This window comes from Demequina subtropica (assembly GCF_000971235.1).
In the GTDB taxonomy this organism is placed as follows: Bacteria; Actinomycetota; Actinomycetes; order Actinomycetales; family Demequinaceae; genus Demequina; species Demequina subtropica.
Map to the genome: position 1 here is coordinate 4,547 of NZ_BBMB01000011.1, position 54,909 is coordinate 59,455.

At 71.9% G+C, this 54,909-nt stretch carries 58 protein-coding genes (1 of these 58 running past the window's edge); 15 read left to right on the forward strand and 43 right to left on the reverse strand.

Annotation, left to right across the window (positions count from 1 at the left end; all coding sequences use genetic code 11):
- Positions 1–41: 41 nt before the first annotated feature.
- From AOM06_RS09645 to AOM06_RS09660, 4 genes are all read right to left on the reverse strand, one after another.
- On the reverse strand, positions 42–1,640 hold the full coding sequence (locus AOM06_RS09645) for a methyl-accepting chemotaxis protein (RefSeq protein ID WP_228372921.1): 1,599 nt from the start codon (positions 1,638–1,640) through the stop codon (positions 42–44).
- Between the two features lie 104 nt (positions 1,641–1,744).
- Positions 1,745–3,343, reverse strand: coding sequence for a methyl-accepting chemotaxis protein (locus tag AOM06_RS09650; protein ID WP_062305224.1), 1,599 nt, complete (start codon positions 3,341–3,343; stop codon positions 1,745–1,747).
- A gap of 49 nt (positions 3,344–3,392) precedes the next feature.
- The gene (locus tag AOM06_RS09655; RefSeq protein ID WP_062305226.1) at positions 3,393–4,988 is read right to left on the reverse strand and encodes a methyl-accepting chemotaxis protein; all 1,596 of its coding nucleotides are present in this window, start codon (positions 4,986–4,988) and stop codon (positions 3,393–3,395) included.
- Positions 4,989–5,023: 35 nt separating this feature from the next.
- Positions 5,024–6,622: a methyl-accepting chemotaxis protein gene (locus AOM06_RS09660; RefSeq protein ID WP_082105481.1), complete on the reverse strand. Its 1,599-nt coding sequence runs from the start codon at positions 6,620–6,622 to the stop codon at positions 5,024–5,026.
- 178 nt (positions 6,623–6,800) lie between these two features.
- Between AOM06_RS09660 and AOM06_RS09665 the strand changes: the two genes are divergently transcribed.
- Positions 6,801–7,406, forward strand: a complete 606-nt coding sequence (locus AOM06_RS09665; protein WP_062305229.1) for a M15 family metallopeptidase — start codon at positions 6,801–6,803, stop codon at positions 7,404–7,406.
- A gap of 75 nt (positions 7,407–7,481) precedes the next feature.
- Here the strand turns inward: AOM06_RS09665 and AOM06_RS09670 are convergent, their stop codons facing one another.
- The 39 genes from AOM06_RS09670 to AOM06_RS09860 all read right to left on the reverse strand — a co-directional run bounded on the left by AOM06_RS09670 (position 7,482) and on the right by AOM06_RS09860 (position 39,158).
- Positions 7,482–7,973 carry a hypothetical protein gene (locus tag AOM06_RS09670; RefSeq protein ID WP_062305232.1) on the reverse strand — a complete coding sequence of 164 codons (492 nt, stop codon included), beginning with the start codon at positions 7,971–7,973 and terminating at the stop codon, positions 7,482–7,484.
- Positions 7,974–7,978: 5 nt separating this feature from the next.
- Entirely contained in the window at positions 7,979–8,341 is a 363-nt protein-coding gene (locus AOM06_RS09675) for a response regulator (RefSeq protein WP_062305236.1), read from the reverse strand.
- 49 nt (positions 8,342–8,390) lie between these two features.
- The gene (locus tag AOM06_RS09680; RefSeq protein ID WP_062305238.1) at positions 8,391–8,861 is read right to left on the reverse strand and encodes a chemotaxis protein CheX; all 471 of its coding nucleotides are present in this window, start codon (positions 8,859–8,861) and stop codon (positions 8,391–8,393) included.
- A complete protein-coding gene (locus AOM06_RS09685; RefSeq protein ID WP_062305242.1) occupies positions 8,858–9,241 on the reverse strand; it encodes a response regulator in 384 nt (127 codons plus the stop codon). The genes AOM06_RS09680 and AOM06_RS09685 overlap by 4 nt, the downstream gene beginning before the upstream one ends.
- Complete coding sequence (locus AOM06_RS09690; RefSeq protein WP_062305244.1) at positions 9,238–10,050, reverse strand: CheR family methyltransferase; 813 nt, start codon at positions 10,048–10,050, stop codon at positions 9,238–9,240. Before AOM06_RS09690 ends, AOM06_RS09685 begins: the two co-directional genes overlap by 4 nt.
- Positions 10,047–11,108: a protein-glutamate methylesterase/protein-glutamine glutaminase gene (locus tag AOM06_RS09695; RefSeq protein ID WP_062305247.1), complete on the reverse strand. Its 1,062-nt coding sequence runs from the start codon at positions 11,106–11,108 to the stop codon at positions 10,047–10,049. Before AOM06_RS09695 ends, AOM06_RS09690 begins: the two co-directional genes overlap by 4 nt.
- A gap of 10 nt (positions 11,109–11,118) precedes the next feature.
- Complete coding sequence (locus tag AOM06_RS09700) at positions 11,119–11,538, reverse strand: chemotaxis protein CheW (protein WP_062305249.1); 420 nt, start codon at positions 11,536–11,538, stop codon at positions 11,119–11,121.
- A gap of 1 nt (position 11,539) precedes the next feature.
- A complete protein-coding gene (locus tag AOM06_RS09705; protein WP_062305252.1) occupies positions 11,540–13,807 on the reverse strand; it encodes a chemotaxis protein CheW in 2,268 nt (755 codons plus the stop codon).
- A 108-nt stretch (positions 13,808–13,915) separates the two neighbouring features.
- Positions 13,916–14,149 (reverse strand): carbon storage regulator CsrA, encoded by a 234-nt coding sequence (gene csrA / locus AOM06_RS09710; protein WP_062305255.1) that lies wholly within the window; start codon positions 14,147–14,149, stop codon positions 13,916–13,918.
- 43 nt (positions 14,150–14,192) lie between these two features.
- Positions 14,193–15,446 (reverse strand): hypothetical protein, encoded by a 1,254-nt coding sequence (locus AOM06_RS09715; protein WP_062305257.1) that lies wholly within the window; start codon positions 15,444–15,446, stop codon positions 14,193–14,195.
- Positions 15,424–17,481, reverse strand: a complete 2,058-nt coding sequence (locus AOM06_RS09720) for a flagellar biosynthesis protein FlhA (protein ID WP_062305259.1) — start codon at positions 17,479–17,481, stop codon at positions 15,424–15,426. The genes AOM06_RS09715 and AOM06_RS09720 overlap by 23 nt, the downstream gene beginning before the upstream one ends.
- Before the next feature lie 52 nt (positions 17,482–17,533).
- The gene (locus AOM06_RS09725) at positions 17,534–18,661 is read right to left on the reverse strand and encodes an EscU/YscU/HrcU family type III secretion system export apparatus switch protein (protein ID WP_228372922.1); all 1,128 of its coding nucleotides are present in this window, start codon (positions 18,659–18,661) and stop codon (positions 17,534–17,536) included.
- Complete coding sequence (locus AOM06_RS09730) at positions 18,658–19,440, reverse strand: flagellar biosynthetic protein FliR (RefSeq protein WP_062305264.1); 783 nt, start codon at positions 19,438–19,440, stop codon at positions 18,658–18,660. The genes AOM06_RS09725 and AOM06_RS09730 overlap by 4 nt, the downstream gene beginning before the upstream one ends.
- Before the next feature lies 1 nt (position 19,441).
- A complete protein-coding gene (gene fliQ / locus AOM06_RS09735; protein WP_062305266.1) occupies positions 19,442–19,714 on the reverse strand; it encodes a flagellar biosynthesis protein FliQ in 273 nt (90 codons plus the stop codon).
- Entirely contained in the window at positions 19,714–20,544 is an 831-nt protein-coding gene (fliP, locus tag AOM06_RS09740; protein ID WP_062305268.1) for a flagellar type III secretion system pore protein FliP, read from the reverse strand. The genes fliQ and fliP overlap by 1 nt, the downstream gene beginning before the upstream one ends.
- Positions 20,541–21,038 (reverse strand): FliO/MopB family protein, encoded by a 498-nt coding sequence (locus tag AOM06_RS09745; protein ID WP_062305271.1) that lies wholly within the window; start codon positions 21,036–21,038, stop codon positions 20,541–20,543. The genes fliP and AOM06_RS09745 overlap by 4 nt, the downstream gene beginning before the upstream one ends.
- Before the next feature lie 3 nt (positions 21,039–21,041).
- Complete coding sequence (fliN, locus tag AOM06_RS09750; protein WP_062305273.1) at positions 21,042–21,740, reverse strand: flagellar motor switch protein FliN; 699 nt, start codon at positions 21,738–21,740, stop codon at positions 21,042–21,044.
- Positions 21,737–22,660, reverse strand: coding sequence for a flagellar motor switch protein FliM (locus tag AOM06_RS09755; RefSeq protein ID WP_156163668.1), 924 nt, complete (start codon positions 22,658–22,660; stop codon positions 21,737–21,739). Before AOM06_RS09755 ends, fliN begins: the two co-directional genes overlap by 4 nt.
- 137 nt (positions 22,661–22,797) lie before the next feature.
- The gene (locus AOM06_RS09760) at positions 22,798–23,334 is read right to left on the reverse strand and encodes a flagellar basal body-associated FliL family protein (protein ID WP_062305275.1); all 537 of its coding nucleotides are present in this window, start codon (positions 23,332–23,334) and stop codon (positions 22,798–22,800) included.
- Positions 23,331–24,263, reverse strand: a complete 933-nt coding sequence (locus tag AOM06_RS09765) for a flagellar motor protein MotB (protein WP_082105482.1) — start codon at positions 24,261–24,263, stop codon at positions 23,331–23,333. Before AOM06_RS09765 ends, AOM06_RS09760 begins: the two co-directional genes overlap by 4 nt.
- Positions 24,260–25,027, reverse strand: a complete 768-nt coding sequence (locus AOM06_RS09770) for a motility protein A (RefSeq protein WP_062305277.1) — start codon at positions 25,025–25,027, stop codon at positions 24,260–24,262. Before AOM06_RS09770 ends, AOM06_RS09765 begins: the two co-directional genes overlap by 4 nt.
- Entirely contained in the window at positions 25,027–25,311 is a 285-nt protein-coding gene (locus AOM06_RS09775) for a flagellar FlbD family protein (protein ID WP_062305280.1), read from the reverse strand. Before AOM06_RS09775 ends, AOM06_RS09770 begins: the two co-directional genes overlap by 1 nt.
- Before the next feature lie 222 nt (positions 25,312–25,533).
- Positions 25,534–26,739 carry a flagellar hook protein FlgE gene (locus tag AOM06_RS09780; protein WP_062305283.1) on the reverse strand — a complete coding sequence of 402 codons (1,206 nt, stop codon included), beginning with the start codon at positions 26,737–26,739 and terminating at the stop codon, positions 25,534–25,536.
- Between the two features lie 12 nt (positions 26,740–26,751).
- Positions 26,752–27,246 carry a flagellar hook assembly protein FlgD gene (locus AOM06_RS09785; protein ID WP_082105483.1) on the reverse strand — a complete coding sequence of 165 codons (495 nt, stop codon included), beginning with the start codon at positions 27,244–27,246 and terminating at the stop codon, positions 26,752–26,754.
- 10 nt (positions 27,247–27,256) lie between these two features.
- Entirely contained in the window at positions 27,257–28,558 is a 1,302-nt protein-coding gene (locus tag AOM06_RS09790) for a flagellar hook-length control protein FliK (RefSeq protein ID WP_062305285.1), read from the reverse strand.
- Entirely contained in the window at positions 28,555–29,007 is a 453-nt protein-coding gene (locus tag AOM06_RS09795; RefSeq protein WP_062305288.1) for a flagellar FliJ family protein, read from the reverse strand. Before AOM06_RS09795 ends, AOM06_RS09790 begins: the two co-directional genes overlap by 4 nt.
- On the reverse strand, positions 29,004–30,314 hold the full coding sequence (locus AOM06_RS09800) for a FliI/YscN family ATPase (protein WP_062305993.1): 1,311 nt from the start codon (positions 30,312–30,314) through the stop codon (positions 29,004–29,006). The genes AOM06_RS09795 and AOM06_RS09800 overlap by 4 nt, the downstream gene beginning before the upstream one ends.
- 53 nt (positions 30,315–30,367) lie before the next feature.
- Positions 30,368–30,985, reverse strand: a complete 618-nt coding sequence (locus AOM06_RS09805; RefSeq protein ID WP_062305290.1) for a FliH/SctL family protein — start codon at positions 30,983–30,985, stop codon at positions 30,368–30,370.
- Entirely contained in the window at positions 30,975–31,982 is a 1,008-nt protein-coding gene (gene fliG / locus AOM06_RS09810) for a flagellar motor switch protein FliG (RefSeq protein WP_062305292.1), read from the reverse strand. The genes AOM06_RS09805 and fliG overlap by 11 nt, the downstream gene beginning before the upstream one ends.
- The gene (gene fliF, locus AOM06_RS09815) at positions 31,979–33,619 is read right to left on the reverse strand and encodes a flagellar basal-body MS-ring/collar protein FliF (RefSeq protein ID WP_062305295.1); all 1,641 of its coding nucleotides are present in this window, start codon (positions 33,617–33,619) and stop codon (positions 31,979–31,981) included. Before fliF ends, fliG begins: the two co-directional genes overlap by 4 nt.
- On the reverse strand, positions 33,619–33,930 hold the full coding sequence (gene fliE, locus AOM06_RS09820; protein ID WP_082105484.1) for a flagellar hook-basal body complex protein FliE: 312 nt from the start codon (positions 33,928–33,930) through the stop codon (positions 33,619–33,621). The genes fliF and fliE overlap by 1 nt, the downstream gene beginning before the upstream one ends.
- Positions 33,930–34,337 (reverse strand): flagellar basal body rod protein FlgC, encoded by a 408-nt coding sequence (gene flgC / locus AOM06_RS09825; RefSeq protein ID WP_062305298.1) that lies wholly within the window; start codon positions 34,335–34,337, stop codon positions 33,930–33,932. Before flgC ends, fliE begins: the two co-directional genes overlap by 1 nt.
- On the reverse strand, positions 34,337–34,678 hold the full coding sequence (locus AOM06_RS09830) for a flagellar basal body rod protein FlgB (protein ID WP_062305301.1): 342 nt from the start codon (positions 34,676–34,678) through the stop codon (positions 34,337–34,339). The genes flgC and AOM06_RS09830 overlap by 1 nt, the downstream gene beginning before the upstream one ends.
- A gap of 139 nt (positions 34,679–34,817) precedes the next feature.
- The gene (locus tag AOM06_RS09835) at positions 34,818–35,141 is read right to left on the reverse strand and encodes a hypothetical protein (protein ID WP_062305304.1); all 324 of its coding nucleotides are present in this window, start codon (positions 35,139–35,141) and stop codon (positions 34,818–34,820) included.
- Positions 35,138–35,554, reverse strand: a complete 417-nt coding sequence (gene fliS / locus AOM06_RS09840; RefSeq protein WP_062305307.1) for a flagellar export chaperone FliS — start codon at positions 35,552–35,554, stop codon at positions 35,138–35,140. Before fliS ends, AOM06_RS09835 begins: the two co-directional genes overlap by 4 nt.
- 16 nt (positions 35,555–35,570) lie before the next feature.
- Positions 35,571–36,932 (reverse strand): flagellar filament capping protein FliD, encoded by a 1,362-nt coding sequence (gene fliD, locus AOM06_RS09845; protein ID WP_082105485.1) that lies wholly within the window; start codon positions 36,930–36,932, stop codon positions 35,571–35,573.
- Positions 36,933–37,061: 129 nt separating this feature from the next.
- Entirely contained in the window at positions 37,062–37,883 is an 822-nt protein-coding gene (locus AOM06_RS09850) for a flagellin N-terminal helical domain-containing protein (RefSeq protein WP_062305309.1), read from the reverse strand.
- 223 nt (positions 37,884–38,106) lie between these two features.
- On the reverse strand, positions 38,107–38,295 hold the full coding sequence (locus AOM06_RS09855; RefSeq protein WP_062305312.1) for a hypothetical protein: 189 nt from the start codon (positions 38,293–38,295) through the stop codon (positions 38,107–38,109).
- Positions 38,296–38,306: 11 nt separating this feature from the next.
- Positions 38,307–39,158, reverse strand: coding sequence for a sigma-70 family RNA polymerase sigma factor (locus tag AOM06_RS09860; protein ID WP_062305314.1), 852 nt, complete (start codon positions 39,156–39,158; stop codon positions 38,307–38,309).
- 605 nt (positions 39,159–39,763) lie between these two features.
- Here AOM06_RS09860 and flgN point away from each other — a divergent pair.
- The 14 genes from flgN to crtI form a co-directional block, all read left to right on the forward strand.
- Positions 39,764–40,243 carry a flagellar export chaperone FlgN gene (gene flgN / locus AOM06_RS09865; RefSeq protein WP_062305316.1) on the forward strand — a complete coding sequence of 160 codons (480 nt, stop codon included), beginning with the start codon at positions 39,764–39,766 and terminating at the stop codon, positions 40,241–40,243.
- Positions 40,243–41,667 carry a flagellar hook-associated protein FlgK gene (flgK, locus tag AOM06_RS09870; protein ID WP_062305319.1) on the forward strand — a complete coding sequence of 475 codons (1,425 nt, stop codon included), beginning with the start codon at positions 40,243–40,245 and terminating at the stop codon, positions 41,665–41,667. The genes flgN and flgK overlap by 1 nt, the downstream gene beginning before the upstream one ends.
- Before the next feature lie 2 nt (positions 41,668–41,669).
- Positions 41,670–42,569 carry a flagellar hook-associated protein FlgL gene (gene flgL, locus AOM06_RS09875; RefSeq protein ID WP_062305322.1) on the forward strand — a complete coding sequence of 300 codons (900 nt, stop codon included), beginning with the start codon at positions 41,670–41,672 and terminating at the stop codon, positions 42,567–42,569.
- Positions 42,566–43,009 (forward strand): flagellar assembly protein FliW, encoded by a 444-nt coding sequence (locus tag AOM06_RS09880; protein ID WP_062305325.1) that lies wholly within the window; start codon positions 42,566–42,568, stop codon positions 43,007–43,009. Before flgL ends, AOM06_RS09880 begins: the two co-directional genes overlap by 4 nt.
- 55 nt (positions 43,010–43,064) lie before the next feature.
- Positions 43,065–43,772 carry an FHA domain-containing protein gene (locus AOM06_RS09885; protein WP_062305326.1) on the forward strand — a complete coding sequence of 236 codons (708 nt, stop codon included), beginning with the start codon at positions 43,065–43,067 and terminating at the stop codon, positions 43,770–43,772.
- Between the two features lies 1 nt (position 43,773).
- Positions 43,774–44,295 carry an FHA domain-containing protein FhaB/FipA gene (locus AOM06_RS09890; protein ID WP_062305329.1) on the forward strand — a complete coding sequence of 174 codons (522 nt, stop codon included), beginning with the start codon at positions 43,774–43,776 and terminating at the stop codon, positions 44,293–44,295.
- Positions 44,295–45,494 (forward strand): PP2C family protein-serine/threonine phosphatase, encoded by a 1,200-nt coding sequence (locus tag AOM06_RS09895; protein WP_062305332.1) that lies wholly within the window; start codon positions 44,295–44,297, stop codon positions 45,492–45,494. The genes AOM06_RS09890 and AOM06_RS09895 overlap by 1 nt, the downstream gene beginning before the upstream one ends.
- Positions 45,494–46,837, forward strand: a complete 1,344-nt coding sequence (locus AOM06_RS09900) for an FtsW/RodA/SpoVE family cell cycle protein (protein WP_062305335.1) — start codon at positions 45,494–45,496, stop codon at positions 46,835–46,837. The genes AOM06_RS09895 and AOM06_RS09900 overlap by 1 nt, the downstream gene beginning before the upstream one ends.
- On the forward strand, positions 46,834–48,297 hold the full coding sequence (locus AOM06_RS09905) for a peptidoglycan D,D-transpeptidase FtsI family protein (RefSeq protein ID WP_062305338.1): 1,464 nt from the start codon (positions 46,834–46,836) through the stop codon (positions 48,295–48,297). The genes AOM06_RS09900 and AOM06_RS09905 overlap by 4 nt, the downstream gene beginning before the upstream one ends.
- A 1-nt stretch (position 48,298) precedes the next feature.
- A complete protein-coding gene (locus AOM06_RS09910; protein WP_062305340.1) occupies positions 48,299–49,255 on the forward strand; it encodes a serine/threonine-protein kinase in 957 nt (318 codons plus the stop codon).
- Positions 49,256–49,299: 44 nt separating this feature from the next.
- Positions 49,300–51,444 carry a Stk1 family PASTA domain-containing Ser/Thr kinase gene (gene pknB, locus AOM06_RS09915; protein ID WP_082105486.1) on the forward strand — a complete coding sequence of 715 codons (2,145 nt, stop codon included), beginning with the start codon at positions 49,300–49,302 and terminating at the stop codon, positions 51,442–51,444.
- Between the two features lie 69 nt (positions 51,445–51,513).
- Positions 51,514–52,596, forward strand: coding sequence for a polyprenyl synthetase family protein (locus AOM06_RS09920; protein ID WP_082105487.1), 1,083 nt, complete (start codon positions 51,514–51,516; stop codon positions 52,594–52,596).
- Positions 52,593–53,477 (forward strand): phytoene/squalene synthase family protein, encoded by an 885-nt coding sequence (locus tag AOM06_RS09925; RefSeq protein ID WP_062305346.1) that lies wholly within the window; start codon positions 52,593–52,595, stop codon positions 53,475–53,477. Before AOM06_RS09920 ends, AOM06_RS09925 begins: the two co-directional genes overlap by 4 nt.
- Positions 53,474–54,909, forward strand: the 5' portion of a protein-coding gene (crtI, locus tag AOM06_RS09930; RefSeq protein WP_062305349.1) for a phytoene desaturase family protein. Its footprint extends 181 nt past the window's final position; the window shows 1,436 of its 1,617 coding nt (coding positions 1–1,436); the start codon lies at positions 53,474–53,476; the stop codon falls past the right edge of the window. Before AOM06_RS09925 ends, crtI begins: the two co-directional genes overlap by 4 nt.

Genomic DNA, 54,909 nt, shown 5'->3' on the forward strand with positions numbered 1-54,909 from the left:
AGACAGCTCTCGCGCGGGCCCGCCGTTGGGCTCGTGTGGTTCTAGTACGTGAAGGTCTCGACCTTTGCGCGAAGCGACGCCGAGAGCTCCGCAAGCTCCGACACCGACGCACCGATCTGGTCGAGCACGGTCGATGCCTCCTGCGCAGCCTGCGCCACACCGGAGATGGACGATGCGATGTCGCCCGAGCCGGTCGCGGCCTCGGCCACGCCACGGGACATCTCCGCCGTGGTCGCGGTCTGCTCCTCCACCGCCGACGCGATCGTCAGCTGGAAGTCGTTGATCTGCTTCACGATCTCCGAGATCTCGCCGATCGCATCCACGGCGCCGCCGGTGTCCTCCTGGATGGCGGACACGCGTCGGGCGACCTCCTCGGTCGCCTTCGCGGTCTCCTGCGCCAGGTCCTTGACCTCACCGGCGACCACAGCGAAGCCCTTGCCGGCCTCGCCAGCACGAGCGGCCTCGATGGTCGCGTTCAGCGCCAGCAGGTTCGTCTGCTCGGCGATCTGGGAGATCACCTTGATGACCTCACCGATCTCCTGCGAGGACGCGCCCAGGCGGGCCACCTTCTCGTTGGTCGACTCCGCCACGGTGGTCGCCTGCGCGGCGACGCGAGCGGCCTCGTTCGCGTTGTGCGAGATCTCCTTGATGGAGGCACCCATCTGCTCCGCACCGGACGCGACGGCCTGGACGGACCGGTTGACCTCATCGGCGGCATTCGCCACCACACCCGCACGGGCGCTGGTCTCCTGCGAGCCCGCCGAGACCTGCGCGTTCGCCGCCGACAGCTCCTCAGCAGCAGCCGCCACCGTCACCGCCGACGACACCACACCCGACATCGTCTCCCGCAGCGCCGACTGCGCACGCGACAGGGTGCGCGCCATGTCGCCCACCTCGTCGTTGCTCTTCACCGTCGCCTCGACCGTGAGGTTGCCGTCCGCCATCGCCTCGACCGTGGTGCTGATCGCCCGCACGGCTCCGATAAGGCGGCGGGTGAGCGAGATGCCGACGCCGACGCACCCGAGCAGCGCGATGGCCGCGAGGATGGTCATGGTGGTCTGGACCGTGGAGGCGTCGTCGCGCGTCGCCTGCAGGTCCGCCGCGCCGTGGGCCAGCACCTGGTCCCGGAGGCCGTCGACGGCCGCGATGATCTCGGCGCCCATCGTCTCGAGCTCGTCGGCCGAGAGCTCGGCCACGGTCGAGCCCGGCGCATAGGGCGCGGTCACGGCATCCGCGAAGTCGGCCCACGTCGCGAGCGCCGCGGCATCCTCGGCCACAGGTTCGCCGTACGTCTCCTCGAAGAGCGCGCCGAAGTCCTGAAGCGCCTGGGTCGCCGCGGCGATGTTCTCGGCCTGCTCGACCGTCGCCTCCGCGCGCTGCTCCTCGGGCAGGGCCCGCGTGTGCAGCGCGTGGGCCCGCACCTCCCACATCGCCTCGGAGACATCCGCGATCGAGGCCTCCACCGCGACGTAGGACTCCAGCGTCGCGGCGTTGGCGTCACCCTGGCGGGTGAGCTGGCTCACGGACAGCACGGCCATCGTCGCCACGAGCACGAAGAGCACGCCGAACGCGAGGGTCATGCGGGCGGCGAGGGTGAACCGCAGGGCCTTCCGGCCCGGAGCGGTCTCGGGGGTTTCCATGTTGATCTCCATTCACAGCATCGAGGGGATGCCGCGCGCATACGGCGTGTGGGGACGATGCGCGATGCGGGACGAGCCCGCGACGTCAAGCTGGGCGGGGTGCGTCAGTAGGTGAAGGTCTCGACCTTGGCGCGCAGATCCGCGGACAGCTCCGCGAGCTCGGACACCGAGGCGCCGATCTGGTCCAGTACCGACGCGGCATCCGAGGACGCCTGCGCGACCGTCGAGATCGAGCCCGCGATATCGGACGACCCGGTCGCGGCCTCGGCGACGCCGCGGCTCATCTCCGCGGTGGTCGCGGTCTGCTCCTCCACCGCCGACGCGATCGTCAGCTGGAAGTCGTTGATCTGCTTGACGATCTCGCTGATCTCACCGATCGCATCCACGGCACCGCCGGTGTCCTCCTGGATCGCCGCCACACGACGCGCGACCTCCTCGGTCGCCTTCGCGGTCTCCTGCGCCAGATCCTTGACCTCACCCGCAACCACGGCGAAGCCCTTGCCAGCCTCACCAGCACGCGCCGCCTCGATCGTCGCGTTCAGCGCCAACAGGTTCGTCTGCTCGGCAATGCTCGAGATCACCTTGATGACCTCACCGATCTCCTGGCTCGACACACCCAGACGGGCGACCTTCTCGTTCGTCGACTCAGCGACCGTGGTCGCCTGAGCCGCCACACGAGCGGCCTCGTTCGCATTGTGCGAGATCTCCTTGATCGACGCACCCATCTGCTCCGCACCGGAGGCGACGGCCTGCACGGAACGGTTCACCTCATCAGCAGCATTCGCCACCACACCCGCACGGGCGCTCGTCTCCTGCGAACCCGCCGACACCTCGGCATTCGCCGCCGACAGCTCCTCAGCAGCAGCCGCCACCGTCACCGCCGACGACACCACACCCGACATCGTCTCCCGCAGCGCGGACTGGGCCGAGGACAGCAGCTCCGCCATCTCGCCCATCTCATCGCGGCTGGTGACGTGCGCCGTCACCGTGAGGTCGCCGGCGGCCAGCGCCGCCATCGACTCCTTGAGGATCGCCGAGTTGCGGCGGATGCGGCGCCCGACCAGCCACGCGAAGGCGGCGCCGGCACCGGCCCCGACCGCGAGCACGATGAACAGCAGTGTCGTGGCGGCGGCAGCATCGTCCGCGACAGCGCGCGATGCTGCATCGAGGTTCATGCCCACGTGGGCGTCGAACTCGTTGAACTGGGACTCGACGGTGGTGTCGAAGCCCGAGCGCTCGGCCTCGGACGCCGGGTCGACGCCCGCGGTCGGCTCCCACGCCGACAGCACGGCGGCCTTGTACTGCTCCCACGTGCCGCTCGCGAGCTCGATGGACGGCAGCTCCTCGCCGAACGTCTCCTCGTAGAGCGCGGCGAAGGAGGCGAGCTCCTCGTCGACGAACGCGTAGCGCGTCTTGAGCTTCTCAACCAGGTTCGGGATGGCACCCTCGGCAGCGGCGTCGAGCTTGAAGCCCGCGAGGCGCGCGTCCCACAGGGTGTCGAGCAGGTCCGCCATGCCCTCGGTCATCGCGGCCTGCTCGGCGCGCAGCGCCGCGTCCTTGTCCTGCAGATCGTTGACGGTGCCGATCGACACCGCGGTCGCGAGCCCGAGGGCGGCGAGCACGCCGCCGACCGCGCCGAAGACCTGTGCCGCGAGCGGGAAGCGGCGTCCGTGACGCGTCCCAGCAGCCTCATGCGTGTTCATGTCTCTCCAGTCCATTGGTGAGGGGGGCGCGAACGCCCGAGGGGGATGTTCAGTAGTGGAAGGTCTCGACCTTGGCGCGCAGCGACGCCGAGAGCTCCGCGAGCTCCGACACCGAGGCACCGATCTGGTCGAGCACGGTCGATGCCTCCTGCGCGGCCTGCGCCACACCGGAGATGGACGATGCGATGTCGCCCGAGCCGGTCGCGGCCTCGGCCACGCCGCGAGACATCTCCGCAGTCGTCGCGGTCTGCTCCTCCACCGCCGACGCGATGGTCAGCTGGAAGTCGTTGATCTGCTTGACGATCTCGCTGATCTCGCCGATCGCGTCGACCGCGCCGCCGGTGTCCTCCTGGATCGCGGACACGCGCCGGGCGACCTCCTCGGTCGCCTTCGCGGTCTCCTGCGCCAGGTCCTTGACCTCGCCCGCAACCACAGCGAAGCCCTTGCCGGCCTCGCCGGCACGCGCGGCCTCGATCGTCGCGTTCAGCGCCAACAGGTTCGTCTGCTCGGCGATCTGGGAGATCACCTTGATGACCTCACCGATCTCCTGCGAGGACGCGCCCAGACGGGCGACCTTCTCGTTCGTCGACTCCGCGACCGTGGTCGCCTGAGCCGCCACACGAGCGGCCTCGTTCGCGTTGTGCGAGATCTCCTTGATGGAGGCACCCATCTGCTCCGCACCGGACGCGACGGCCTGGACGGACCGGTTGACCTCATCGGCGGCATTCGCCACCACACCCGCACGGGCGGAGGTCTCCTGCGAGCCCGCCGAGACCTGAGCATTCGCGGCAGACAACTCCTCCGCCGCAGCCGCCACCGTCACCGCCGACGACACCACACCCGACATCGTCTCCCGCAGCGAGGACTGCGCACGGGTGAGCGAGGCGGCCATGTCGCCGATCTCGTCGGTGCTCGAGACGCTCACGGCGACCGTGAGATCGCCGTCCGCGAGCGCATCGATCGCGTGCTTGACGTCGCCGACGCTGCGCGTGATGCGGCGCGTGATGATCACGCCGATGAGCACGCTCGCCGCGACCGTGAGGGCGACGATCACGAGGATGGTGAGCTGGGCACGCTCGCTCGCGTCGCGAGCGTCCTGGATCTCGCTCGCGCCCTTGGCCGCCACCTGATCGGTCAGGGCCTGCACCGCCTCCTGCGCATGCGCGCCGAGCTCGTTGAGCGCCTCGCCGTCGATCGACGCGATCCCGCCGCCGGAGCCGTACGCGGTGAGGATCTGCTCCTGGAACTGCTGCCATGAGGCGATCGCGGCCTCGTCGATCACCATCGGCTCGCCGTACGCGGCCTCGAACGAGGCGAGGAGGTCCTGGAACGCGACATCGGCCGCGTCGAACATCGCCTGCTCCGTCTCGAGCCCGCCGGCGATCCCGGCCTCCGGGATCATGGCGAGGACCGCGCTGAAGTGCCGCGCCTCCCAGACCGCATCGTCGACGACGCTCACCTTCGCCTCGAGCGCGGCGAAGGTCTCCATCGTCTCGGTGTCGTGGTCGCCCTGGTCGGTGAGCTGGGTGACGGCGACGGTGCCGAGGATGAGGACCAGGATGATCTGGCCCGCGAAGGTGGCTCCGAGCCGTGCCGCAAGGCTGAAGCGGCGGCGTGCGCGTCGTTCGGTCGTGGTGTTGCTCATGATTCTCCGGTACGTAGGCGTGGGGCCTGAGGGTGCTAGTAGGTGAAGGTCTCGACCTTGGCGCGCAGGCCCGCCGAGAGCTCCGCGAGCTCGGACACCGAGGCGCCGATCTGGTCGAGCACGGCGGAGGCCTCGGCGGAGGACTGGGCGACGGTCGAGATGGACGAGGCGATGTCGCCCGAGCCGGTCGCGGCCTCGGCCACGCCACGGGACATCTCGGCGGTGGTCGCGGTCTGCTCCTCCACCGCCGACGCGATGGTCAGCTGGAAGTCGTTGATCTGCTTGACGATGTGCGAGATCTCGCCGATCGCGTCGACCGCGCCGCCGGTGTCCTCCTGGATCGCCGCCACACGACGCGCGACCTCCTCGGTCGCCTTCGCGGTCTCCTGCGCCAGATCCTTGACCTCGCCGGCCACGACCGCGAAGCCCTTGCCGGCCTCACCGGCACGCGCGGCCTCGATGGTCGCGTTCAGCGCCAGCAGGTTCGTCTGCTCGGCGATGCTGGAGATGACCTTGATGACCTCGCCGATCTCCTGGCTCGAGACACCCAGACGCGCGACCTTCTCGTTCGTGGCCTCGGCCACGCCCGTCGCCTGAGCCGCCACCCGGGCGGCCTCGTTCGCGTTGTGCGAGATCTCCTTGATGGAAGCGCCCATCTGCTCGGCGCCAGAAGCGACGGCCTGAACGCTGCGGTTGACCTCATCCGCGGCGTTCGCCACCACACCGGCACGAGCCGACGTCTCCTGCGAGCCCGCCGAGACCTGCGCGTTCGCGGCGGACAGCTCCTCCGCGGCGGCGGCGACGGTGACAGCGGACGTCACCACACCCGACATCGTCTCCCGCAGCGCCGACTGGGCGCGGGCGAGCGAGGCGGCCATGTCGCCCACCTCGTCGTTGCTCCTCACCGTGGCCTCGACCGTGAGATCGCCGTCCGCCATCGCGTCGATCGCGGTCTTGAGCTCGCCGGCCGCCCCGGTGATGCGGCGCGCCAGGACCAGGCCGAGCGCGATCGCGGCCACGATGCCGGCGACGACGATCACCGTGAGGAGCGTCGCCGTCGCGGACACCTCGTCGTCGCTGGCCGCGATCTCGGCCTGGATCTGCGGGCCGATCTGCTCGGTCAGCGAGCCGACCGCCGCCACCATCGCGTTGCCCAGCTCCGAGCGCTCCTCCTTGGTGATCTCCTCACCGGTGTAGGAGGGGTCGAAGGCCGAGGCCTGCGCGAGCTTGTAGCGCGCGTACGTCTCCTGGCCGCTGCCGTCGTCGGCGAGGGGCACCCCGAAGAGCTCCTCGAACGCGGCGCCCAGCGTCGCGAACTCCGCCTCGAAGGCCGCCTGGAGCTCGGTGAGGGTCGCGTACTCGGCGGCCAGGTCCTCGGGCTCGGTCGCCCGCAGGCGCAGGCTCTGCGCCCGCATCTGCCAGAACGCATCGGTCAGGCTCGCGACCGCCATGTCCGCGCGGTAGGCGTGCTCGGTGGTCGCCTTCTGGGCGTCGCCCTGCTCGTGCATCTTGGCGATCGAGAAGACACCGACGGTGGCGAGGATCGCCACCACGAGCCCGAAGGCTCCGAGGATCTTCGCGGTCAGGGGAAAACGCCTCGAGGTGGCGTGCGGCACAGCGGGCAGGACGTCCATGACTCTCCAGGGGGTCGCGTTCTTCACAGCGTTGACGCGGGTCTCATCGGCCTGCCGCGGTCCGTGGTGAGCGTTCGCGGCGGTGCGCGAGGATCACGATCTCGTGGCGTCCCGAACCCTCAACCCCGCCGGTCCCGGGCCGATGGGACCCGGGAGACCTGCATGGAAGGGGACGCCGGTGGATGCGATCGCCACGATCAGCCAGCGCATCAGCGAGATCCACTCGCTGATCGGCTCGGTGACCCCCGCCGCGACCACGACGGCGGCCGTCGCCTCCAGCACCGCGACCGCCGCGGGCGCATCGTCCGCCGTGTTCGCGGACACGCTCGCGACCGCGACCGCGACCGCCGACCCTCTCGCGGCGGCGGCCGCGCAGCTCAACGCGGACGGCGTCCCGGTGACGCTCGCCGGCTACGGCAACGGGCTCATCCCGGAGAGCGCGCTGAGCACGATCGACGGGTCCACCGAGCGCATGTGGGCGCCCGCGACGGAGCAGCTCGACGCCCTGCTCGCCGACGCCCGGGCGGACGGCATCACCATCGGCATCACCGACGGCTATCGCGACTACGACTCGCAGGTGAGCCTCGCCGCGTCGAAGGGGCTGTACAGCAGCGGCGGCCTCGCCGCGGTTCCCGGCACCAGCCAGCACGGCTGGGGCCTCGCCGTGGACCTGGGCCTCGACGCCGATGCGCTGGCGTGGATGCGCGAGAACGCCGGGAGCTACGGCTTCGTCGAGGCCGTCGCGCGCGAGCCCTGGCACTGGGAATTCCAGCCCGCATCCTGAGCCACCACGCTCGGATGCACCGACGGCCGCGCCTCTCCGACGGGAGGCACGGCCGTGCGGAAGGTCAGGTGGGCGTCAGTAGGCGACGACCACCGAGATGCGGCCGGAGCCGTACCCCTGGATCTCGAGGGCGCCGTCGATGCGGCTGCCCTGCAGCAGGCACAGGTCGTTGACGTCCGCGGGGAGCGTCTCGCGCGGGGCGAAGGTCTCCTGCAGCTTGAGGTGCGGCGTGTCCGACTTGTTGAACATCGACGCGGCGACGTTGAGGATCTCCGCCATGTTGTCGAACATGGCGGGGCTGATGAGGCCGTCCTTGACGGCGCTCTCCGCGCCCATGGGCGGCATGAGCGCGATCGCCGAGCCGGCGCGAGCGGTCAGCGGGACGTCCGCGAGCGCGACCGCGGCGAGGTTGCCGAGGTCGTCCACGTACATCGCGACGGTCGCGCCGTCGAGCGGGTCGACGCGCTTGGCGTTGCCGTCCCATTCGACCTCGCGGCCGAGCATCCCGGCGAACAGCTCGCGGATCTCGAACGCGCTGGGGACGGGGGTGGGTCGCAGGCCTTCCATCGCGCTCACCCGATGAAGGGGTCGATGGTCTCGCGGAAGATGTCCGCGGTGAACGGCTTCGCGATGAGGAACAGCGCGCCCGCCTGGTCCGCCTGCTCACGCATCTGCGGGGAGCCCTCGGAGGTCACGAACGCGAACGGGGTCTCGTTGCCCTCCGCGCGCAGGGCGCGCAGCAGGTCGATGCCCGTCATGTTCGGCATGTTCCAGTCCGAGAGCACGAAGTCCGGAGCGGTCGCGCGGATCTTCGCGAGCGCGTCGGCGCCGTCCTCGGCCTCCTCGATCTCCCACCAGTCGTAGCCCGCCTGCCTCAGCGTGCGGATCACGATCTGCCGCATCACGCGGCTGTCATCGGCGACGATCACCTTCATGTCGTCGGCCTCCCTTCCTTACCTCAAAGAACAGTGTGCGTCGGCGCCGCTACGGCAGCACCCAGAGCGAGACCGTGAGCGGCGCACCGCGCCAGCTCAGGCACGCGTCGACCAGGCGCTCGCCCTCGCCGAGCGGCGGCGCCGCATCGGCCACCACCGGGATGGTGAGCGTGCCCGGGTGCGTGACGAGCGACTTGACGTTGCCGCACACGACGTTGGCGACCTCGCCCACGGCGTCGATGAAGTCCTCGTCCGTGACCTCCTCGCCGGGGGCCATCGTGAGCAGCGCACGCGTGATCGCCTCGCCGGTCTCGCGACCGGTGCCGATCACCACGCGCACGATCTGCTCGTCGGTGACGTCGACCCAGGTGTAGCGGGCGTCCTCGAGCGCGGGGCGCTCGCCCACCCAGTGCGAGACGTGGCCGGGCTCGTCGTCGATCATCGTCGCGAAGAGGTCCTGGGTGATCTGCAGCAGCGGGTCCGCGTCGAGCACGGGCGCCCAGTCGACGACGGCGGTCATACCGTGACCTCCTGGTCGAGCAGCCCCAGGTAGTCGAGCTTGTCGATGATGACGTCCGCCGTGAACGGCTTGATGACGTACTCGTGAGCGCCGGCCGCGAGCGCGCGGACGATCTGGTCCTGCTCGCCCTCGGTGGTGATCATCATGAGCGTGATGTCGCGGTACTCGGGCTTGGAGCGCGCCGCGACGATGAACTCGTAGCCGTTCATCACGGGCATGTTCCAGTCGATGCAGCACAGGCGCACGTCGGGGTGCTGCTCGAGCCGCATGAGCGCCTCCTGGCCGTCGCCCGCCTCGATCACCTCGAAGCCGACGTCCTTGAGGATCGTTCCCACGATCCTGCGCATCACACGCGAGTCGTCGATGACAAGAGCCTTCATGCTGCCTTCCCTTCCCGGGGCCGGTACAGGGCGCCGCCCGCGACGGGCACGCGCTCCCAGATGTCGTCGACGCCGATGGTGCTCTCCGCCGCGCCCAGGAAGACCCAGCCGCCGGGGGCGAGCACCGACCGCACGCGACGCATCACGTCACGCTTGGTCGCCACGTCGAAGTAGATGAGGACGTTGCGCAGGAACACCACGTCGTAGGGGCCGCCCAGGGGCGGCGCATCGAGGAGGTTGTGGCGACGGAACGCCACCATGGACCGCAGGCGCTCGTTCGCCTCGAAGAAGGCGCCCTTGCGCTCGAAGTGGCGCACGAGCATCGGCGCCGGGAGGCCGCGGTTGACCTCGAGCTGCGAGTACTGACCGCTGCGGCCCTTGGCGAGGACCTCCTCCGACAGGTCGGTCGCGACGATGCTCGCGCGGACGTCGGGGAAGTGCTCGGCGATGGTCATCGCGATCGAGTACGGCTCCTGGCCGGACGAGCACGCGGCGGACCAGACCTTGAGGTGCTTGCCGCGTCGCGCGATCGCATCGGGGATCACGACGTCCTTGAGCACGTTGAACGGGTGCCGGTCGCGGAACCACGAGGTCTCGTTGGTGGTGAGCGCCTCGACCACCTTGTCGTGCAGCGTCACGTTCGCGCGCACGGAGCGGATGTACGACTCGACGTCCGCCGCGCCCGCCGAGCGGGCGAGCGGCGCGAGGCGGCTCTCGACCAGGTACTCCTTGCCGGTGTCGAGCTGGATCGCGCTGCGGCGCCTCACGAGCGTCGCGACGAAGTCGAACGAGTCGGGTGCGATGGTCATGCGACGGCCTCCTTCCCGGCGGTGCGGCCCTGGGTCGCGCGCACGAGCGCGGGCGCGATCGCGTCGAGCGGCAGGATCTCGTGGGCCAGGCCCGCGCCGGCCACCGCGCCGGGCATGCCCCACACCACGGACGTGGCCTGGTCCTGCGCGATCATGCGGCCGCCCGCGTCCACGAGCCCACGGGTCGCATCGCGACCGTCGGAGCCCATGCCGGTGAGCATCACGCCCAGCAGGTCGCCGCCGTAGACCTTGACGGCCGAACGGAACAGCACGTCGACCGCGGGACGGCAGAAGTTGACCTGGGGACCCTTGTTCAGGGACGTGATGATGGCGTTGCCGGCCTGCTTGACCTCGAGGTGCATGTCGCCGGGAGCGACGTACACCGTGCCCGGGACGAGCCGCTCGTTTCCGGCGGCCTCGACCACGCGCGACGGGCCGATGCGGTCGAGCCGCGCGGCGAGCTGCGTGGTGAACATGGGCGGCATGTGCTGCACCAGCACCACCGGCACCGGCAGCGGCGCGGCGAGCGCGCCGAAGACCTTCGAGAGCGCCTCGGGACCGCCGGTCGAGGATCCGATGACCACGGCGCGCGGCGGGCGGGCCGACGCGGACGCGGGTCGGGTGCGGACGCTGCCCGCCGCGACGACCGGGGCGCCGCACAGCGCCTTGACCTTGGGGATGAGCTGCGACGTGATGACGCGGATCGCCTCGGCGGGGTTGGCCACCTGCGTGGGCTTGGTCGCGTAGTCCGAGGCCCCCGACGCGAGCGCGTCGAGCGTCGCGGACGCGCCATGCGAGGTCAGCGTCGAGAACATCACGATGGGGGTGCGCACGCCCGAGCGGCGCAGCGCACGGACCGTCTCGATGCCGTTCATCACGGGCATCTCGATGTCCATGGTGATGAGGTCGGGCTTGAGCGCCGCGACCTTGGTCAGCGCGATGGAGCCGTTCTGCGCGACCCCGACCACCTCGATGGCGGGATCGGACGCGAGCGACTCGGAGACGATGCGCCGCACGACGACCGAGTCGTCGACGACGAGCACCCTGATCGGGGACACCGGCGCTCGCCTAGACCTGGACCGCGAGGTCGACGTCGAGCGCGAGGAGCAGCTCGTCGTCCAGCTGGTACACGCCGGTGACGAAGTCGCGGAGGGCGGGCTCGAGCGTGGGCGGCGGTGAGCCGAAGCGGCTGCCGTCGATCTCGAGCACGTCGCCCACCTGGTCCACCAGGAGCGAGACGGGCTCGCCGTCGACCTTGACCACCATCATCATCGGGTCGTCGTCCTCGCCGAAGCCCTCACGGCCCAGGCGCACGCGCAGGTCGACCAGCAGGACCACCTGTCCGCGCAGGTTGACGAGCCCGGCGACGCCCTTGGGGGCGTGCGGCACCGGGGTGTGCGCCTGCATCCGCAGGGCCTCCTGGACGCGCGCGACGTCGATGCCGTAGAGGCAGTCGTCGAGCTTGAACGTGGCGAGCTGGTGTCGCATCTCAGTGCTCCGATCCGGCGCCGACGAGCTCGGCGTCCTGCACGTCGTAGAAGGCGGAGTCGGCGTCCCTCACGGTCGCCTCGAGGTCCAGCAGCTCGGTGACCCGGCCGCGGACGATGATCGAGCCCAGCAGGCCGTAGCCCGAGACCTCGGAGCGGTCGGCGATCGCGCACTCGACGATGTCGACGACCTCGTCCGCGACGAGCGCCACGGAGCGGTCGCCGCGCTGGCAGACCACCACGGCGAGCTCCTCGCGGAACGTCGAGCCGAGCCCGAGCACCTGCGCGAGGTCCACCACGGGGGTGATCCGCTCGCGGTACTGCATCACGAGCGAGCCGGAGACCCGCTCGAGGACCTCCATGGGGAAGCGCTCGAGGCGCGTGACCGCGCCCATGGGCATCGCGACCTGGCGGTCCTCGCCCACGGAGACGATGAGCATCTGCTCGGTCTCGCCCGTGCTCGTCGCCACCGCGTCGCGATCGTCGCCGATCGCCTCCTGGAGCTCGAGCGCGCGGCGTGCCACGGCGGGGATGTCGAGGATGAGCGTCACGGAGCCGTCGCCCAGCAGCGTCGCGCCGGCGTAGAGCCCGATGCCCTTGACCGCCGCCGCGATGGGCTTCGCCACGATCTCCTCGGTGTTCCGCACGTGGTCGACCAGCAGGCCGAAGCGGCCGCCGTCCGCGTGCATCACCGCGATGACGGCGCCGACGAGCGACTCGCGCGGCGTGCGGCCGAGCACGTCGCGAAGGTCGACGAGCGGCAGCAGGCGGCCGCGCAGGCGGAACACCGGGGCCTCGCCGACGTACTCGACGCCGGTCTGCTTGTCGTCGATCGCGAGCAGCTCGAGCAGGTTGATCTGCGGGATCGCGTACGTCTCGGACGCGCACTCGACGGTGAGCGCCGGCATGATCGCGAGCGTCAGCGGGATGCGCAGGCGCCACGTGGTGCCCACGCCGACGGTCGACTGCACGTCGACCACGCCGCCGATCGCATCGACCTTGGTCTTCACGACGTCCATGCCCACGCCGCGGCCGGACACGTGGGTGACCTGCTCCGCGGTCGAGAAGCCGGGCAGGAACAGCAGCTGGAACACGTCCTGGGGCGCGAGGTCCGCGACGTCGGCGGCGCTGCGCAGGCCGCGCTCGACGGCCTTGGCGGCGATGGCCTGCGGGTCGATGCCCTTGCCGTCGTCGGAGATCTCGATGACCACCTGGCCGCCCTGGTGGAACGCGCGGAGCGTGAGCACACCCTGCGTGGGCTTGCCCGCGGCGGTGCGCTGCTCGGGCGACTCGATGCCGTGATCGATCGCGTTGCGGATGAGGTGCGTCAGCGGGTCCTTGATCGCCTCGAGGACGCCACGGTCGAGCTCGGTCTCCTTGCCGATCATGTCGAGCCGCACCTGGCGGCCGAGCGAGGCCGAGATGTCGCGCACCATGCGCGGGACCTTCGACCACACGTTGTCGATGGGCTGCATGCGCGTCTTCATGACGCCCTGCTGGAGCTCGGTCGCGATGAGCGCGAGGCGCTGGGTCGCGTGCACCAGGGCGGGGTCGTCGATGTCCGCGGCGAGGCTCGTCATCGCGTTGCGCGCGAGCACCAGCTCGCCCACGTGACGCATGAGCGCGTCGAGCACCTCGACGTCGACGCGGATCGAGGACTCGGTCGCGGAGCGCACGGGCGCCTCCTCCGCGGCAGGCTCGGACGCGGCGGGCTCGGGCGCGGACGATGCGGCGGCCGGCTTGGCCGGCAGCGGGGCGTCGGCCTTCCTGCCCGGAAGCACGGGGGCGGGCTTGGGCTTCTCCGCCGGCGCCTCGTCCGCGGGTGCCTCGTCGACGGGCGCGGGCTCGACCGGAGCCTCGGCCACGGCGGTCTCGGGCGCCTCGGTGCCGTCGAGCACGGCCTGGATCGATGCGACCACGGCGGTGGTGTCGAGGTCTCCCTCGGCACCGGTGGACTCGATCGAGCGCAGCAGCTCGCGCACCGCGTCGACCATGGTGAGCAGCACGTCGGTGGTGCGCTGCGTCATCTCGCGCTTGCCGTCGCGGAGCTCGGCGAGCAGGCTCTCGCCCACGTGGGTCACGCCCTCGAGCGAGCCGAAGCCCAGGAATCCGCTGGTGCCCTTGATCGTGTGGATCGTGCGGAACACCGAGCTCAGCAGCGATCGCGATCCCGCGTCGCCCTCGAGGGCGACCAGATCGGAATCGAGCTGGTCGAGGTTCTCGTAGCTCTCCACCACGAACTCGCGGACGATCTCGTCCATCGCGTCCATAGAAATGCTCCCTCACCCGTCAGGGGCGGCACCGCCGCCATGTCGGGGGACCCATCGGCACGAGCCGCCGGGTGGTGAGCAGTCCTGGCGCGCATGCCAGGCGGGGTGTCAGGGAGTCGGCGGGGCGAGGGAGCGCAGGCTCTCCTCGGCGGCGTCGTCGGCCTGCGCGGCCGCGGCGTTCTCCTTCTCGATCGCCTCGAGGATCTCCGCACGGGTCACCCGCACGTCGCGCGGCGCATCGATGCCCACGCGGACCCCGTCCGAGCGCACGTCGAGCACCGTCACGACGATGTCGGTGCCGATGACGAGCTTCTCGCCGATGCGGCGGGAGAGGACAAGCATGAGTCAAAGGTATCGGCTCACGCGCGAACGCGACGAACCGGCCCTACGGGCGCGCCTCTCGCGCCCTCAGCGCCGCGAGCGCCTCGTCGAGCCGCGCGGCCCACGCGACGCGCGACGCGGGCACGCCGTCCATCCACGCGACCGGCAGCGGATCGCCGAGCGCGCGGCCCGGCTCGTCGCTTGCCGCGAGGCCCGATACCGCCGTCGCATCGACGCTTCCCGCGGCGATGAGCGACTCGACCGGGGCGCCGCCGCGGCCCTCCGCGTCCACGGCCGCCCAGCACGCGTGCGCGTCCAGGGCCTCGACGAGCGAGGCGATGAGCGACGCGTCCGACGCCGCCTCGACGCCGAGCGCGACGATCGCATGCGCCGTGGCGTCCGGCCCGCCGACACGCTCGCGGAGGGTGCGCGCGGCGGCGGCCGTCCGGATCCGTCGGCCGTGACCCGGGACCGCCGCGGCGTCGCCCGCGAGGGCGACGTCCGTGGCGGCCATGCCGCGCCAGCGCGCGACCTGGCACGCGACGTCGAAGGCCCGCTCCGGCGCCCCCACGACGACGAGCAGCTCGCCGGGCGCGGCGGCGGCCGGGACCGTGTCGAGCCCGCGCACGAGCGCCGCGAGCGCGACGCGGGATCCGGGCTCGTCATGCTCGAGCAGCGCGGCGGGCACGCCGAGCGCGAGCAGCTCGCCCGTGGTCGGGTCCGCGTGCGGGTCCTGCATGGCGGCCTCGGCGGGCGCGACCGGGACGTCCTCGTGCCCGGGCTCGCGGACCACGATGCGGTCGCCCGCATCGGCCACGGGGAAGCGCGCGGGCACGAAGTCGCGCATCGTCGTCGGCTCGTTCACCTGCGCGGCGGGCTCCGCCGCCCACGCGGGCGTGGGGGCGAGCGGCTCGGCGGGCGCATCGTCCGTGCCGGGGCCCGCGACCAGGCGCGCGAGCAGCGCGCCGAACTCGTCCTGCGTGTCCGCCGCGGGCATCGCCGGGGCCGCGTCGCGCGCGACCGAGGCCAGCAGCTCGCGGCTCACCGCGGCGACGTCCGCGAGCTCGTCGTCCAGCCCGGCGTCCCGCTGCGGGCCGGCGCCCGGTGCCACCAGGGACGATGCGGGGCGCAGGCGCGTGTGCGCCTCGTCGGGCACCTCGACCGTGAGCGCGTAGGTGTCCCTCGCGAAGAAGCCGAGCACGCCTCCGGTGCGCACGCGCTCCGCGTGCACCACCCTCACCTCGGGGCCGTGCTCTTCACGTGCGCGCACGAGCAGCGCCTCGGCATCGGGACCCTCAAGCAGCAACCTGCGCGGCATCGCTCACCACCCCCACGGCCTCGACCTGGAGGGGCGCGCACGTCACCTCGGAGTAGGACAGCACGGGCACCAGCGGCAGCGCGGTCGCGACGGTCCGGCGCAGCGCGGGGCGCAGCGCGGGCGCGCACGCGACCACGGCCTCGTGGCCCCCGTGCTCGACCTCGGCGAGGCGCCTGCGCAGCGAGCCGATCATGCGCTCGAGCCGGTCGGGGTCGACCGCGAGGATCATGCCCTCGTCGCCCGGCCGGCGCTGCTCGACCAGGTGCTGCTCGAGCAGCGGCTCGAGCGTGACGACCCGCAGCACGCCGTCCTCGGCGTACGGCGCCGCGATCGCGGGGCCGAGCGCGCCGCGCGCCGCCTCGATGAGGCCCTCGGGGTCCGTCGAGACCTTGGCGCGCAGCGTGAGGCCCTCGAGGATGCGAGGCAGGTCGCGGATGGACACGCGCTCCGCGAGCAGGCCGTGCAGCACGCGCTGGACCTCGCCGAGCGACAGCAGGCCCGGCACCAGCTCGTCGACCACGGCGCGGTCGAGCTGCTTGACGTTGTCGACGAGGATGCGGACGTCCTCGCGGCTGAGCAGGCGCGGCGCGTTGGCCGAGATGATCGAGCCGAGGTGCGTGACGAGCACGGACACGCGGTCCACCACGGTCGCGCCGGAGAGCTCCGCCTGCGCGCGCACCTCCGCCGGGATCCAGCGGCCCGCGAGCCCGAAGACGGGCTCGCGCACCGGGGTGCCCATGAGGTGGTCGAGGTTGTCGCCGAGCGCGAGCAGCCGGCCGGGGGGCGCCTCGCCGCGACCGACCTCTACGCCCGCGATCTTCACCACGTAGGTCGAGCGCGGAAGGTCGACGCTGTCGCGCGTGCGGACCGGCGGGATCACGAGCCCGAGGTCCATCGCGACCTTGCGGCGCAGGCCGCGGACGCGGGCGAGCAGGTCCTGCTCGGTTCCCGAGCCGACCAGGTCCACCAGGTCGGGGGCGAGCTGGATCTCGAGCGCGTGGACGCGCATCTGGTCCATGAGCGCCTCGGGCGAGTCGGGCTCGGGGGCGCCGGGCTCGAGCTGCGCGGGACCGGCCTCGGCCTGCGCGAGCTCCGCCTTCTCCTTGGCGCCGACCCGCTGGCCGGCGATGAGCAGCACCGCGCCGACGAGCACGAACGGCACCTTGGGAAGGCCCGGCACGAGCGCCAGCATGATCGCCGCGCTGCCGGCGATGAGCAGCGCGATGCGCGACTGGCCCAGCTGGCGGCTCGCGGTGGTGCCCATGTCCTCGGAGGCGGTGGCGCGCGTGACGATGATTCCGGTGGACACCGACAGCAGCAGCGCGGGGATCTGCGAGACCAGCCCGTCGCCGATGGTGAGCATCGAGAACTTCTCGATCGACTCCTGCGGGGACAGGCTCATCTGCATCATGCCGACCGCGAAGCCTCCGATGAGGTTCACGATGGTGATGATGATGCCCGCGATCGCGTCACCCTTGACGAACTTCGAGCCTCCGTCCATCGCGCCGTAGAAGTCGGCCTCGGCCGCGACGTCCGCGCGGCGCTGACGCGCGGTCGCCTCGTCGATGAGGCCCGCGTTGAGGTCCGCGTCGATCGCCATCTGCTTGCCCGGCATCGCGTCGAGCGTGAACCGCGCGCCGACCTCGGCGACGCGGCCCGCACCGTTGGTGATGACCGCGAACTGGATCACCACGAGGATGAGGAAGATCACCAGGCCGATGACGAGCGAGCCGCCCACCACGATGTTGCCGAACGCGCCGATCGCCTCGCCGGCGTAGCCGTCGCGCAGCACCAGGCGCGTCGACGCCACATTGAGGCCCAGGCGGAACAGCGTGAGCACCAGCAGCAGCGAGGGGAACACCGAGAAGTCGAGCGGCCTCTTCACGTACATCGACGTGAGCAGGACCACGAGCGACATCGCGATGTTGAACACGATGAGGAAGTCGAGCATCGCCGCGGGCAGCGGCACGACGAGCAGCATGACGATGCCGACGACGCCGACCGGGACGGCGAGCGTGCTGATTCGTGACTTCACAGGATTCCCTCCTGACGGGACGGGCGGGGAGCGGGACGGGTGCGGGACGGTTTCATGCGGTGACCACCTCGGCGCTGGGGTCGGCGACCGCCTCGGCCTGCGGGTCGCGGTGGATGCCGGAGGCGGCGCCGCGGCGCCTCAGCGCCATGACGAACGCAAGCACGCGCGCGACGGCGGCGTAGAGGTGGGCGGGGATCTCCTGGCCCACCTCGCACGCGTCGTGGAGCGCACGGGCGAGGGGGATGTCCTGGACCATGGGCACCTGGCCCTCGGTGGCCTTCTCGCGGATCTTGGTCGCGATGTGTCCGCGGCCCTTGGCGATCACGCGCGGCGCGCCGGTGCCGGGCTCGTAGCGCAGCGCGACCGCGACGTGCGTCGGGTTGACCATGACGACGTCGGCGTTCACGACCTCGGCCATCATGCGGTTGCGGCTCATCGCGATCTGACGCTGACGGATCTGCCCCTTGACGTGCGGGTCGCCCTCGGACTGCTTGTGCTCGTCCTTGATCTCCTTCTTGGACATGCGCGTCTGCTTGCGGTTGCGCTTCATCACCACGAGCGCGTCGAAGCCGGCGAGCACGAACCCCGCGATCACGGCGGTCTTGATGAGCGTGGTGGCGCCCCCCACCGCGATGTCGAGGGTCGAGGTGAGCGAGTGCGCGCCCGAGCCGATGAGCATCGGCACCACGCCCTGGATCACCATGTAGAGCACCGTGCCGATCGCCGCCGCCTTGAGCGCCGCCTTCGCGCCGTTCCACCAGGCCTGGCCGCCGAAGAGCTTCTTGGCGCCCTGCTTGGGGGCGAAGTGCTTGACGGTGGGCTTGAGCTTCTTGGGCGCGACGCGGATCCCGCCCTGCGCGGCGGCGGCCACCACGGCGGCGAGGACCGCCGCGGCGAACGCGGGGGCGAGCGTGGTGAGGAGCGAGCCGAGCGCGTCGCCGAACATCTCGAGCGCGACCCACGGGTCCGGCGCGGCGGCGATCGCGTCGACGCGCGCGAGCTGGCCATGGGCGGAGTCGCGAGCGCTGCGGATCACGAGCGGCAGCGCGACCACGACCGCGCCGATGACCATCCACGCGGACAGGTCCTGCGACCGCTGCAGCGACCCCTCCTTGCGGAGCTTCTTCATCCGCTGGGGTGTGGCCTTCTCGGACTTCTCGCCGGAATCGTCCTTGCTCACCATGCACCTCCGCCCGCGAGGTTGGTGGCGCGGTCGGTGAGACCGCTGATGACGGAGGGCAGGGCGAGGAACGCGATCGACCCGAGCGACAGCGTCACCAGGATCTTGAGCGGGAAGCCGAGCGCGAAGGCGTTCAACGCCGGCGCGACGCGCGTGAGGAGGCCCAGGCCCACGTCGGTGAGGAACAGCACCGCGATGAGCGGGCCCGCGATCTGGAGCGCCGCGATCATCATGTCCGCGATGCCGCCCGTCATGAGCTCGCCCAGCACGGCCATGTCCATGCCGCCGCCGAGCGGCAGCGCGTCGAACGAGCGCACCATGCCCGCGAGGATCAGCTGATGCCCGTCCGAGGCGAACAGCAGCGCGAGCGCCGCCATGTTGTAGAAGCGGCTGAACTGCGCGCCCTGCGTGCCGCTGGTCGGGTCGAAGGCCGAGGCGACCTCGAAGCCGCCGAACAGGTCGATGAGCCCTCCCGCGGTCTGGACCGCGGAGAACACGAGCCGCACCAGGAAGCCCAGCGCGAGCCCCACGAACGCCTCCATCACCACGGCCCCGATGAACGCGCCCGTGTCCGACACCAGCATCGTTCCCGGCTCGACCCCCGACCGTGCGGCCGCGGCGGGCCCGACCGCGAGCGCGAGGCCCAGCGCGAGCGCGACCTTGACCGTGCCGGGGAACACCTTCACGTGGAACGGAGGCGCCACCACGAGGAACGCGACGATGCGCACGCTGGTGAGCATCGTCGTCTCGATGAGGCCGAGGTCGAAGGTCAGGTCCATGTCAGCCGCCGAGCAGCGAGGGCAGCTTGTCGAAGAGCGTCTGCGTGAAGTTGACGGCCTCCTGGATCATCCAGTGGCCGCACACGAGCAGCGCGATGCCGACCGCGATCGCCTTGGGGACGAACGAGAGGGTCGCCTCCTGGATCTGGGTGACCGACTGGAACAGCGAGACGGTGAAGCCCACGACCAGGGCGGTGATGAGCAGCGGCGCCGAGAGCTTCGCGGCGAGCAGCAGGGCCTCGAGGCCCACGTTGAGGACGGCGGAGGTATCCATCAGCCGTAGCTCCCCACGAGCGCCGAGATGATGAGCGTCCAGCCGTCCACCAGCACGAACAGCAGCAGCTTGAAGGGCAGCGACACCATGACGGGAGGGAGCATCATCATGCCCATCGACATGAGCGCCGACGAGACGACGAGGTCGATCACCAGGAACGGCACGAAGATGACGAAGCCGATGATGAACGCGGCGCGCAGCTCCGACAGCATGAACGCGGGCATGAGCGTGGTCATGGGGACATCGGCGGCGGTCGCGGGGTTGGCGGCGTCGGCCGCGCGTGTCATGAGCGCGATGTCGGACTCGCGGGTGTGGGCGAGCATGAACTCGCGCAGGGGGTCGATCGCGGCCTGGAGGCCCTCGGTGAAGGTCATGTCGCCCGCGAGGTACGGCTGCACGCCCAGGTCGTTCATCTCGCTCAGCACGGGCGCCATGATGAACATCGACAGGAACAGCGCGAGGCCCGCGAGCACCTGCGCGGGGGGCGTCGACTGGAGGCCGAGCGCGTTGCGGGTGAGGCCCAGCACCACGAGGATCTTGGTGAACGCCGTGGTGAGCAGCAGCAGCGACGGCGCGACCGACAGCAGCGTGACCGCGATGAGCACCACGATCGACGTCGACGGCGCGCCGTCGACGCCGTAGATGCCGACGCCGATGCTGTCCTGGACCTCGGGGGAGATCGGGGTGCTCGGCGACACGGGCGTGTCAGGGTCTGCGGGCGCTGCAAACGACGGCGCGGCGACGATCATCAGGAGCATCGCGGTGACGATGACGATGAGCATCGAGCGTCGCACGGTCCGCAGCGGGACCCCGAGCGCGACTCGGTTCATGAACGGCGGATGGTCCGATCTTGCAGCGCCACCACCGCCTTGCGCCACGTGTCGGGCGCGAGGATCGATCCATCGAGGGGTGCGTGCTGCCGTGGGACGTCGGCCATCCGGGCCTGCGTCAGGTGGGCGTCGGTAGGGATGCGGGGGTCCGCGGAGGCGTGCGCCTCCGCGGCGAGCGCCCGCTCGAGGTCGGCGTCGAAGCCGCCGGTCTCAGGGGCGGACGATGCGGGCTCGGGCTCCGGTTCGGGCGCGTCGCCCGCATCGTGCAGGAAGGACACGCCCTGATCGCCGTACCCGACCACGAGCCGGCGGCCGTCGACCTCGACGAGGGCGACGCCGCTGCGCTTGGTCAGCTGCTGACGGCCCACCACGCTGAGCGTGGCGCGCCGCTGCGCCCGGCCGTGGGACTGGAGCTTGCGGGAGAGCCACAGCATCAGTCCGAGCACGGCGACCAGCGAGAGGCCGACGCGCAGCACGAGCAGGAGCGTGTCCATGGGTCAGTGGCCGCCGTCCGTGGCGACGATCTCCGAGATGCGGATGCCGTAGTCCTCGTCGATGACGACGACCTCGCCGCGCGCGACCAGGCGTCCGTTGACCATGACGTCCGCGGGGGCGCCCGCCGAGCGGTCGAGCTCGAGGACCGTGCCCGGGACCAGGTCGAGCACCTGGCGCATGGGCAGGCGCGTGCGGCCGATCTCCGCGGTGAGCACCAGCTCGACGTCGTGGAGGACGCGCATGCGCGAGCGCTCGGACGCGGCGTCGACCCGTCCCGCGGCGGCGGGGGCCGGGGCCGCGGCCCGGACGCGCATGGCGAACCATGCGCGCGCCGTGCCGGTGGCGTCGACCAGGGCGAACACCTCCGTGTCGGCGTCGCCGAACGCGTCGCCGAGCGCGTCCACACGCGCCGTGTCGAGCACGCCGGCGCCCAGGTTCGAGGCGGCGGCCTCGAGCGCGGGGCGCAGGATCTCCGCGGCGGAGACGTCGCCCCCGGCCGCGGCGATCGCATCGGCGATCACCTCGTCCGCGACGACCATGAGGTCGGCGCTCGTCGCGCCCACGAAGTGCGCGCGGACGCACGCGGCATCGGCCGCGGGGGCCATGCCGGCCGCGAGGTCCGCGACGGTGAGCGGGACGGCGCTCGGGATCTGGGCCGCGAGCTGCTCGGCGGCTCCGCGGGCGGTGGTCAGGGTGGTCATGCTTCCTCCTCGGTCGCGACGACAAGAGCGGCGGCGCGGGTACCGTTCGCGCCGATGGCGGCGTGCGCCAGGATCACGTCACCGACGACCACCTCGAGCGGCTCGTCGGCGCGGTGGCGCAGGGGCACCACCGATCCGACCTCGAGCGCGCTCACGGCGGCGGCGGTCATCTCGCGTCCGGTGAACCGGACGGATACAGGCAGGGGCACCTCGCCCATGCGCGCGGACAGCAGCTGGACTGCCTCCTCGTGCTCGCGCTGCTCCTCGGCGGTCCGGCCCTCCTGGGCGTCCGCGGTGCGCAGCAGCGTGAGCACGGGCTCGGCCATGAGCATGAGCGTGATGGGCGCGATGACGGGTCCGAGCGAGAGCTCGAAGCGCGCGACGATCACCTGCTCGGAGGCCGGCACGAGCTGCATGAAGCCGGGGTTGTAGGCGACCGAGCGGACGTGGAAGGCCACCTGGCCCACGGTCGCGAGCCCGTACGCGAGGTCGCTGCACGCGTACTCGAGCATGTCGCTCATGAGCTTCCACTCGATCTCGGTGAGCTCGCGGAAGGGCAGGTCGAGGTCCATCGCGGGGCCGCCGAGCATGCAGTCGACGAGCGCCATCGTCGCGCCGGTGGGCACCTGGAGCAGCGCGGGGGCGCGGCTCGGGTCCATCTGGAGCACCACGGCGGTGGTGGATCCCGGCAGCGAGTCGATGTAGTCGCCGTACGTGAAGATGTCGAGGCGCTCGAGACCCACCGTGGTGAGCACGCCGAGGCGCGACGTCAGCAGCGTGCCCCACTGGCGCGCGAAGCTCTGCAGCCCCACTTCGAGCGCGCGGGCATGCTCGCGCGTGAGCGTCATCGGCTGACGGAAGTCGTAGAGCTCGGGCACGCCGGAGCCCCGCTTGCGTCGCGCTGGGGTCTGGGGAGTCACGCGCCCCACATCGTCGGGGCCGTGGACGATGTGAGTGTTATGCCCGATGACGGCGCGATGCTACGCACGGAGTGTGACGAACGTCTCCCCCGCGACCCCTCACGCGCGCCTCGCGCGTCCCCGTCGCACCACCCGCGTCACTGGGTGACGAAGTCGGTGTAGTAGACGCCGACGACCTCGCCTTCGTAGAGCTCCTCGAGGGTGTGGGCGAGCTCCGCCTTGAGCTCCTCGCGCACGGCCGCGTCCGCGAGGTCCGTCTGGCTGCGGCCCGAGAACAGCCCGATCGCGGCGTCGAGCGCCTTCGCGGAGTCGACCTCGCCGTGCGCGTCCGCCGGGAGCTGGAGCCCCAGGCCGATGCGCAGGTAGTGGCCTCCGCTGAGGTTGAGCGAGATCGGCTCGAGGACCTGGACGTCGCCCAGGTCGACGTGCTCCACGGCCGCCGCGGCGTCGCCCTCGGCGTGCTCCGCATCGGACGCCGCGCCCGGTCCCGCGAGGAACCAGTACGCCGCGGCCGCGCCGACCACCAGGAGGAGGCCGATGATGAGGCTCGGCAGGCGCTTGCCCTTGCCCGCGGGCTTCTCGGGCTCGGGCTCGGGCTGCGGGGGCAGGGCGGAGGTCGGGGGCCGCATGCCGATCTTCGGCTTGGGCGCCATCACCCGGGTCTCGGTGCTCATAGGTCTCCTGCCTCCTTGTGTGCGGCGGTGGCCGCCGCGATCTCGGCGCGCACGTCGCCTGCGGTGAGCGCGCCGGCGTCGATGGCCTCGGCGATCTCGGCCAGCAGCGCGCGGACCTCCTCCGACGCCGAGGACCGCACCACGATGTCGACGCGACGGTTCGACTCGAGCGCACGCTTGCTCTTGCCCTCGACGGACGGACGGGCGTCGCCGTAGCCGGTCGCGGCGATCTGCTCGGGCGCGACGCCGCCCGACTCGACGAAGCGGCGGAGCACGCGGGTCGCGCGCTCGCTCGACAGCTCCCAGTTCGACGCGAAGTTGCGGGAGGGCAGCGTGTTCGCGTGGCCCTCGATGGACAGCTCGCGGCTCTGGTTGCTCAGCGGCGTCGCGAGCGTGTCGATCACGCGGCGTGCGACCGGGGTGAGCTTCGCGGTGTCGGCGTCGAAGAAGACGTTCGAGCCCACGAGGCCGATCACGAGCCCGCGCTCGTCGATCTGGAACGTGACGTTGGCCGCCAGGCCCTTCTTCTTGAGGCGCGCCTGGAGGGCCTTCTGCACCTCGCTCAGCTGCTCGTACTCGCGCGCGGCGGCGAGGTGGTCGCCCGTCTCCTGGTTGACCGTGGTGGGCGCCTGGCCGCCGGCCCCCTCGGCGCCCTCGGTCGCGACCGTGGTGAAGTCGGGCGCGATCTCGAACGACTCGAGGCCCAGCATCGTGCCGGTCGAGCCCGGGATGATCGACGCGGCCTCGTGGCCGAAGCCGAGCGCGAGCGACTGGCGCAGCTCCTCGAACTTCTCCTGGTCCACGGCGGACATCGCGTAGAGGACGATGAAGGTCGCGAGCAGCACGGTCATCATGTCCGCGTAGGACACGGCCCAGCGCTCGTGGTTCTCCGGCTCCTCCTCGTGACCCTTGCGCTTGCGGGCGCTCATGCCGCTTCCTTCTGCTTGCCCTGGTCGCCCACGAGCGCGCGCAGGCGTGCGCCGACGACGCGCGGGCCGGAGCCGGCCTGGATGGCGAGCATGCCCTCCATCGCGAGCTCCATGTGGGCGGCCTCGAGCTCGGACACGCGCTTGACGCGCGAGGAGATCGGGAGCCAGATGAGGTTGGCGGTCAGCAGGCCCCACAGGGTCGCGACGAACGCCGCGGCGATCATGTGGCCGATGCTGGACGGGTCGGAGAGGTTCTCGAGCACGTGGACCAGCGACACCACGGTGCCGATGATGCCGATCGTGGGGGCGAAGCCGCCCATGTCCGCGAACAGCTTCGCGACCGAGCGGTCGGCGGCACGGCGCCCCTCCACCTTGGCCTCCATCATGTCGCGGAGGTCCTCGGGGTCGGTGCCGTCGATCGCCGCCTGGAGCCCGTCCTTGAGGAAGTCGTCGTCCACCTCGCGCGCGGCGTCCTCGAGCGCGAGCAGGCCCTCGCGGCGTGCGCGGTCCGCGAGGGACACGACCAGCTCGACGGTCTCCTCCGGGTCGCGGCGCTTGTACGTGAGGAAGTGGCCCAGCGCGCGGAAACCGTTGACGAAGTCCGCGAGCGTGGTGGTCGCGAGGCCCGCGCCGATGGTGCCGCCGATGACGAGCAGCATCGGCGCGGGGATGATCACCGACATCGGCGACGATCCCTCGAGGAAGATCGAGACGATGATCGCGCCGAACGCGATCGCCATCCCGACGAAGGTTGCCGGATCCATCAGTCGACCTCCGGCTGCACGCTGAGGTGGGCGCGGCTGCGGGCCCGCGGGCGCTGCGCGTCCTCCTCGGCTGCCGCCGCGGCGTTGGCGATCTCGATCGACCGGGCGACCATCGCGGCGCGGTGGTCGTCGACGATGGCGATGACCTCGTCGAGACCCTCCTTGACGAGCAGCTTGGTGCCGTCGACGAGCGTGACGATCGTGTCGGGGGTGGCCTCGGCGCGCTGGATCAGATCGGGGTTGACCGCGAAGCGCTGGCCGTTGAGGCGCGTGAGAGAGATCACGAGGGCACCATCCTGGTAGTTCTTGCGGGCCCATCCGTGGTCCCGCTTACACCTCCCCATCGGCTCGCGGTCCCTGAGTGTGAGCCGAATCGGACGTTTCGCGCGACGATCCCTGACAACGGCACCCAGGCGCACAAACGCCCCGGCGGGACATGGGTGCCGGATCCGTGCGAGATCCAGCACTCACGTCCCGCCAGGGCGCGAGAGCGGCGACGCGGAGCGTCAGCGCTTGAGGTTCACCAGCTCCTCGAGCACGGAGTCCGAGGTGGAGATGATGCGCGAGTTCGCCTGAAAGCCGCGCTGCGCGACGATGAGGTTGGTGAACTCCGCGGAGAGGTCGACGTTCGACATCTCGAGCGAGCCGCCCGTGATGGAGCCGCGGCTGCCCGAGCCCGCGGTGCCCACCTGCGCCTCGCCCGAGTTCACGGAGGCGCTGTAGAGCGAGTTGCCCGACTTCGAGAGGCCGTTGGGGTTGGAGAAGCTCGCGAGCGCGACGCGGCCGATGGCCTGCTTGAGGCCGTTGTCGAACGTGCCCATGATGGTGCCGTCGTTGTTGACCTCGAACGCCGTGAGCGAGCCGGCCGAGCGGCCGTCCTGGCTGTTCGCCGCGACCGTCTCGATGGCCGCGTAGCCCGTGAGCGCCGAGAGGTCCACGTTGATCGCGGACATGCCGTTGGCCGCATCGGCGGGGAACGCCGGCAGCGTGAGCGACGCGATCGAGCCGTCGGTGTTGAACGCGATCGAGCCCGTCTGGGTCGAGGAGGTGCCGTTGACGGCGCCCGCGATGTCCCAGCCGGCCGCGGTCTTGGTGAACGCGAGGTTGAGCGTGCGCGCGGTGCCCGATGCGTCGTAGACGTCGATCTGGCGGTTGAGCACGGTGCCGGTCGCGGCGTCCGACGGCAGGTTGCCCTCGTAGTCGACCGCGGTGGTCGCGGAGGCGCCCATGAGCGTCGAGATGGGCAGGCGCAGCGCGCCGAGCGCACCGTTGGTGTTGATGGCGCCGGAGGCGTCCGCCGCCCAACCCTGGACCAGCGAGCCGTCCGCCGTGGTGAGCTGCCCGGTCGAGTCGAACGTGAACGAGCCGTTGCGCGTGTACGCCTGCTGGCCGCCCGAGTTCACGATGAAGAAGCCGTCGCCGTTGATCATCATGTCGGTCGACACGTTGGTGAGCTGCGCGGCGCCCTGCTGGAAGTTGGTCGAGATGCCCGCGACCTGCACGCCGAGGCCCACCTGGGCCGGGTTCGTGCCGCCGCGACCGCCCTGCGGAGCGCTCGCGTTGCTGAGCACCTGGGAGAGGGTGTCCTGGAACTGCACGTTCGAGGACTTGAAGCCGGTGGTGTTGACGTTGGCGATGTTGTTGCCGGTGACGTCGAGCATCGTCTGGTGGGCGCGAAGGCCCGAGATGCCGGAGAACAGGGAGCGAAGCATGATCGAGTCCTTCTAGTCGGTCGTGACGGTGGTGTCGGTGGCATCCGTGCCGGTCGAGTCCGTGGCGTCCGTGCCGCTGGAGTCGGAGGAGGCGGCTGCGGTGACGCCCGCCGAGAGGATGTAGTCGAGCGCGACCTCGGCATCCCCGACCTTGAGGGTCGGGACGCCGTACGCGAACGAGGTCGACTCGGCGGTGCCGGTGACCACGTCGCCGTTCGCGTCGTAGTACGAGACCTCAGTGCCGATCATGCCGAGCGCCGCGGTCCGCATCGAGAGGGCGAACTGCTCCTGCATGGTCGTGTTGAGCTCGGTGAGCTGGGTCACGGTGGCCAGCTGGGTCTGCTGCGACATCATCTCGGACGTGTCCATGGGGGAGGACGGGTCCTGGTTCTGCAGCTGGACGATCAGCAGGTTCATGAAGTCGTCGGCGTCGAGCTCCTGGGAGGAGGTCGACACCGTCGCGCCCGCGCTGATGCTGGACACGAAGCTGACGCCGTCGATGCTCATGGATTTCCTTTCACAGGAGGATGTCGACGCCGCCTGCGCGGGCATCGAGCCGGGTCGGGATCGGGTGGTCGGTGGTCGAGACGCCGGTCGCCGAGGCGCCGGGCCAGGCGTCGGAGGCCGCGGTGCCGCGCGTGCGCTGCTCCTGGCCGCCGGCATCGCGCGAGGCGCCGCCGTCGGCGCCCAGGTCGAGGTCCGAGCCGAGCCCGGCGTCCTCGAGGTCGCGGCGAAGGTCGGACAGCGCGGCGCGCAGCGCCTCGCGGCCGGCCTCGGTCGAGCCGAACAGCTGGACGGAGACGCCCTCGGGCGTGATCTTCGCGACCACGCGGACGTGGCCGAAGCTCTCGGGCGTGACCGCGATCTGCATCTCGTGCTCGCCCATGGGCAGCTGCTTGAGCGAGGCGAGCGGGGCGCTGAGCTGCGACGCGACGGGCACGTCGCGGGCGTACGACACGGGCGCCGCGGCCTGCACCGTCGCGGTCGGCGCGGCGGTCTGCGTCGGAGCGGTGGCCGTGAGGCCCTGGACGGGCTCGGCTCCGCGCGCCGGCGCGGGCTGCGCGGGCTCGCCCTGCGGCGCGGAGGCGTCGCGCGCGGCCGGCCGGAGCGCCGCGAGCACGCGCTCGAGCACCTCGGGCGCGACGGCCTCCGCATCGGACGATGCCGCCGCGGGGGCCGCGGGGACGGCCGGGACGAGCGCATCGTCCGCCGAGGCGGCATCCGCGGGGACACCGGACGTGCCGGCGGCGAGCACCGTCGCGACCTGGGAGCCGGAGGCATCGGTGGGCACGGCCGGGGCGCCGGGCGCCGGGGACGGCACGGCGCCGCGGCCGACGACGGCGGGAAGGGTGGCCGCGGCCACCGCTGCCGGCACGCCGGTCGCGGGGGTCGGGGCGCCCTCGGCGCCAGGCGGGGTCGGGAGCGCCTCCTCGGCCGCGACCTCCGTGGACGGGGTCACGGGCACGACGAGCCCCTCGAGGGTGGCGGGCGCAGGGGTCGCGGCGACGGGCATGCCGGGAGCGGCTGCGGGAGCCTCGGTGGTCGCGGCCTGCTCCTCGCCGCTCGCGGACGGCTCGGCAGCCGACGCGACCGCGCCGTCGGCGCGGGACTCGTCGCGCGCGGCGCCCGAGCCGGCGGGCCGGGCCTCGTCGCGTCGAGAGCCGACGCGCGAGCGGTCGCCCGCATCGTCACGGCGCGAGCCGCCGGACGCGGCTGCGAGCTCACGCGCGAAGGCGTCGCCGTCGGAGCCGGCGCCGGAGGCACGGGAGGTGGACGCGCGCGCGGGCTGCGGCGCGGGAACGGTCGGGGCGACGGTCATCGGTCCTCCTCGGTGGCGCGGCGCAGCGCCGCCTCGTCGAGCGTCACCTGCTCGGCGCGCAGCTCCTCGGCCGCGAGCTCGCTGTCGTGGCGCTCGCGCAGGCGGTCGATCATCGAGGCGCGCGTACGCGCCTCGCTCCATGCGCCGGTCGCGCCGTCGGCGTGGGACTCCGCGACGGTCAGCGCGAGCTGCAGCTCCTGGACGCGCGCCGTGAGCGCGGCGCGCGAGGCGACCATGGCGCTCCACGAGCGCGTCACGTCGGGCTGCTCCGCATCGGTCTGCGTGCGGGGGTCGCGGAACTCGAGGCTCGCGAGCTGCGAGCGCGCCGCGCGGACGGCCTGCGCGGCCTCCTCGCGGGCGCGGTTCGCGTGCGCGAGCTCGGCCGCGGCCTGCTCCTCGGCCAGCTCGCGGGCCCTCAGCAGGCCGGCGAGAGGGAAGCTCCTGCTCATGCGCGCACTCCCATCTGCGTGAGGAGCGCGGCGAGCCGCGCCCATGCCTCGTCGGCCCCGACCGGCTGGTCGACGGGCTGCTGGAGGAAGCCGTCGATCGCGGCGGCATGCGCGACCGCGGCGTCCACGAGCGGATTGGTTCCCGCGGCGTACGCGCCGACGTCGAGAAGGTCCTGCGCGCGGCGGCGCGCCGCGAGGACCTGGCGCAGCGCGAGCGCGAGCGCGCGCTGCTCGGCCGTGGTGACGCGGCTCGCGACACGGGAGATCGAGCCGAGCACGTCGATGGCGGGGTAGTGGCCCGCGACCGCGAGGTCGCGCGTGAGCACCACGTGGCCGTCGAGGATCGAGCGCGTGGCGTCGGCGATGGGCTCGTTGTGGTCGTCGCCGTCGACCAGGACGGTGTAGATGCCGGTGACGGAGCCGGTCGCGTCGGTCCCGGTGCGCTCGAGCAGCTGCGCGAGCATCGAGAAGGTCGACGGCGGGTACCCGCGGGTCGCCGGGGGCTCGCCGACCGAGAGGCCGATCTCGCGCTGCGCCATCGCGACGCGCGTGAGGGAGTCCATCATGAGGACCACGTCGCGCCCCTGCGAGCGGAAGTCCTCCGCGATGCGCGTCGCGACGAACGCCGCGCGCAGGCGCACCATCGCCGGCTGGTCGGAGGTCGCGATGACCACCACGGACCTCGCGAGGCCCTCCGGCCCCAGATCGTCCTCGAGGAACTCGCGCACCTCACGGCCACGCTCGCCGATGAGCGCGATGACGCTCACCTCGGCCTCCGTGCCGCGCGCGACCATCGACAGCAGGCTCGACTTGCCCACGCCGGAGCCGGCGAACAGGCCGATGCGCTGGCCGCGGCCCACGGTGGTCATGGTGTCGAGCGCGCGCACGCCCATCCCGAGCGGGGTGTCGACGCGCGCGCGGTCGAGCGCGGAGGGCGCGGTCGCGTCGACCGGCACGCGGCGCGCGTCGGGGCCGTCGAGCACCGAGCCCTTGCCGTCCATCGGGCGGCCCAGGCCGTCGAGCACGCGTCCGAGCAGCTGCGGCCCCGCGGGGACCGTGAGCGGGCGGCCGGTGGCCCGCGCCGCCATGCCGACGTGCAGCCCGTGGACCGGGCCGAGCGGCATGCAGCGCAGCGCGTCGCCCGTGACGGCCACGACCTCCGCCTCGGTGGTGCCGCCGTCGCCGGTGTCGATCGCGACCAGGTCGCCCACGGCGCCCTGGAGGCCCGCGACGTCGACGGAGAGGCCGACGATCGAGGACACGGAGCCCACGAGCTCGGGCGCGCCGGCGGCCGCCGCGCGCGCGATGAGCGGCGAGCGGAAGCGCGAGCCGGGCGCGCTGTCGAGGATCACGGGGGTGGTCACAGGCCTGCCTCCAGCGCCGCGCGAGCGCGCGCGAGACCGGCGCCGATGCGCGCATCGAGGGCGCCGTCGGCGTGCTCGACGATGACGTCGCCGGGGGCGAGCCGGGGGTCGCCGGCGAGGGCGATGCCGTCCGCGAGGGTCGCCTCGCCGGCGTCGGCCAGGCGGCGGACCTCCGCGAGGGTCTCGGGGTGGAGGCGCATGACGGTCGCGTCGATGCCGGTCGGCAGGGACGCGGCGCGGGCGAGCACGGAGCGGGCGGCCACCGGGCCGTCGGCGAGCTCGTGCCCGAGGATCGCCTCGGCGAGCTCCATGGCCGCGCCGTTGAGGGACTCCTCCGCGTCGGCGAGCACAGGCAGCGCGCGCTCGTGCCACGCACGGGACGCGGCGCCGAGCGCGAGGAGGGCGTCGCACAGGGCGGCGTCGCGCGCGGCCTCGCGGCGCTCGTGGTCGGCGCGCTCCGCGTCGCGCTCGCGCTGGGCGGCCTCGGCCGCGGCGCGCGCGCCGGCGGCCCAGCCCGCGGCGAACCCGCTCGCGTGCGACTCGCCCGCGGCGTCCGCGCGCTGCGGCGCGATGGTCGCGGGCACGAAGGTGGAGACCCTGCTGTCAGGCGACATACTCGTCCTCGCCATCGCGGCTGATCATGATCTCGCCGCGCTCCTCGAGGCCACGGATGACCTGGACCACCTTCGAGCGCGCCTCCTCGACCAGCGAGATGCGGACGGGGCCCAGCGCGTCGATCTCCTCGACGAGGTTCTCCCGCGCGCGCTCCGACATGTTGCGCAGGATCTTGTCGCGCACCGAGTCCTCCGCGCCCTTGAGCGCGGTCGCCAGCGTGCCGGTCTCGACCGAGCGCATCACCAGCTGGATCGCACGATCCTCGAGCATCGTGATGTCCGCGAAGACGAACATCAGCTGGCGGATCTGGTCCGCGAGCTCGGGGTCCTGCGCCGTGAGGCCCTCGAGGATGAGCTTCTCGGTCGCCGCATCGGCCCGGTTGATGATCTCCACGAGCGGCTGCACGCCACCCACGGACGTGAGCTCCTGCGAGGTGATGAGGTTGGTGGCCTTGAGCTTGAGCTGGTCCGCGATGAGCCCGACCACGTCGGGAGAGGCGCCCTCCATGGTGGCGATGCGACGCGCGACGATCGTCTGGGTCTCGGGGGAGAAGCCCGCCATGATCGCCGACGCGTGCTCGGGACGCAGGTGCGCGAGCACGAGCGCGATCGTCTGGGGGTGCTCGCCGCTCAGCAGGGACACCACCTGACGCGCGTCGGCGTGCATGAGGAACTCGAACGGCTGGACCTGGACCTGCGACTTGAGCCGCTCGAGCACCTCCGCGGCCTTCTCGCGGCCCAGGGTCTCCTCGAGCAGCTTCTTGGCGTACGAGTACCCGCCGCTCGCGACGGTGAGCGCGCGCGTCGCGGTGCGCTGGAACTCCTCGAGCACCTCCGCGACGGTCGCCTCGTCGACGCTCTTGAGCCGCGTGATCTCCGCGGTCACCATCTCCATCTCGTTCTCGGACAGCTGCGCCATCACGCCCGAGGCCGCCTCGCGGCCCATCTGGATGAGCACGAGCGCCGCCTTCTGGGTCCCCGTCAGCATCGCGGTCATGCGTTCCTCCCCGAGCCGATCCAGCCGCGCAGGACCTCGGCGACCTCGGCCGGCTGCTGGGCGGCGAAGCCGGCGATCTCGTCGCGGATCGCGAGCGCGACCGCATCCATGGTCGGCACCGGGGCCGCCTCGATCGCGAGCTCGGCCTCGTCGGCCACGGAGCTCGCCTGGTCGAGCAGCGCCTGCGTGCGGGCGTCGAGCGCGGCCTGGGCGCGCGCCTCGAGCTCCTCGACGGCCTCGACGCTGAGCGCGATGCGCTCGTCGGTGTCGCCGCGACGGCGACGGCCCTTCACGAGCGCGAGGATCACGATGAGGATCACCGACAGGAGCAGCACGCCCCACTTCGCGATCGACACGTACATCGCGCGGGTCGCTGCCTGCTCGTCGGCGACGGCGGCCTCCTCGAGCGCGGTCGCGGCCGCATCGGCCACGGACGAGTCGAAGTTCATCGTCGCGACCGAGACCACGTCGCCGCGCGCCTCGTCGACGCCCGCCGCCGCGGCGACCATCGCGCTGAGCTCGTCGAGGTCGATCGACGCCGCCGCCGCCTGGTTCGCGACCACGGAGACGGACTGGCGCTTGACCGAGCCGGGGGCCGTCTCGGTGACCTCGACGGTCCGGTCCACGGCGTTGTTCTTGACCGTGTCCTCCTTGCGGTACGCGCCGCTGCTGTCCTCGTCGCCCTCGGGCACGGAGATGTTGTCGGGGCCCAGCACGCCGGCGCTCGTGGTGCCGCCGTCGCCCGAGTACTCCTCGACGGACGAGGACTCGGACAGCGGCGCCGCGTCCGGGTTGGAGCGGTAGGACTCGGAGGTGGTGGAGCGCTGGTCGTAGTCGAGCTCGGCGGTGACCGAGACGATCGCGTTGCCTGTGCCGACCACGCGGTCGAGCATCGCCTGCACGCTCGAGGCGATGCGGGTCTCGTAGTCGGCCGTCTGGCCCGTCTGCTCGAGCGCGGTCTGACCCCCGCCGACCGTGGACAGGACCACGCCGTTGGAGTCGATCACGGCGACGTCCTCGGGCTCCATGCCCTCGATCGAGGCGGAGACCAGGTGGACGATGGCCTGGACGCTCTGGGTGTCGAGCGACGCCCCGGCGCGGGTCGCGACGAAGACGGAGGCCGTGGGGTCCTCCTGCTCGTCGACGAAGACCGTCTCCTGGGGCAGCGCGAGCTTGATCGAGGCGGTCTCGACCGCGTCCATCGCGGTGATGGTCGCGGCGAGCTCGCCCTCGAGCGCGCGCTGATACGTGACCTGCTGCTGGAAGTCCGAGCTGGTCATCGACATGTCGTCGAGCAGGGCGTAGCCGGTGGTGGTGCCGTTCGGCAGGCCGGCCGACGCGACCGCGAGGCGCGTGTCGTACAGCTGCGCCTGGGGCACCAGGATGGTGCCGCCGCCGGCGGTGAGCTCGTAGGGGACCCCGCTGGCGTCGAGCTGGTCGACGATCGCCGCCGCATCGTCCGCCGCGAGGTTGGTGAACAGGGGGGACATGCTCGGCTTGGTCGTGTACTGCGCGAGCGCGACGAGCCCGACCACGAGGAGGGCCGCGAGCAGGGTCGCGAACACCTTCTGGGCGACCGACATCTCGCCGGCCCACGCACGGAGCTGGTCCCAGCGGCCCTGGATCTGCGCGGGCATCAGACGGTGATCCTCAGGACCTCGGTGACGGCGTCGACCATCTTGTTGCGCAGCGCGGATGCGAGCTCGAGCGCGACCGCGGCCTCGGTGGCGGCGATCGTGTAGTCATGCACGTCGGACAGGTCGCCCGTGAGCGCGCGCACGGCGAGCTCGCTGCTCATCGCCTGCAGGCCCTGGATGCCGTCCACCGCGGAGGTGAGCTGCGACGCGAAGGCCGCGTCGCTGCCCTCGACGCCCGACACGGCGGACGTGACCTCGGCGGGCATGGAGAAGGACGCGGAGGAGACCGCGGAGATGGGGGTGATCGACATCAGCCTCTCCCGATGGTGAGCGCGGTGGAGTACATGTCACGGGCGCGGTCGACCACGGCGGCGTTCGCCTGGTAGCCGCGCTGGGCCATGATGAGCTGGGTCATCTGGCTGGAGGCGTCGATGTCCGGGTAGCGGACGTAGCCGTCCTCGTCCGCGAGCGCGTTGGTGGGCTCGTAGACCAGGCGGCCCTCCGCGGAGCCGAGCACGGTGCCGGCGACGTGCACGCCGCCCGAGTCGCCGCCCTGGTTGTCGTTCGCGGCCGCGACGACGTAGCGCGCCTGGAAGGCGTCCTCCGACGTCGCCGTCGCGGTGTTCATGTTCGCGAGGTTGTCCGAGATGGCGTCGAGCCACTTGCGGTACACGGTCATGCCCGAGCCCGCGATGCCGATCGCGGCGAAGGTGCCCATCAGGCGTTCCCGATCGCGGTGCGGATGGAGGAGAACTTGCCCTCCATGGCGCGCGTCGCGAGCTCGTAGCGCAGGCCCGTGTCGATGTTGGCGAGCGTCTCGGTGTCCAGGTTGACGTTGTTGCCGTCGAGGCGGGTGGGCTCGAGCGAGGTCGCGATGGTCGCGCTCACGGCGCCGGAGCCGTCCGACACCGCGGCGGCCAGGGCGTCCTCGAAGACGACCTTCTTGGCCAGGTAGCCGGGAGTCTGGATGTTGGCGATGTTGTCGGCGGTGGTGCGCTGACGAAGCGACAGCGCGTCGAGCGCGCTGGAGATCGCATCGAAGCTGACGGATCCGAACACAGGTCACCCTTCTCAGGACGTACAGGTGGCCGGTCCGTGGCCAAGGCGTGAGCGATCCGTGCTCACCGTCCTCATCGGACGCCGATGTCCGCCGGTGAGAGGTCTCGATGTGACCTGTGTCACGCCCTCGAGAAGGGTCTTAAGCAGGGATGTCGACGTACACGGGGGGCGCGGGCGTGCCGAGCGTCATGCGCGAGATCGCGCGTCCCTCGCGACGCGAGGCCCCCGCGGCGGTCGCGAGCTGCCGCGACACCTCGACCTGGCGCGCGAGCAGGGTCCGGGCCCTGTCGACGAGCGGCGCGGGGATCCGGCCGATGCCGGCGGGTGGGGTCCAGGCCGCCGCCGCATCGGGCGCCGGGACGTGATCGGAGGCGAGCATCGCCTCCGCGTCCTCTAGCGTCAGCTCGAACTCGGCGAGGGTCGCCTCCCAGGCGTCGTGCCAGGGGTCGGCGGGCGTGGTCATGCCACGCCGGACATCGCGAGGTGCTGGGTCGCGGCCGAGGCGACCTGGCGGGCGGACTCGCGCCACGTGTCGCGCAGCGGGGCGACGATGCCGCGGCACGCGGCGACCTTGTCGGCGTCCTGGGCGACGTTCGCGTCGACGAGGGCGCCCGTGAGGAACGTGTAGATCGAGAGGAGCCCGGGGGCGCCGTCCCACGCGGTCACGTCGAGCGTGCTGGTGAGCTCGGCGACGATCTGCTGGGCGTGGGTGAGCTGCGCGTGCGCGACCTGGCGGTCGCCCGCGCGCATCGCGAGCTCGGCGCGCTCGAGGTCGAGCACGAGCCGGTCGTAGAGCATGACGAGGAGCGTCGCGGGAGTCGCGGTCGAGACCGCGTCGTCGAGGTAGCGGTTGCGTGCCGCTGCGTATCCGTTCATCGTGACCTTCCTATGCCTACTCGGCGTTGAGGCTGTCGAGCGCGGACGTGAGGTACTCCATCTGCGCGTTGAGCTTCTGGATCGAGACCTCCATCGCGGTGAACTTCGCGTAGAGCGCCTCCTCCTTGAGGGCGAGCCGGGTGTCCCAGTCGGAGATCTGCTTCGCGAGCGAGTCGACCTCCTGCTGACGCGTGGTGAGGCTCTGCGTGAGCATGCCCTCGTACGGGTCGGAGTACTGCGTGGCGGTGTCCTCGATGCGCGTCGCGAGCTCCTGCATGGCCGTGGCGACGCCCTGCGGGTCGGCCGCGAGCGCGGTCGCGAACGCCTCCTCGTCGAACGTGACCTCGCCGTAGCGGTCCACGTTGATGCCGTACTCCGAGAGCGACTTGCCGTTGATCGGGTAGGTCATCGACTCGGAGAGCTTGAGCTTCATGTTGCGCACGAGCGAGTCGCCGGACAGGATCCCGCCCGTCACCGAGGAGGTGCCGTCGGAGTTGGTGGACGAGGTCGAGGCCGTGCCCTTGTCGATCGCGCTGAGGATGGACATCATCTGCGTCACGAGGTCGCCCACCATGGACTTCACGCCGTCGGCATCGGTGACCACGTCGATCGTGACGTCGTCCTCGACGGCGGAGACCGTGACGTCGACGCCGGTCATGAGGCCCTCGAACGTGTTGGAGGACTGGGTGATGGTCTGCTCGGCGGCGGTGCCGGCCCACAGCGTGATCTGGGCGTCGCTCGCGGTGCGCGTGGTGGTCGCGTCGACGCGCGTGGCGGAGCCCGCCTCGACGGTCGCCTGGTCAGCGGCGTAGACCTCGAAGCCGTTGTCGGTGCCGGTCTCGGCGCCCGTGAACTGCAGGCGGTACGAGCCCGAGCCGGCGGAGACGATCGTCGCGCTGACGCCCATGTCGCCGCTGTTGATCGCTGCCGCGATGTCGGTCAAGGAGTTGGAGGCCGCCGTGACCGAGGCGTACGTGCCGTCGGCCTTCTTCACGGTGAACGTGGGCGGGTTGTCGGAAGTGATGCCGCTGCCGTCGGCGACCGCGGCGCTCAGCGACTTCTGCGACGCGGCGACCGCGTCGACGTTGAAGGTGAGCGAGCCGGCGGTCGAGGTGGAGGAGGTGGTCGCTGTCGCGGCGGTCGAGCTCGAGCTCGCGGTGGTCGCGGTCCATGCCGTGGGCTTCTTCGCCGCGGCGGCGGCCTCGGCGAGCGCCTTGATCTTGGTGTTGATCGACTGCAGCGAGGAGACCACCGACTCCGCGGAGGACTTCTTCTTCGACAGCAGCGTCTGCTGGTTCTTCTCGATCGCGATGAGCGCGGAGATGACCGACGCGGTGTCGAGTCCCGAGGCGATTCCGTCGACTCCCAAGGTGGCCACTGGCGCTCCTTCAACAATTCGTGGGTGATGCGGCTTCGCGCCGCGGAAGAGGTCGCTGAGGACCCTCCCGCGGCGCGAAGCGTGGGTGGTGCGAGCCCGTCGCTGAGGTCAGGGCTCGACCGGTGCTGCTTACTGCAGGAGCGAGAGCACGCCCTGCGGGATCGACTTCGCCTGCGCGAGCATGGCGGTGCCGGCCTGCGAGAGGATGCTGGCCGAGGTGTACTCGACCATCTCCGACGCCATGTCGGTGTCGCGGATGCGCGACTCCGAGGCGGTGAGGTTCTCGATCGCGACGTTCACGTTCTTGATCGTGTGCTCGAGGCGGTTCTGGTAGGAACCGAGGTTCGCACGCGAGGTCGAGACGTTGGTGATCTCGGTGTCGAGCGAGGCGATCGAGGTCAGCGCGTTGGCCGACGAGGACACGTCGAGGGCCTTGACGGTGGCACCGAGGCCCGAGATGTCGGCGAGGGTGACCGTGATCTGGTCGTTCGCGGCCGAGGAGCCGGCGCCCACCTGGAACGTCAGCGAGCCACCCTTGAGCAGGTCGGTGCCGTTGAAGTTGGTGGAGTCCGCGATGCGGGTGAGCTCGTCGCCGAGCGAGTCGATCTCGGTCTTGATCGCGGCGCGGGCCTCGGTGTTGTTCGAGTCGTTACCGGCCTGAACGGAGAGGTCGCGGACGCGCTGGAGGATCGAGTGGACCTCGGTCATCGCACCTTCAGCGGTCTGGACGACGGAGATGCCGTCCTGAGCGTTGCGGGCGGCGACGGTGAGGCCACCGATCTGCGAGCGCAGGCCCTCGGAGATCGCCAGACCGGCGGCGTCGTCGGCCGCACGGTTGATGCGGAGACCCGACGAGAGCTTCTCGAGCGACTTCGAGAGGTCGTTCTGCGTGTTGGAGAGGTTGCGGTACGCGTTGAGCGCGGCAACGTTGTTGTTGACGGTGAGACCCATGGTGTTACTCCATCCTTGAGTGGGGCCGGACTGTTAACCCATCCGTGGGTGAACACTTCCCTCATCGGTCTGCCGATGGGGGTGTTAAGAATTTCGCCGGCGAATTTCTTCGGGGTTCGTGCACCACGCAGAATCGGCCGCGACGGCACCATCTGGCAGGGACGATGCGGCGGCCGGGCAGCGTGGCGGCGCGCCCGGCGAGGGGCGCGCGGAGACTTCCGGCTCAGGCCTCGCGAGGCGCGGGGGCGGCCGCGAGCGCGATCGCCGCGGTACGCACCGCGGCACGATGCGCGGCGATCCGCGCGGCGGTGGCGGCGGCGCACTCGCGCAGCCGATGCTCGGGCGCCTCGGGCACGCGGGTCACGACGGTCCGCTCCTCGGCGGTCCGCTCCTCGACGTATCCGATGCGCATGAGCGCTCCTCTCAGGAGGCCGCGCGTACTCGCGCGGGACGGGCGGGCACGGCACCGATCACGGCGATCGCACCCGTGTGGGTGGCGGTCCTTGCGGCGATCGACGCGAAGTAGGCCTGGCGGCGACGCTCGGCGACGCCCTCGTTCGGGTCGACCGCGGGGACCTCGTCGCGGTCGAGGTTGGCCTCGAGCCCGTCCTTGAGGAGCGACAGCGCCTCGGTGCGCAGCTGGCTGATGCGGGAGCGGGTCACGCCCAGCTCCTCGGCCAGCTCGACCACGGGGCGGTCGTGCATGAAGAGCTGCTCGATGACGTAGCGCAGCTTCTCCGGCAGGCACTCGACGCCGGCGCGCAGGTACTCGACGCGCTCGGCGCCCACGACGGCGTCGAGGGGGCCGCTGCTCGAGTCGACCACCACGTCCGCGATCGCGCCGTCGAACGCCTCGATCGACAGGACCCGCGCATCGTTGTCCGCGTGAGCGGCCTGGACCTCGGCCAGCGAGACGCCCAGCGCCGAGGCGATCTCCGCGCGGCTGGGCTCGCGGCCCAGCGTCGCGGCGAGGCGCTCCGCGACCTCGGTCACCTGGCGGGCGCGCTGACGTGCACCGCGCGACACCCAGTCCATCGAGCGCAGCTCGTCGATGAGGGCGCCGCGGATCCGCATCGAGGCGTAGCGCGCGAACGGCACGCCCTTCGACTCGTCGAACGAGCGCGCGGCGCGCACGAGCGCGATCGAGCCCGCCGACGTGAGGTCGGCGCGCGACACGTGCGCAGGAACCCTCGCCATGACCTCGTTGACGTTGTAGCCCACGAGAGCGAGGTGCTCCTCGACGAGTGCGTTCGAGGCGGTGTGGTCGCTGTTCATGGGAAGAATGCTGACACCTGTTCAACGAGGCATGACGACGTCACTAACTACACTGTTGGCATTCGGTGCCGATAAGGCCCCGAACGAGCCTCGCGCCTGTCCGATTCGCCCCTTTCATCGATGGAACGGCACCGGTATTGTCCGGTTTCGTCCCTTTCGGCATCGAGTGCCAAAGTGAGCAGGTTCACACGAGTGTCCCGCATCACATCGGCGCGGCCTCGGTCCGGTTTGACCACCGATGCCCGGATCGCTCCGCCCGTTGCGTCCCACCTGTCCCCTTCGCGCGCGCGAGGCGCGACCTCCCGGAACGGCTCCGCCACACGGATCCGCGGCTCTGCCACACGGATCCACGGCTCCACCACACGGCCATCCGCGTGTCGCCGGCGAGTCAGCCTCATCCGGCCCGCGATCCGCGCCCGCCAGACCGCCGCGTGTGGCGGAGCCGCAGGTGCGGGAGGCGGCCTCGGACCAGGGGACACTCGCGCAGGAGCCGGATAACCGTCACAATTGCGGGGCAGGCGCCGATAAGAGTCCTGTGACCGGGCGGCATGACCCCGTACCGGCCGACAACGTAGACGACCGGCGAAGGGATCCCGAGGACCGTCATGTCATTCGATGAGCTGTCCGCAGTGCTGTGGCGCGAGCGCGAGCTTCTGGAGACCCTGCTGTTCAAGCTGGAGGCCGAGGAGCTGATCATCGCGAGCGGCCGCAGCCGCTGGCTGGGCCGCGCCGCGCGTGAGGTCGAGCTGGTGCTCGACCAGATCCGCGCAGCGGACCTGGGCCGTGCCGCCGAGGCGGACGCCGCCGCGCGCTCGATCGGGCTCGACGGCGACATCTCCCTGCGTGACCTCGCGGCCTCGGCCCCCGCTCCGTGGGACGAGATGCTCACCGCGCACCACACGGCGCTCGCCGCCCTCGCGGCGCAGATCGCGACGCTCGGCGAGAGCAACCGCGAGCTGCTGGCCGTCTCGCTGCAGGCGACCCGCGAGGCGCTCGTGGGCATCGAGGCGACGGTCGGCACGTACGACCAGAAGGGCACGGCCGCGCGCGGCACGGGCGCCTACCTCATCGACGAGGCCCTCTGATGAGCACGTTCTCCGGCATCTCCAACGCGCTGTCCTCGCTCACCGCGCAGCGCATCGCGCTCGACGTCGCGGGCCAGAACATCGCGAACGCGAACACCGAGGGCTACACGCGCCAGCGCGTGAACATGCAGTCGGTCTCCACCGCCGCGGTCGCCTCGCTCTTCTCGGGCGGCACCAAGACGGGCTCCGGGGTCACCGTGAGCGGCATCGACCGCCTCGCCGACGCCTTCCTCGACGCGCGCCTGCGCTCCCAGACCTCCTACGCCGCGAGCACCGGGTCCGCCGCGACCGCCCTCGAGCGTCTCGAGAGCATGATCCAGGAGCCCGGCGACACCGGTGTCACGTCGAGCCTCCAGGCCTTCTGGAGCTCGTGGCAGGACGTCGCCAACTCCCCGGACAGCACCGCGATCCGCACGGCGCTCCTGGGCAACGCGGAGGCGCTCACCTCGCAGATCAAGGACACCTACAACGCGTTCGCCGCGCAGTGGGACCAGGGCCTCGCCGAGGCCAAGGCGCTCGTCACGGACGTCAACTCCACCGCCCAGAGCATCGCGGACCTCAACAAGCAGATCCGCAGCGTGCTCGCGTCGGGCGGCTCCACCGCCGAGCTCATGGACCAGCGCGACCTGCTCGTCACGTCGCTGTCGAAGTCCGTCGGCGCGACCGCCACCACCCTCGAGGACGGCACCATGACCGTCTCGGTGGGCGGCAACGCCCTGGTGCAGGGCGTGCGCGCCAACGAGATCACGCTGGGCGGCTCGGCGGTCATGACCGCGGCGCTCGCCGAGCCCGCCGGCACGGACGCGATCAGCCTGTCCTGGGCGGACGGCACGCCGCTCACGCTCACGGGCGGCTCGCTCGCGGGCACCGTGGCGTCGCTCAAGCCGACGTCGCAGGGCGGCTCGATCTCGACCGCGGTGGACGCGGTCAACGCGCTCGCCACCAACCTCGCCTCCTCCGTCAACGGCGTCCACACGGGCGGCGTCACCGTCGACGGCACCGCCGGCGCGGACTTCTTCTCCTTCACCGCGGGAGCGCCCGCCGCGCTCGGCCTCACCGTCGCGATCACGGACCCCGCAGGGATCGCGGCCGCGGACGCCTCCTCGGGCGGCTACGACGGCTCGATCGCGGACCGCATCTCGCAGATCGGCGAGCGCACCGACGGCCCCGACGCCGAGTGGTCGGCCTATGTGGTCGACCTCGGCGTGAGCACCGCGGCGGCGCGCCGCCGAGCCGACGTGGCCGAGTCGACGCGTGCGACCGCGGAGTCGCTCCAGCTCGGCAACGCGAGCGTCGACACCGACGAGGAGGTCGCGAACATGCTCATGTACCAGACCGCCTACGAGGCGGCGGCGCGCGTCATGACCGTGCTCGACGAGATGCTCGACACGCTGATCAACAAGACCGGAATCGTCGGGAGGTAACCGTGATCCACCGCGTCACCCAGCAGACGGTGCACCGCAGCACCCTCGCGAACGTGCAGATGAACCTCAGCAAGATGTCCTCGCTGCAGGCGGAGATGTCCTCGGGCAAGCGCGTCTCGCGCGCCTCGGACGACCCGATCGCCGCGGGCCGCGCGATGGCCTACCGCTCGGAGAAGGCGGCGGCCGAGCAGGCCGTCACCAACGCCTCCGACGGCGCCGCGTGGCTGTCGCAGATCGACTCGACGCTGCAGAGCTCGGTGTCGGCCCTGCGCCGCGCGCGGGACCTCACGGTCCAGGCCGCCAACACGGGAGTCCTCAACGACACGTCCCGCGAGGCGATCGCCGTCGAGATCGAGGGCCTGCGCGACACGCTGCTCGGCCTCGCGAACACGCAGCTCAACGGCCGCTCGCTGTTCGCCGGCACCTCGTCCACCGCGACAGCCTTCGAGGACGGCGCGGCCGCGACCCCCTACTCGTGGAACGGCGTGAGCGGCTCGGCCGTCACGCGTCGCATCAGCCCCGACACCACCGTCCGCGTCGACGCCGACGGCGCCGCGGCCTTCGGGGACGGGGCCGCCTCGGTGTTCCAGCTCCTCGACGACCTCGCGGCGGAGATCCGCGCGGGCGACCCCGTCGGCGTCAGGCTCGACGACCTCGACTCGCGCCTCGACGCGATGGTCTCGACGCTCACCACGGTGGGCGTGCGCTACGACCAGATCACCAAGGCGCAGAGCGCCGCCGAGGCGAAGGTCACCACGCTGCGGGCGAGCATCTCCGACGTCGAGGACATCGACCTCGCCGCCACGGTGCTCGAGCTGCAGATGCAGGAGGTCTCGTACCAGGGCGCGCTCAGCGCCGCGAGCCGAGTCCTCCAGCCGACCCTGCTGGACTACCTGCGATGACCGTCGCGGTCGCGCTCGACGCCGCTCGCACCGACGTGCGCGAGCTCCCCGACGACCTCGCGTTCGTCGACCCGATCCCCGGCATGGCCGCGCTCACGCGCTTCCGCCTCGCCGGCATCGACGAGCTGGGCTTCGTCTTCACGCTGCGCAGCGAGGACGAGCCCGGAGTCCGACTCTTCGCCGCCTCCCCGCAGGCGTACTTCCCGGGATATGCGCCGGAGCTGTCGCCCGAGGTCCGCGAGGCGCTCGGCGCGGAGGACGATGCGGGGCTCACCATGCTCGCGATCGTCCACCCGGGCGGCGACACCGGCCCCACGACGGTCAACCTGCTCGCCCCGCTCGTGATCGACCCGACCACCGGCGCGGCGCTCCAGGTGGTGCTCGACGGCGACGAGTGGCCGCTGCGCGCGCCGCTCGGCGGTGACGCCCACGCGGCCTGAGCCGCGCACGGCCAGGGCTCACGGCGCGGGCAGGCGCTCACGTTACGATGCCCGCATGGGTGTCCTGGACCGCTTCGAGCGCGGCGTCGAGAACGTGATGCAGAACGCGTTCGCGCGCACGTTCAAGGCCGGCGTCAAGCCCGTCGAGCTGGCCGCCGCGGTCAAGCGCGAGTGCGACGCCCGCGCGGCGGTGGTCGACCGCGGCCGCACCGTCGCGCCCAACGAGTACGTCATCGCGCTCGCCCCCGCGGACAAGGAGACGGTGGACGAGTGGGGCGCGGACGCGCTGCGTCACGAGCTCGCCGACTCGCTGCACACGCACGCGGAGCGCCAGCGCTACTCCTTCGTCGGCTCCGTCGAGGTGACGTTCGAGGTCGACGAGTCGCTCGCGACGGGCCGCTACGCGGTGGTGTCGCGCACCACGCGCGGCCCCGTCGCCCCCGTGACCGGGTCGAACCCGAGCTCGCGCTACCCCCTGCTCGACATCGACGGCGTGCGCTACTACCTCACGGGCGACTCGACCACGCTCGGGCGCGGCACCGAGTCCGACATCGTGGTGGACGACACGGGCGTGAGCCGGCGGCACGTGCGCCTCGAGGTCACCGACCACGGGACCATCCTCACCGACCTCGGATCGACCAACGGCACGTTCGTCGAGGACCAGCGCGTCGGCGAGGCCACCCTGCTCGACGGCAACGCGATCACCATCGGTCGGACCACGATCATGTACTGGGACGCGGTCTCCGGGGACGAGGACCTCTGACGTGAGCCAGCTGTCGATCACCCTGCTGCGCATGGGCTTCCTCGTGCTGCTGTGGGCGCTCGTGCTGTCCGCGATCGCGGTGCTGCGCGCCGATCTCTACGGCACGCGCATCACCGCGCGTGGGCGCGGACGCGAGTCGCGCCGGGACACGGAGGCGCGCGCGGAGAAGACCGCGTCGCCGAGCCGCGCGGCCACGGGCATCCGCACGGGGTCCATCTCGACACGCGAGCCCTCGGCCGGCCACCTGGCCGTCACCGGGGGGCCGCTCAAGGGCACCACCATCCCGCTCGGCGGCGCGCCGATCCTGGTCGGACGCGCGAGCACGTGCACGCTCGTGATCGACGACGACTACTGCTCCGCCAAGCACTGCCGCATCTATCTCGAGGGGGATCGCTGGATGGTCGAGGACCTGGGCTCCACGAACGGCACCTTCCTGGGCAACCAGAAGGTCACCGACCCGGTGCCGTTCCGCACCGGCGACGTGGTGCGCATCGGCGCGACGGCCCTGGAGCTGCGCGGCTGATGTACCTCGGGATCCATTTCGCCGCGCGCTCCGACGTCGGCCTCGTGCGCGCCAACAACCAGGACTCCGGGTTCGCCGGCCCGCACCTCCTCGCGGTCGCCGACGGCATGGGCGGCGCCGCCGGCGGCGACATCGCCTCGTCCATCGCGATCGCACGGCTCGCCGCGCTCGAGGGCGAGGCGCACGGACCGGACGACGCCCTCGACGAGCTCAAGACCGCCATCTCCGATGCGCACGCCCAGATCGTCGAGCGCGCGCGGAACGATCCGGAGCTCTCGGGGCTGGGCACCACCGTGACCGCGCTCCTGCGCTCGGGCTCGACGCTGTCGATGGCGCACATCGGCGACTCCCGCGCCTACCTGCTGCGCGGCGGCGACCTCGAGCAGGTGACCACGGACCACTCGTTCGTCCAGCACCTCGTCGACACCGGCCGCCTCTCGGTCGCGGATGCCGAGCACCATCCCAAGCGGTCGATGCTGCTGCGCGTCCTCGGCGACATCGACGCGGACGTGCCGGTCGACATCTCGGTGCGCGAGACGCACCCCGGGGACCGGTGGCTGCTGTGCTCCGACGGCCTGTCCGGCGTGGTGAGCAAGGAGACGATGCGCACCACGATGCTCGAGGTCGAGGACCCGGGCGACTGCGCGGACGCGCTCGTCGGGCTCGCGCTCGCCGCGGGCGCCCCCGACAACGTCACGTGCATCGTCGGGGACATCGTCGACATCGACACCGCGCCCGACGGGGTGGGCCCGTCGACCACCTCGCAGATCGTCGGATCGGCGGCACGCGACCGCCGCAAGCCGTCCGCCGGCGGAGACTCCCCCGCGGGCAAGGCCGCGCGCCTCGCCGCGCGCGAGGAGCCGGACGACGACGACGAGCCGTCGCGCGACCGCTGGTCGCGCGTGCGGCCATGGATCCTCCCGGTCGTCGCGCTGCTCGTGATCGCGGGCGCCGCGTGGGGCGGCTACTGGTGGTCGCAGCAGCAGTACTACGTGGGCGAGAACGAGGGCTTCGTCACGGTGTACCGCGGCATCCCCGAGTCGGTCGGCACCGTGTCCCTCTCGCACGTGGTCGAGCAGACGGGCGTTCCCCTCGACGAGCTCGAGCCCTACCAGCGCGAACGGGTGCTCGACGCCATCCGGGTGCGCAGCCTGGACGAGGCCGCCGAGGTGGTGCTCGGGCTCGAGACGGGGGCCTAGTGGCGACCGTCGCGGACGTCAAGGTCCGCACCGGCAGGCGGAGCGAGCTGGGCCTGCTGGGCCTCGCGGTCGCGGTCGCCGTGCTCGCGCGCGGGCTCGTCGACTACCACGCGGACTTCCTCGAGCTCGACGAGCTCGCGCTCTACGCCGCCGCATGGTGCGGCGTCGCGCTCGTCATCCACCTCGCGATCCGCCGGTGGGCGCCGTTCGCGGACCCCGTCCTCGTGCCGGCGGTGCTCGCGCTCAACGGCATCGGCCTCGCGATGATCCGACGCATCGACTTCGCGTACGCGAACCGCGGACGCGACACGGACTTCGGCCAGGTCCAGGAGGTCTGGACCATCCTGGGGATCGTCCTGGCCCTGCTGGTGATCCTGCTGCTGCGCGACTACCGCCTGCTCCGGCGCTTCACCTACACCGCGGGCGTGCTCGGGCTCATCGGCCTGCTGCTGCCGCTCGTGCCGGGGCTGGGCACGGAGATCAACGGCGCGAAGATCTGGATCTCGGTGTTCGGACGCTCGCTCCAGCCCGCCGAGTTCGCCAAGATCGCGTTCGTCGTCTTCTTCGCGGGCTTCCTGGTCACCAACCGCGACACGCTCGCGCTCGCCGGGCCCAAGGTTCTCGGCATGCGCTTCCCGCGCCCGCGCGACATGGGCCCGCTCGCGCTCGTGTGGGTCGCGGCGATGCTCGTCCAGATCTACGAACGCGACCTGGGCACCTCGCTGCTGCTCTTCGGGATCTTCGTCGCGATGCTCTACGTCGCGACCGAGCGTCTCAGCTGGGTGCTCGTCGGCCTCGGGATGTTCGGCTTCGGCGCCGTCCTCGCGGGCACGCTGTTCAGCCATGTGCAGGTGCGGTACACGGCGTGGCTGCACGCGCTCGACCGCGAGGTGTACAGCTCGGGCACCAGCGAGCAGCTGGTGCGTGGGCTCTTCGGGATGGCGAACGGCGGTCTCTTCGGCACCGGGCTCGGCGAGGGCCGCCCCGACCTGGTGCCGTACGCCGAGTCCGACTTCATCGTCGCGTCGCTCGGCGAGGAGCTGGGGCTCACGGGGCTCATGGCGATCCTCACCCTGTACGTCATCATCGTGCAGCGCGCGATGCGGACCGCGATCGGCACCCGCCACGGCTTCGGGAAGCTGCTCGCCGCGGGCCTGGGCTTCGCGATCGCCCTCCAGGTGTTCATCGTGGTCGGCGGCGTCACGCGCGTCATCCCGCTCACGGGCCTCACCACGCCGTTCCTCGCGTACGGCGGCTCCTCCATGCTCGCGAACTGGATGATCATCGGGCTCCTGCTGCGCCTGTCCGATCAGGCGCGCAGGCCCGAGGAGGTGGCCGCGTGAACGAACCCGTCCGCCGCCTCTCCGTGGTGGTGCTGGCGCTCTTCCTCACCCTCATGGTCGCGGCGTCCTACATCCAGGTCATCGCCGCGGGCGACCTCAACGCCGACGCGCGCAACGTCCGCACGCTCTACCGCGAGTACGGCACGTTCCGCGGGCCCATCGTGGTCGACGGCGAGTCGGTCGTGTGGTCCTCGCCGGTCGACGACTCGTTCAACTACCAGCGCACCTACGCCGACGGCCCGCTGTACGCGGCGGCGACCGGCTACTACTCCATCGTCTACGGGCGCACCGCGATCGAGCAGACGGAGAACGACCTGCTGTCGGGCACCGCGGACTCGCTGTTCTGGACGCGCCTGTCCAACCTCGTCTCAGGCGAGACGCAGCGGGGCGCGAGCGTCGAGCTGACGCTCGATGCGCAGGTCCAGGAGGCGGCCGCGGCCGCGCTCGGGGACGATGCCGGCGCCGTGGTCGCGCTCGACCCTCGCACGGGCGAGGTGCTCGCCATGGTGACGAGCCCGACGTACGACCCGGCGACGCTCGCGGGCCACAACAGCAGCGTGGTCAACGAGAACTACCAGGCGCTGCTCGCGCAGGAGGACGGCCCGCTCGTCAACCGCGCGATCGCGGGCGACCTCTACCCGCCGGGCTCGACGTTCAAGCTCATCGTCGCCGCGGCCGCGCTCGACTCGGGCTACGACGCCGACACCGAGCTCTATGCGCCCGATGAGCTCGACCTGCCGCTGTCCTCGAGGACGCTCGGCAACTACGGCGGGGAGTCGTGCTCCGCGAACGAGCGCCAGACGCTCGCGGACTCGCTGGCGATGAGCTGCAACACGTCGTTCGCGAACCTCGGGATGCAGCTGGGCTGGAACGTGGTCGCGCGCAAGGCCGCGGAGTTCGGCTGGGGCGAGCAGCTGTCGATCCCGCTCGCGGTCACCCCGTCGGTGCTTCCCGACGATCCGGACGAGGCGCAGACCGCGATGGCCTCCATCGGCCAGTTCGACGACCGCGCGACGCCGCTGCAGATGGCGATGGTCGCCGCCGGCATCGCGAACGACGGCGTGCTCATGACGCCCTACCTGGTCGACTCGGTGCGCGACGCGAACCTCCGCCTCGTGGAGGAGAGCGAGCCCGAGGAGCTGTCGACGCCCATGACGCGCGCGGACGCGAACGAGCTCACGGACATGATGGTCCAGGTGGTCGAGTCCGGGACCGGCAAGGCCGCGCAGATCTCCGGCGTCCAGGTCGCCGGCAAGACGGGGACGGCGGAGACCGGGACCGGCGAGGGTCCGCACGCCTGGTTCGTGGGCTTCGCCCCGGCCGACGACCCGGTCGTCGCGGTCGCGGTGCTCGTGGAGCACGGCGGCTCGACGCAGGCCGAGGCCACGGGCGGCAAGGTCGCCGCGCCGATCGCCCGCGCCGTCATGGAGGCCGCCATCGCGGCCGAGGGAGGCAGCTGACATGGCGATCCACGCGGGGACCACCCTGGCCGGACGGTACGTGCTGCGATCGCTGCTCGCGGTCGGCGGCATGGGCGAGGTCTGGCGCGGCACCGACACGGACCTCGACCGCGAGATCGCGATCAAGCTCCTCAAGGACGGCGCGGCGGAGAACGAGACGTTCCTCAAGCGCTTCCGCAACGAGGCGAAGAACGCCGCGGGGCTGCTGCACTCGAACATCGCGCAGGTCTTCGACTTCGGCGAGCACGACGGCACGCCCTACATCGTCATGGAGCTCGTCGAGGGCGAGCCGCTGTCGACCATCCTCGAGCGCGAGCGCACGATCGACGAGGCCCGGCTCGTGACCATCCTGCGCCACACGTGCCGCGGCCTCGATGCCGCCCACGCCGCCGGGATCATGCACCGCGACGTCAAGCCCGGCAACCTGCTGGTCCAGGAGGGCGACCGGGTCAAGATCACGGACTTCGGCGTGAGCCGTGGGACCGATCAGACCACCCTCACCGCGACCGGCATGGTCATGGGCACCGCGCAGTACCTCGCGCCCGAGCTCGCGCTCGGGAAGCCGGCCACCCCGGCGTCCGACATCTACGCGCTCGGCATCATCGCGTTCGAGGCCGTCGCGGGCAAGCGGCCGTTCACGGCCGCGAGCGCGGTCGACATCGCGATCGCGCAGGTCAACGAGCCGGTGCCCCCGCTGCCGGTCGGCGTCTCCCCCGCGCTCGCCGCGCTGATCCTGCGGCTGCTCGACAAGAACCCGCGTCGCCGCCCCGGCTCGGCGCTCGAGCTCGACCGGATCCTCGCGGAGCTCGAGCTGGTCGAGCCGGGATCGGGGGCGAAGGCCCCGCTCGACCTGGCGCTCCCGGCCTCCCCGCCGCGACGAGCGATGCCGCCGAGCATCGCGCCACGGGAGTACCGGCCGCGCCCGGACGTCGAACGTCGCAGGCACAGGCCCCGGTAGATGGAAGAATGGCCCCCAGCACGTAGGACCACGAAGGACGTTTCATGAACCAAGAGCCGAAGATCCTCGCCGGAAGGTACGAGGTCGGCGACCTCATCGGCCGCGGAGGCATGGCGGAGGTGCACGTCGGCTACGACACGCGCCTGGGCCGGACCGTCGCGATCAAGATCCTCCGGGCCGACCTCGCGCGCGACCCGTCCTTCCAGACGCGCTTCCGGCGCGAGGCCCAGGCCGCCGCCGGTCTCAACCACCCCAGCATCGTCGCCGTGTACGACACGGGCGAGGACAGCATCGTCAACGCGGACGGCAACCCGCAGGCGGTGCCGTTCATCGTCATGGAGTACGTCGAGGGCCACACCGTCCGCGAGATCCTCAAGGGCGACGTCGCGGCGCCGATCGACGAGGCCGTCGAGATCACCGCCGGCGTGCTGGCCGCGCTCGACTACTCGCACCACGCGGGACTGGTCCACCGCGACATCAAGCCCGCCAACATCATGCTCACCCCCACGGGCGCCGTGAAGGTGATGGACTTCGGGATCGCGCGCGCGCTCGCCGACTCGGGCCAGACGATGACCCAGACGCAGGCCGTGGTGGGCACCGCGCAGTACCTGTCCCCCGAGCAGGCGCGCGGCGAGAACGTCGACGCGCGCTCGGACCTCTACTCGACCGGCTGCGTGCTGTTCGAGCTGCTGACGGGCCGCCCGCCGTTCATCGGCGACTCGCCCGTGTCGGTCGCGTACCAGCACGTGCGGGAGCCCGCGCCGCGCCCGTCGGAGTTCGCCTCCGACGTCCCGGAGGAGCTCGACCGGGTGGTGCTGCGCGCGCTCACCAAGAACCGTGACGAGCGCTACGCGAGCGCACAGGAGTTCCTCGCGGACCTGCGCTCCGTCATGTCGGGTGAGCCCGTCTCCCCGTCCACGGGTGCGATCGCGCTCGGCTCCGCGGCGCTGGGCGCCGGCGCCGCCGGTGTCGCGGCCGCCGCGCTGGGCGACGGCGCGGAGTCCGACGCCACCGAGGTCATGCCCGAGCCGACGCTCGGCGGTGAGACCGCCGTGATGCCCGGGGCCAACCCGTGGGCCACCGTCGACCAGCCGGGCTCCTTCGAGCCCGCCACCGGGGGGATCGACACCCTGGAGGAGGACGAGGAGGATCCCGCAGCCGCGCGTCGCAAGAAGATCATCCAGTGGTCCGTGCTCGGCGCCGCGGCGGCCGCCGCGATCCTGCTCATCCTCGCGCTGTGGATGATGACCCGCGACAACGGGTCCATCGCCGAGCCGAGCCCGAGCGCCTCGGCGACCGTGAACATCCCCGACCTCGAGGGCATGACGCGCGACGAGGCCCAGGCGGAGCTCGACGCGCGAGGGCTGCTCGCGAGCTTCGACACCGAGCCTTCCGAGGACATCGAGATCGACTTGGTGACGCGCACCGATCCCGAGGTCGGGCGCGACGTCGAGGAGGGCTCGACCGTCACGGTCTACCTGTCGACGGGGCCGGACATCGTCGCGGTCCCGGACGTCCGCGGGATGGCCAAGGAGGACGCCATCCAGGAGCTCGAGGACTTCGGCCTCCGCGTGGTCGCGACCGACATCGAGAACGATGCGGCGTTCGCCGCCGACTTCGCCACGCGCACGGACCCCGCCGCCGGCGAGGAGGTGGGCGCGAACTCCACCGTCACCCTGTACCTGTCCTCGGGCAAGGTCGACCTGCCGGACCTCACCGGGAAGACCGTCTCCGAGGCCCGCAAGATCCTGGGCGACCTCAACCTCGTGGCGGACGAGTCCACCGAGGAGACCTCGGACGTGGCCGAGGGCACCGTCCTGCGGCAGGACCCGGGCGAGGGCGTGGTGGAGCGCGGCTCCACCGTCTCGATCGTGGTCGCGGAGGCGCCGTCCACGGTCGCGGTACCGGACGTGGTGGGCAAGTCGGAGGCTGCCGGACGCTCGGACATCGAGAACGCGGACCTCGTGGTGGGCGACGTCACGGTCGACACCGTGCCGGACGCCGCCTTCGACGGCATCATCAAGTCGACCAACCCGAACGGCGGCACCCAGGTGGCGCCGGGCACGGTGGTGAACATCGTGGTCGGCTGCCCGGTCACCACGGTCTCCATCCCGGACCCGAACTTCACGGCGGACCCGGACGACCCGGACGCCGAGGTGCCGATGATCGACCAGCTGCAGTGCCGCTGATCCACCGATCACGCTGACACGGGGCCCCGCGGGAACAATCCGCGGGGCCCCGCTGTCTATGCTGGCGTGATGACGCCAGTGGGCACCGCCGAGCAGGTGCATGAGTTCGTGGACCAGGGACTTCCCCTGGTGAGGGACGCGCTCGACGCGCATGTCGCGCGCGCCCAGCAGGAGCTTCCCGCCGGCGGCCCCGACTACCGGGACCTGTGGACATCGGTCGGTGCGCTGCAGCTCGGGGGCAAGAGCCTGCGCCCGCAGCTCACGCTCGCCGGGTACGCGGGGCTCGGCGGGGACGATGCGCGGGCCGTGGCGCCCGTCGCGGCCGCCATGGAGATGCTCCACACCGCGATGCTCATCCATGACGACCTGCTCGACGGCGACGAGGTCCGGCGCGGCCGGCCCAACGTCGCGGGCACGCGGCGCGCGGCGATCGCCGGGTCCGGTCTCACGGCCGCCCAGGTCGAGGCGCACGTCCAGGCCGCGGCGGTCCTCGGTGGCGACCTCGCGCTGTCGTCGTCGTACGACCTCATCGCGGGCGCCGACATCCCGGCGCACCACCGCATCGCCTGCCTCCAGCTGGTCACGCGCGCGGTGCGGACCACCATCGGTGGCGAGCTGCGCGACATGTACGCGGACGCGGGCGCCCCGGCCGCCGCGGAGCCGCTGGTGATCGCGGAGCTCAAGACCGCGACGTACTCGGTCGTGGTGCCACTCCTCGCGGGTGCGCAGCTCGCGGGCGCGGACCCCACGATGGTCACCCACCTCGAACGGCTCGGCACCGCGCTGGGCCTGAGCTTCCAGCTGGTGGACGACGACCTGGGGGTGTTCGGCGACCCCGCCGTCACCGGCAAGTCGGTGCTGTCCGACCTCCGCGCCGGCAAGCGCACCGAGCTGCTGCGGCTGGGCCTCGAGCGGGCCGACGCCGCGGATCGAGCGGTCCTCGCGTCGCTCGTGGGCGACCCCGGGCTCGACGAGGAGGGCGCGGCACGCGTGCGCGAGGTGCTGGTGGCCTCGGGCGCGCGCGAGAGGGCGCTGCGGACCGCGGATGCGCAGGCGCGCATCGCCCGGCGCATCGCCTACGAGCGCATCCCCGCGCCGCTGTCGGGCTACCTGGTCGAGCTGATCGACGGCCTCGCGGAGCGCCGCTCGTGAGCCGACGCCGCCATCACGACGACGCGACCACGTCGCGCGCGCTCTACGACGAGGCCGCCTGTGCCGCCGCGGCCCAGGTGATCGCGCGCTACTCGACCTCCTTCGGGCTCGGGACGCGGCTGCTGCGCCACGAGGAGCGCGCGCACGTGCGCAGCGTCTACGCCATGGTCCGGGTCGCCGACGAGCTCGTGGACACCTACCGGGGGCCGGACGCCGGCGCGCTCCTCGACGGCTTCGAGGCCGAGGTCCACGGCGCGATGGACCGCGGCTACAGCGCGGACCTCGTGGCGCATGCGTTCGGCCTGACCGCGCGGGCGGTCGGCATCACGCGCGAGCAGACCGAGCCGTTCTTCGCCGCGATGCGGATGGACCTGGTGCGCACGGTCCACGACGAGGACTCGCTCGCGCGCTACATCCACGGCTCCGCCGAGGTGGTGGGGGAGATGTGCCTCGCGGTCTTCGTCAACACGGGTCAGGGCCCGCGCCCTCTCGACCCCGCGGTGCGCGAGGGCGCACGCCGGCTGGGCGCGGCGTATCAGAAGGTCAACTTTCTGCGCGACCTCGGGGCCGATGAGCACCAGCTGGGCCGCCTCTATCTCCCGGGGGTGTCAGCCGCCGCGCTCGACCAGGCGCGCCTCGCGGCGGTGGTCGACGAGTGCCGCGCCGACATGCGCGCCGCCGCCGCGGTGCTCGACGCGCTGCCCCGGCGCGCCCGCGCCGCGGTCGGCACCACGCTCGACATCTACGCACGCCTGCTCGACCAGGTCGCGAGCACCCCGCCACGCGAGCTCGCGACCAGGCGTGTGCGCGTCGCGAATCCCGTCAAGGCCGCGCTCGCCGCGCGCAACCTGGCGGGGCTCCACGGGAGGCTGGCCGCATGAGCGGGCCGCGGATCGTCATCGTGGGCGGTGGGGTCTCGGGACTCGCGACCGCGGGACTGCTCGCGCGCGGCGGCGCGGACGTGGTCCTCGTCGAGCGCCAGGGCGAGCTCGGCGGGCGCATGGGACGCCTGGAGATCGCAGGGCACACGTTCGACACGGGCCCGACGTGGTACCTCATGCACGAGGCCTTCGCGCAGTGGTTCGGGCTCATGGGCCGCGACGTCGAGGACGAGCTCGAGCTCGTGGACCTCGACCCGCGCTACCGCGTCCTGTTCGAGGGCGAGGAGCCCTGGGGGCCGGCCGAGGTCCTCGACGTCTCGGCGGATCCCGAGGAGAACTGGCGGCGCTTCGACGCGATCGCGCCCGGCGAGGGTGAGGCGATGCGCGCCTACGCGAAGGACGCGGAGGAGCTCTACCGCATCGCGTTGGACCGCTTCCTCTACACCACGTACGCGAAGCCCCTCGAGGTCGCGGATCGCACCGTGCTGCGGCGCCTGCCGACGCTCGCGGGCCTGCTGTCGCGCTCGCTGGGCTCGCGCATCGCCTCGCGCATCCGCGATCCGCGCCTGCGCCAGGTGCTCGGCTTCCACGCGGTGTTCCTCGGCTCGTCGCCCGACCGCGCGCCCGCGCTGTTCTCCCTCATGAGCCACCTCGACCTGGGCGAGGGCGTGCGGTACCCGCGCGGCGGGATGCACGCGGTGATCGAGGCGATCGCGCGCGTCGCGCGCGCGGAGGGCGCGGAGCTCCGGACGTCCGCGCCGGTCGAGCAGATCGTGGTGGATGACGCGGGCTTCGCCACGGGCGTGCGGCTCGAGTCCGGCGAGGTCCTGCGCGCGGACGTCGTGGTGGCGGCCGCGGACCTCCATCACGTCGAGACCGCGCTGGTCCCGGAGCGTTGGCGCAGCCACCCCGCGAAGAGCTGGAAGCGGCGCAGCCCCGGCGTGAGCACGCTGCTGGTGCTCGCGGAGGTCGACGGCGAGGTGCCCGAGCTCGCGCACCACACGCTCCTGTTCACGCGCGACTGGGACGCGAACTTCACGGCGCTCCGGGACGGCGACCTGCCTCCCGTGCCGGCGTCGGTCTACGTCGCAAGACCGGGTGCGACCGATCCGTCGGTCTCGCCGCCGGGCAAGGACGCGCTGTTCCTGCTGGTGCCGTTCCCGGCGGACGCGACCTTGGGCGCCACGCCCGAGTCCCGCGCCGAGCTGGTCGCGATGGGGCGGCGCTACCTCACCCAGGTGGGGGCGTGGGCGGGCGCTCCCGACCTCGCCGAGCGTTCCACCGTGCTCCAGGTGATCACGCCTGCGGACTTCGAGGCGCGCTTCGGGGCCTGGCGCGGCGGCGCGCTGGGCCTCGAGCACACGCTCATGCAGACCGCGGTGATGCGGCCCTCAAACGTCTCGTCGAAGGTCCCGAACCTGCTGTACGCGGG

Bases quoted from the DNA above. Each gene is read 5' to 3' on its own strand.
- AOM06_RS09680 (WP_062305238.1), bottom strand. From the start codon at position 8,861: ATGACCGCCGTCGTCGACTGGGCGCCCGTGCTCGACGCGGACCCGCTG.
- AOM06_RS09885 (WP_062305326.1), top strand. From the start codon at position 43,065: ATGGGTGTCCTGGACCGCTTCGAGCGCGGCGTCGAGAACGTGATGCAG.
- fliS (WP_062305307.1), bottom strand. From the start codon at position 35,554: ATGAACGGATACGCAGCGGCACGCAACCGCTACCTCGACGACGCGGTC.
- AOM06_RS09715 (WP_062305257.1), bottom strand. From the start codon at position 15,446: ATGCCGCGCAGGTTGCTGCTTGAGGGTCCCGATGCCGAGGCGCTGCTC.
- fliE (WP_082105484.1), bottom strand. From the start codon at position 33,930: ATGTCGATCACCCCCATCTCCGCGGTCTCCTCCGCGTCCTTCTCCATG.
- AOM06_RS09700 (WP_062305249.1), bottom strand. From the start codon at position 11,538: ATGCGACACCAGCTCGCCACGTTCAAGCTCGACGACTGCCTCTACGGC.
- flgK (WP_062305319.1), top strand. From the start codon at position 40,243: ATGAGCACGTTCTCCGGCATCTCCAACGCGCTGTCCTCGCTCACCGCG.
- AOM06_RS09835 (WP_062305304.1), bottom strand. From the start codon at position 35,141: ATGACCACGCCCGCCGACCCCTGGCACGACGCCTGGGAGGCGACCCTC.
- AOM06_RS09765 (WP_082105482.1), bottom strand. From the start codon at position 24,263: ATGAGCGCCCGCAAGCGCAAGGGTCACGAGGAGGAGCCGGAGAACCAC.
- AOM06_RS09770 (WP_062305277.1), bottom strand. From the start codon at position 25,027: ATGGATCCGGCAACCTTCGTCGGGATGGCGATCGCGTTCGGCGCGATC.
- fliN (WP_062305273.1), bottom strand. From the start codon at position 21,740: ATGACCACCCTGACCACCGCCCGCGGAGCCGCCGAGCAGCTCGCGGCC.
- AOM06_RS09745 (WP_062305271.1), bottom strand. From the start codon at position 21,038: ATGGACACGCTCCTGCTCGTGCTGCGCGTCGGCCTCTCGCTGGTCGCC.
- AOM06_RS09670 (WP_062305232.1), bottom strand. From the start codon at position 7,973: ATGGAAGGCCTGCGACCCACCCCCGTCCCCAGCGCGTTCGAGATCCGC.
- AOM06_RS09655 (WP_062305226.1), bottom strand. From the start codon at position 4,988: ATGAGCAACACCACGACCGAACGACGCGCACGCCGCCGCTTCAGCCTT.
- AOM06_RS09850 (WP_062305309.1), bottom strand. From the start codon at position 37,883: ATGGGTCTCACCGTCAACAACAACGTTGCCGCGCTCAACGCGTACCGC.
- fliP (WP_062305268.1), bottom strand. From the start codon at position 20,544: ATGAACCGAGTCGCGCTCGGGGTCCCGCTGCGGACCGTGCGACGCTCG.
- AOM06_RS09650 (WP_062305224.1), bottom strand. From the start codon at position 3,343: ATGAACACGCATGAGGCTGCTGGGACGCGTCACGGACGCCGCTTCCCG.
- AOM06_RS09705 (WP_062305252.1), bottom strand. From the start codon at position 13,807: ATGGACGCGATGGACGAGATCGTCCGCGAGTTCGTGGTGGAGAGCTAC.
- fliF (WP_062305295.1), bottom strand. From the start codon at position 33,619: ATGCCCGCGCAGATCCAGGGCCGCTGGGACCAGCTCCGTGCGTGGGCC.
- csrA (WP_062305255.1), bottom strand. From the start codon at position 14,149: ATGCTTGTCCTCTCCCGCCGCATCGGCGAGAAGCTCGTCATCGGCACC.
- AOM06_RS09685 (WP_062305242.1), bottom strand. From the start codon at position 9,241: ATGAAGGCTCTTGTCATCGACGACTCGCGTGTGATGCGCAGGATCGTG.
- AOM06_RS09795 (WP_062305288.1), bottom strand. From the start codon at position 29,007: ATGAGCAGGAGCTTCCCTCTCGCCGGCCTGCTGAGGGCCCGCGAGCTG.
- flgC (WP_062305298.1), bottom strand. From the start codon at position 34,337: ATGGGCACCTTCGCCGCGATCGGCATCGCGGGCTCGGGCATGACCGTG.
- AOM06_RS09645 (WP_228372921.1), bottom strand. From the start codon at position 1,640: ATGGAAACCCCCGAGACCGCTCCGGGCCGGAAGGCCCTGCGGTTCACC.
- AOM06_RS09790 (WP_062305285.1), bottom strand. From the start codon at position 28,558: ATGACCGTCGCCCCGACCGTTCCCGCGCCGCAGCCCGCGCGCGCGTCC.
- AOM06_RS09805 (WP_062305290.1), bottom strand. From the start codon at position 30,985: ATGTCGCCTGACAGCAGGGTCTCCACCTTCGTGCCCGCGACCATCGCG.
- AOM06_RS09785 (WP_082105483.1), bottom strand. From the start codon at position 27,246: ATGAGCATCGACGGCGTCAGCTTCGTGTCCAGCATCAGCGCGGGCGCG.
- AOM06_RS09760 (WP_062305275.1), bottom strand. From the start codon at position 23,334: ATGAGCACCGAGACCCGGGTGATGGCGCCCAAGCCGAAGATCGGCATG.
- AOM06_RS09920 (WP_082105487.1), top strand. From the start codon at position 51,514: ATGACGCCAGTGGGCACCGCCGAGCAGGTGCATGAGTTCGTGGACCAG.
- AOM06_RS09690 (WP_062305244.1), bottom strand. From the start codon at position 10,050: ATGACCATCGCACCCGACTCGTTCGACTTCGTCGCGACGCTCGTGAGG.
- AOM06_RS09660 (WP_082105481.1), bottom strand. From the start codon at position 6,622: ATGGACGTCCTGCCCGCTGTGCCGCACGCCACCTCGAGGCGTTTTCCC.
- AOM06_RS09730 (WP_062305264.1), bottom strand. From the start codon at position 19,440: ATGGACCTGACCTTCGACCTCGGCCTCATCGAGACGACGATGCTCACC.
- pknB (WP_082105486.1), top strand. From the start codon at position 49,300: ATGAACCAAGAGCCGAAGATCCTCGCCGGAAGGTACGAGGTCGGCGAC.
- AOM06_RS09910 (WP_062305340.1), top strand. From the start codon at position 48,299: ATGGCGATCCACGCGGGGACCACCCTGGCCGGACGGTACGTGCTGCGA.
- flgN (WP_062305316.1), top strand. From the start codon at position 39,764: ATGTCATTCGATGAGCTGTCCGCAGTGCTGTGGCGCGAGCGCGAGCTT.
- fliG (WP_062305292.1), bottom strand. From the start codon at position 31,982: ATGACCGCGATGCTGACGGGGACCCAGAAGGCGGCGCTCGTGCTCATC.
- AOM06_RS09675 (WP_062305236.1), bottom strand. From the start codon at position 8,341: ATGAAGGTGATCGTCGCCGATGACAGCCGCGTGATGCGGCAGATCGTG.
- AOM06_RS09860 (WP_062305314.1), bottom strand. From the start codon at position 39,158: ATGAACAGCGACCACACCGCCTCGAACGCACTCGTCGAGGAGCACCTC.
- AOM06_RS09855 (WP_062305312.1), bottom strand. From the start codon at position 38,295: ATGCGCATCGGATACGTCGAGGAGCGGACCGCCGAGGAGCGGACCGTC.
- AOM06_RS09895 (WP_062305332.1), top strand. From the start codon at position 44,295: ATGTACCTCGGGATCCATTTCGCCGCGCGCTCCGACGTCGGCCTCGTG.
- AOM06_RS09780 (WP_062305283.1), bottom strand. From the start codon at position 26,739: ATGCTTCGCTCCCTGTTCTCCGGCATCTCGGGCCTTCGCGCCCACCAG.
- fliQ (WP_062305266.1), bottom strand. From the start codon at position 19,714: ATGGATACCTCCGCCGTCCTCAACGTGGGCCTCGAGGCCCTGCTGCTC.
- AOM06_RS09880 (WP_062305325.1), top strand. From the start codon at position 42,566: ATGACCGTCGCGGTCGCGCTCGACGCCGCTCGCACCGACGTGCGCGAG.